The sequence below is a fragment of the Actinopolyspora alba genome, assembly GCF_900112765.1.
Classification (GTDB): Bacteria; Actinomycetota; Actinomycetes; order Mycobacteriales; family Pseudonocardiaceae; genus Actinopolyspora; species Actinopolyspora alba.
This window is the reverse complement of the sequence record NZ_FOMZ01000020.1, coordinates 1-57,671: the sequence shown is the minus strand read 5'-3', so window position 1 is coordinate 57,671 and position 57,671 is coordinate 1. Positions and strand designations below refer to the sequence as shown.

At 67.9% G+C, this 57,671-nt stretch carries 47 protein-coding genes (1 of these 47 running past the window's edge); 31 read left to right on the top strand and 16 right to left on the bottom strand.

The window, feature by feature from the left end; all coding sequences use genetic code 11:
• The 8 genes from leuS to BM150_RS22760 form a co-directional block, all read left to right on the top strand.
• Positions 1–1,513: the 3' portion of a leucine--tRNA ligase gene (gene leuS / locus BM150_RS22795; RefSeq protein WP_092929940.1), read on the top strand. The gene continues 1,400 nt to the left of window position 1, outside the view; 1,513 of the gene's 2,913 nt are visible here — the last part of the coding sequence; its start codon lies beyond the left edge, outside the window; its stop codon occupies positions 1,511–1,513.
• Positions 1,514–1,689: 176 nt separating this feature from the next.
• The gene (locus tag BM150_RS22790) at positions 1,690–1,923 is read left to right on the top strand and encodes a hypothetical protein (protein WP_092929938.1); all 234 of its coding nucleotides are present in this window, start codon (positions 1,690–1,692) and stop codon (positions 1,921–1,923) included.
• A 148-nt stretch (positions 1,924–2,071) separates the two neighbouring features.
• Positions 2,072–3,946, top strand: coding sequence for a GmrSD restriction endonuclease domain-containing protein (locus tag BM150_RS22785; RefSeq protein WP_092929936.1), 1,875 nt, complete (start codon positions 2,072–2,074; stop codon positions 3,944–3,946).
• 411 nt (positions 3,947–4,357) lie between these two features.
• Positions 4,358–5,173: a hypothetical protein gene (locus BM150_RS22780; protein WP_139219633.1), complete on the top strand. Its 816-nt coding sequence runs from the start codon at positions 4,358–4,360 to the stop codon at positions 5,171–5,173.
• Positions 5,174–5,215: 42 nt separating this feature from the next.
• Positions 5,216–5,554, top strand: a complete 339-nt coding sequence (locus BM150_RS22775) for a hypothetical protein (RefSeq protein WP_092929932.1) — start codon at positions 5,216–5,218, stop codon at positions 5,552–5,554.
• Between the two features lie 45 nt (positions 5,555–5,599).
• Positions 5,600–6,124, top strand: coding sequence for a hypothetical protein (locus tag BM150_RS22770; protein WP_092929930.1), 525 nt, complete (start codon positions 5,600–5,602; stop codon positions 6,122–6,124).
• A 68-nt stretch (positions 6,125–6,192) separates the two neighbouring features.
• On the top strand, positions 6,193–7,629 hold the full coding sequence (locus BM150_RS22765) for a hypothetical protein (protein ID WP_139219632.1): 1,437 nt from the start codon (positions 6,193–6,195) through the stop codon (positions 7,627–7,629).
• A 6-nt stretch (positions 7,630–7,635) separates the two neighbouring features.
• Positions 7,636–8,052 carry a hypothetical protein gene (locus tag BM150_RS22760; RefSeq protein ID WP_092929926.1) on the top strand — a complete coding sequence of 139 codons (417 nt, stop codon included), beginning with the start codon at positions 7,636–7,638 and terminating at the stop codon, positions 8,050–8,052.
• Positions 8,053–8,079: 27 nt separating this feature from the next.
• Here BM150_RS22760 and BM150_RS22755 read toward each other — a convergent pair whose 3' ends face one another.
• Positions 8,080–8,409 (bottom strand): hypothetical protein, encoded by a 330-nt coding sequence (locus BM150_RS22755; RefSeq protein WP_092929924.1) that lies wholly within the window; start codon positions 8,407–8,409, stop codon positions 8,080–8,082.
• A 380-nt stretch (positions 8,410–8,789) separates the two neighbouring features.
• Here BM150_RS22755 and BM150_RS24330 point away from each other — a divergent pair, with 380 nt between their 5' ends.
• The gene (locus tag BM150_RS24330; RefSeq protein WP_175496989.1) at positions 8,790–9,287 is read left to right on the top strand and encodes a calcium-binding protein; all 498 of its coding nucleotides are present in this window, start codon (positions 8,790–8,792) and stop codon (positions 9,285–9,287) included.
• 206 nt (positions 9,288–9,493) lie between these two features.
• On the opposite strand, the gene brnA is transcribed toward BM150_RS24330, so the two are convergent.
• Positions 9,494–9,739: a type II toxin-antitoxin system BrnA family antitoxin gene (gene brnA, locus BM150_RS22745; protein WP_092929920.1), complete on the bottom strand. Its 246-nt coding sequence runs from the start codon at positions 9,737–9,739 to the stop codon at positions 9,494–9,496.
• A 129-nt stretch (positions 9,740–9,868) separates the two neighbouring features.
• A complete protein-coding gene (locus tag BM150_RS22740) occupies positions 9,869–10,597 on the bottom strand; it encodes a CPBP family intramembrane glutamic endopeptidase (RefSeq protein ID WP_092929970.1) in 729 nt (242 codons plus the stop codon).
• A 196-nt stretch (positions 10,598–10,793) separates the two neighbouring features.
• Here BM150_RS22740 and BM150_RS22735 point away from each other — a divergent pair, with 196 nt between their 5' ends.
• Both BM150_RS22735 and BM150_RS22730 read left to right on the top strand, forming a co-directional pair.
• The gene (locus tag BM150_RS22735; RefSeq protein ID WP_092929918.1) at positions 10,794–11,534 is read left to right on the top strand and encodes a MerR family transcriptional regulator; all 741 of its coding nucleotides are present in this window, start codon (positions 10,794–10,796) and stop codon (positions 11,532–11,534) included.
• Positions 11,535–11,682: 148 nt separating this feature from the next.
• The gene (locus BM150_RS22730) at positions 11,683–13,647 is read left to right on the top strand and encodes an acyl-CoA dehydrogenase family protein (protein WP_092929916.1); all 1,965 of its coding nucleotides are present in this window, start codon (positions 11,683–11,685) and stop codon (positions 13,645–13,647) included.
• 52 nt (positions 13,648–13,699) lie between these two features.
• Here the strand turns inward: BM150_RS22730 and BM150_RS22725 are convergent, their stop codons facing one another.
• Positions 13,700–14,464 carry a TetR/AcrR family transcriptional regulator gene (locus BM150_RS22725; RefSeq protein WP_092929914.1) on the bottom strand — a complete coding sequence of 255 codons (765 nt, stop codon included), beginning with the start codon at positions 14,462–14,464 and terminating at the stop codon, positions 13,700–13,702.
• Between the two features lie 125 nt (positions 14,465–14,589).
• Between BM150_RS22725 and BM150_RS24595 the strand changes: the two genes are divergently transcribed.
• The 4 genes from BM150_RS24595 (at position 14,590) to ptsP (ending at position 19,797) form a co-directional block, all read left to right on the top strand.
• Positions 14,590–14,982, top strand: coding sequence for a hypothetical protein (locus BM150_RS24595; protein ID WP_217641880.1), 393 nt, complete (start codon positions 14,590–14,592; stop codon positions 14,980–14,982).
• Positions 14,927–16,741, top strand: a complete 1,815-nt coding sequence (locus BM150_RS22720) for an MMPL family transporter (RefSeq protein ID WP_245755689.1) — start codon at positions 14,927–14,929, stop codon at positions 16,739–16,741. The genes BM150_RS24595 and BM150_RS22720 overlap by 56 nt, the downstream gene beginning before the upstream one ends.
• Positions 16,742–17,063: 322 nt before the next feature.
• Positions 17,064–17,369 carry a glutaredoxin family protein gene (locus tag BM150_RS22715; protein ID WP_342752610.1) on the top strand — a complete coding sequence of 102 codons (306 nt, stop codon included), beginning with the start codon at positions 17,064–17,066 and terminating at the stop codon, positions 17,367–17,369.
• A 790-nt stretch (positions 17,370–18,159) separates the two neighbouring features.
• A complete protein-coding gene (ptsP, locus tag BM150_RS22705) occupies positions 18,160–19,797 on the top strand; it encodes a phosphoenolpyruvate--protein phosphotransferase (protein WP_092929908.1) in 1,638 nt (545 codons plus the stop codon).
• Positions 19,798–19,846: 49 nt separating this feature from the next.
• Here ptsP and BM150_RS22700 read toward each other — a convergent pair whose 3' ends face one another.
• Entirely contained in the window at positions 19,847–20,524 is a 678-nt protein-coding gene (locus BM150_RS22700) for a response regulator (RefSeq protein WP_092929906.1), read from the bottom strand.
• 11 nt (positions 20,525–20,535) lie between these two features.
• Positions 20,536–21,765 (bottom strand): MacS family sensor histidine kinase, encoded by a 1,230-nt coding sequence (gene macS, locus BM150_RS22695; RefSeq protein ID WP_092929968.1) that lies wholly within the window; start codon positions 21,763–21,765, stop codon positions 20,536–20,538.
• Between the two features lie 554 nt (positions 21,766–22,319).
• Between macS and BM150_RS22690 the strand changes: the two genes are divergently transcribed.
• On the top strand, positions 22,320–23,516 hold the full coding sequence (locus tag BM150_RS22690) for a GGDEF domain-containing protein (protein WP_092929904.1): 1,197 nt from the start codon (positions 22,320–22,322) through the stop codon (positions 23,514–23,516).
• A gap of 412 nt (positions 23,517–23,928) precedes the next feature.
• On the opposite strand, the gene BM150_RS22685 is transcribed toward BM150_RS22690, so the two are convergent.
• Positions 23,929–25,080 (bottom strand): AI-2E family transporter, encoded by a 1,152-nt coding sequence (locus BM150_RS22685; RefSeq protein WP_092929902.1) that lies wholly within the window; start codon positions 25,078–25,080, stop codon positions 23,929–23,931.
• A gap of 870 nt (positions 25,081–25,950) precedes the next feature.
• Between BM150_RS22685 and BM150_RS23905 the strand changes: the two genes are divergently transcribed.
• Both BM150_RS23905 and BM150_RS22675 read left to right on the top strand, forming a co-directional pair.
• Positions 25,951–26,625, top strand: a complete 675-nt coding sequence (locus BM150_RS23905; protein ID WP_139219631.1) for a hypothetical protein — start codon at positions 25,951–25,953, stop codon at positions 26,623–26,625.
• A gap of 221 nt (positions 26,626–26,846) precedes the next feature.
• Positions 26,847–28,304 carry a hypothetical protein gene (locus BM150_RS22675; protein ID WP_139219630.1) on the top strand — a complete coding sequence of 486 codons (1,458 nt, stop codon included), beginning with the start codon at positions 26,847–26,849 and terminating at the stop codon, positions 28,302–28,304.
• A gap of 187 nt (positions 28,305–28,491) precedes the next feature.
• Here BM150_RS22675 and BM150_RS22670 read toward each other — a convergent pair whose 3' ends face one another.
• Positions 28,492–29,883, bottom strand: a complete 1,392-nt coding sequence (locus BM150_RS22670; protein ID WP_092929966.1) for a glycosyltransferase 87 family protein — start codon at positions 29,881–29,883, stop codon at positions 28,492–28,494.
• A gap of 496 nt (positions 29,884–30,379) precedes the next feature.
• On the opposite strand from BM150_RS22670, the gene BM150_RS22665 reads away from it, so the two are divergent.
• Positions 30,380–31,231 (top strand): GGDEF domain-containing protein, encoded by an 852-nt coding sequence (locus BM150_RS22665; protein WP_092929896.1) that lies wholly within the window; start codon positions 30,380–30,382, stop codon positions 31,229–31,231.
• A gap of 277 nt (positions 31,232–31,508) precedes the next feature.
• On the opposite strand, the gene BM150_RS22660 is transcribed toward BM150_RS22665, so the two are convergent.
• On the bottom strand, positions 31,509–33,686 hold the full coding sequence (locus tag BM150_RS22660) for a putative bifunctional diguanylate cyclase/phosphodiesterase (protein ID WP_175496988.1): 2,178 nt from the start codon (positions 33,684–33,686) through the stop codon (positions 31,509–31,511).
• 358 nt (positions 33,687–34,044) lie between these two features.
• Here BM150_RS22660 and BM150_RS22655 point away from each other — a divergent pair, with 358 nt between their 5' ends.
• Positions 34,045–34,863, top strand: coding sequence for a lysozyme (locus BM150_RS22655; RefSeq protein ID WP_092929894.1), 819 nt, complete (start codon positions 34,045–34,047; stop codon positions 34,861–34,863).
• A gap of 182 nt (positions 34,864–35,045) precedes the next feature.
• On the opposite strand, the gene purL is transcribed toward BM150_RS22655, so the two are convergent.
• Genes purL through purS form a run of 3 tightly spaced genes read right to left on the bottom strand, consistent with a single transcriptional unit; the run spans position 35,046 to position 38,298 of the window.
• Positions 35,046–37,379: a phosphoribosylformylglycinamidine synthase subunit PurL gene (purL, locus tag BM150_RS22650; protein ID WP_092929892.1), complete on the bottom strand. Its 2,334-nt coding sequence runs from the start codon at positions 37,377–37,379 to the stop codon at positions 35,046–35,048.
• Positions 37,376–38,062 carry a phosphoribosylformylglycinamidine synthase subunit PurQ gene (gene purQ, locus BM150_RS22645; protein WP_092929890.1) on the bottom strand — a complete coding sequence of 229 codons (687 nt, stop codon included), beginning with the start codon at positions 38,060–38,062 and terminating at the stop codon, positions 37,376–37,378. Before purQ ends, purL begins: the two co-directional genes overlap by 4 nt.
• Positions 38,059–38,298: a phosphoribosylformylglycinamidine synthase subunit PurS gene (purS, locus tag BM150_RS22640; RefSeq protein ID WP_092929888.1), complete on the bottom strand. Its 240-nt coding sequence runs from the start codon at positions 38,296–38,298 to the stop codon at positions 38,059–38,061. The genes purQ and purS overlap by 4 nt, the downstream gene beginning before the upstream one ends.
• Before the next feature lie 501 nt (positions 38,299–38,799).
• On the opposite strand from purS, the gene BM150_RS22635 reads away from it, so the two are divergent.
• Positions 38,800–39,378, top strand: coding sequence for a hypothetical protein (locus tag BM150_RS22635; protein WP_139219629.1), 579 nt, complete (start codon positions 38,800–38,802; stop codon positions 39,376–39,378).
• A 114-nt stretch (positions 39,379–39,492) separates the two neighbouring features.
• On the opposite strand, the gene BM150_RS22630 is transcribed toward BM150_RS22635, so the two are convergent.
• Both BM150_RS22630 and BM150_RS22625 read right to left on the bottom strand, forming a co-directional pair.
• Positions 39,493–40,377, bottom strand: coding sequence for a MaoC family dehydratase (locus BM150_RS22630; protein ID WP_092929884.1), 885 nt, complete (start codon positions 40,375–40,377; stop codon positions 39,493–39,495).
• Between the two features lie 135 nt (positions 40,378–40,512).
• A complete protein-coding gene (locus BM150_RS22625; protein ID WP_092929962.1) occupies positions 40,513–41,850 on the bottom strand; it encodes a 3-oxoacyl-ACP reductase in 1,338 nt (445 codons plus the stop codon).
• 125 nt (positions 41,851–41,975) lie between these two features.
• Here BM150_RS22625 and BM150_RS22620 point away from each other — a divergent pair, with 125 nt between their 5' ends.
• Both BM150_RS22620 and BM150_RS22615 read left to right on the top strand, forming a co-directional pair.
• Positions 41,976–43,253 (top strand): acetyl-CoA C-acetyltransferase, encoded by a 1,278-nt coding sequence (locus BM150_RS22620; protein ID WP_092929882.1) that lies wholly within the window; start codon positions 41,976–41,978, stop codon positions 43,251–43,253.
• Positions 43,254–43,955: 702 nt separating this feature from the next.
• A complete protein-coding gene (locus BM150_RS22615; RefSeq protein WP_092929880.1) occupies positions 43,956–44,207 on the top strand; it encodes a hypothetical protein in 252 nt (83 codons plus the stop codon).
• A 407-nt stretch (positions 44,208–44,614) separates the two neighbouring features.
• On the opposite strand, the gene BM150_RS22610 is transcribed toward BM150_RS22615, so the two are convergent.
• Positions 44,615–45,319, bottom strand: a complete 705-nt coding sequence (locus BM150_RS22610) for a hypothetical protein (protein WP_175496987.1) — start codon at positions 45,317–45,319, stop codon at positions 44,615–44,617.
• A gap of 182 nt (positions 45,320–45,501) precedes the next feature.
• Between BM150_RS22610 and BM150_RS22605 the strand changes: the two genes are divergently transcribed.
• The 5 genes from BM150_RS22605 to BM150_RS22585 all read left to right on the top strand — a co-directional run bounded on the left by BM150_RS22605 (position 45,502) and on the right by BM150_RS22585 (position 52,623).
• Positions 45,502–46,392: an ornithine cyclodeaminase family protein gene (locus BM150_RS22605; RefSeq protein ID WP_175496986.1), complete on the top strand. Its 891-nt coding sequence runs from the start codon at positions 45,502–45,504 to the stop codon at positions 46,390–46,392.
• 96 nt (positions 46,393–46,488) lie between these two features.
• Positions 46,489–48,387: an NHL domain-containing thioredoxin family protein gene (locus BM150_RS22600; RefSeq protein ID WP_092929960.1), complete on the top strand. Its 1,899-nt coding sequence runs from the start codon at positions 46,489–46,491 to the stop codon at positions 48,385–48,387.
• Positions 48,388–48,470: 83 nt separating this feature from the next.
• Positions 48,471–48,791: a GroES family chaperonin gene (locus tag BM150_RS22595; protein ID WP_092632434.1), complete on the top strand. Its 321-nt coding sequence runs from the start codon at positions 48,471–48,473 to the stop codon at positions 48,789–48,791.
• A gap of 165 nt (positions 48,792–48,956) precedes the next feature.
• Positions 48,957–51,449, top strand: a complete 2,493-nt coding sequence (locus tag BM150_RS22590; RefSeq protein ID WP_092929876.1) for a VanW family protein — start codon at positions 48,957–48,959, stop codon at positions 51,447–51,449.
• A 136-nt stretch (positions 51,450–51,585) separates the two neighbouring features.
• The gene (locus BM150_RS22585) at positions 51,586–52,623 is read left to right on the top strand and encodes a zinc-dependent alcohol dehydrogenase family protein (RefSeq protein WP_092929874.1); all 1,038 of its coding nucleotides are present in this window, start codon (positions 51,586–51,588) and stop codon (positions 52,621–52,623) included.
• Positions 52,624–52,858: 235 nt separating this feature from the next.
• Here the strand turns inward: BM150_RS22585 and BM150_RS22580 are convergent, their stop codons facing one another.
• Positions 52,859–54,703, bottom strand: a complete 1,845-nt coding sequence (locus BM150_RS22580; RefSeq protein ID WP_092929872.1) for an acyl-CoA dehydrogenase — start codon at positions 54,701–54,703, stop codon at positions 52,859–52,861.
• 257 nt (positions 54,704–54,960) lie between these two features.
• Here BM150_RS22580 and BM150_RS22575 point away from each other — a divergent pair, with 257 nt between their 5' ends.
• The 3 genes from BM150_RS22575 to BM150_RS22565 all read left to right on the top strand — a co-directional run.
• Complete coding sequence (locus tag BM150_RS22575) at positions 54,961–55,992, top strand: ATP-binding cassette domain-containing protein (protein WP_092929958.1); 1,032 nt, start codon at positions 54,961–54,963, stop codon at positions 55,990–55,992.
• Positions 55,989–56,789, top strand: coding sequence for an ABC transporter permease (locus tag BM150_RS22570; protein ID WP_092929870.1), 801 nt, complete (start codon positions 55,989–55,991; stop codon positions 56,787–56,789). The genes BM150_RS22575 and BM150_RS22570 overlap by 4 nt, the downstream gene beginning before the upstream one ends.
• A gap of 117 nt (positions 56,790–56,906) precedes the next feature.
• A partial coding sequence (locus tag BM150_RS22565) for a MerR family transcriptional regulator (protein WP_092929956.1) occupies positions 56,907–57,671 on the top strand: 765 nt, incomplete at its 3' end.

Genomic DNA, 57,671 nt, shown 5'->3' with positions numbered 1-57,671 from the left:
CTTCGAGGGCGAGGCCTACACCGGTGACGGCCCGGCGATCAACTCCGCCTCGGAGGCCACGGGGCTGAGCCTGAACGGGCTCTCGGTCGAGGACGCCAAGACCAAGGTCGTCTCCTGGATGGAGCAGCACGGTCACGGCAGCGGCAGCGTGCAGTACAAGCTGCGTGACTGGCTGTTCGCGCGGCAGCGCTACTGGGGCGAGCCGTTCCCGATCGTCTACGACGAGGACGGCAATCCGAGGGGACTTCCGGAGGACCAGCTGCCGGTGGAGCTGCCCGAGGTGGCCGAGTACTCCCCGCGCACCTACGACTCCGAGGACGCGGACAGCCAACCCGAACCGCCGCTGTCCAAGGCGTCCGACTGGGCCGAGGTGGAACTGGACCTCGGCGACGGGCTCAAGCACTACCACCGCGACACCAACGTGATGCCGCAGTGGGCGGGGTCCTGCTGGTACCAGCTGCGCTACATCGATCCCGACAACGACGAGCGGTTCGTCGATCCGGAGAACGAGCGGTACTGGATGGGGCCGCGCCCCGATCGGCACGGCGCGAACGATCCGGGTGGACTGGATCTCTACGTCGGCGGTGTGGAGCACGCGGTGCTGCACCTGCTGTACGCGCGGTTCTGGCAGAAGGTGCTCTACGACCTGGGGCACGTCTCGGCCGAGGAGCCGTACCGCAGGCTGTACAACCAGGGCTACATCCAGGCCTACGCGTTCACCGACTCGCGCGGTGTCTACGTGCCAGCGGAGGAGGTCGTCGAGCAGGACGGCAAGTACTTCTACGGCGGCGAGGAGGTCAACCGCGAGTACGGCAAGATGGGCAAGAGCCTCAAGAACTCGGTCTCGCCCGAGGAGATGGCCGACGCCTACGGCGTGGACACGCTGCGGCTCTACGAGATGTCCATGGGGCCGTTGGACGCCTCGCGGCCGTGGGCGACCAAGGACGTGGTCGGTTCGCACCGCTTCCTGCAGCGGTTGTGGCGCAACGTCATCGACGAGCGGACCGGCGAGGTGCGGGTCACCGACGAGGAACCCGACGTCGAGCTGCTGCGTGCGCTGCACAAGACCATCGCCGGGGTGCGCGAGGACTACGACGCGTTGCAGTTCAACACCGCGGTGGCCAAGCTGATCGAGCTGAACAACCGGGTGACCAAGGCGTACTCGGGTGCGGTCGGTCCGCCGCGCGCGGTGATGGAGCCGATGGTGCTGCTGGTGGCTCCGTTGACGCCGCACCTGGCCGAGGAGCTGTGGTCGCGGTTGGGCAACGAGCGGAGCCTGGTGCAAGGGCCGTTCCCGGTGGCCGACGAGGAGTACCTGGTCGACGACACGGTCGAGTACCCGATCCAGTTCAACGGCAAGGTCCGTTCCCGGATCACCGTGTCGGCGTCGGCCGAGCAGGAGGAGATCCGGGCCGCGGCGTTGGCCGACAGCAGGGTCGTGGAGCTGTTGGGCGGCGGTGAGCCGCGCAAGGTGATCGTGGTTCCCGGTCGGCTGGTGAACGTGGTCGGCTGATCGCTTTTCCCGTCGTGGCGGTTTCGCACGCCACGACGGCCTTCTCGGGGCTTCGGTTCCTCGCACGGGAACCGGAGCCCCGGCGTGCTCGCCGGTGATGAGCGGGAACGGGTGACCGTGCCGCCCCTGCGGGCCTGTTGCCGGTCGCGGCCGCGTGAGCGGTGCATGATCGAAACATGCGAACGAACGTGCGGATCGACTCCGCCACTCGGGAGAGGCTCGCCCGCATCGCCGAGCGCGACTACGGCGGTGTGAGTCTGGACGAGACCGTGGCTCGACTGGCCTTCGAACACGAGTCCTTCGCCGCGCTGGCACGGCTGCCCGGCGAGGAGCTGCGGGAGTACCGGGACGAACAACACGCTTTGGCCGAGACCGATGTGGCCGTGTCCGATGGGCACGACTCCGGATGAGCGAAACCAGTTGCGTCCGCGGGCGAGCAAGGACATCTGTCGGCGCGCTGCCCGCAAGTGACGACGATTCGCGAAGGCTGACGTGGTGAAGTGGACCATGAGGCGGGAACCGTTGACCGGACGTGCCTGTCTGCCGCAGGGGAGAAGCATGAGCATCACGCCGCACTACCGCACGATCAAGGAGCTGCTGCAGTCCCGTTCCTTCGCGATCGACGAGTACCAGCGGGAGTACAAGTGGGACCGGGAGAACATCGAGGAACTGGTCACCGACCTGCAGAACAGGTTCTCGACGTTCTACCGCACCGGCGACACACCGAGGGACGCCAGCGATTACGGCGACTACTTCCTCGGTTCGATCATCGTGACCAGGCGTGGCAACAAGAGCTACCTGGTCGATGGCCAGCAGCGGGTCACCTCCCTGACGTTGCTGCTGATTTACCTGTACCGGGTGGCGCGGCAGCGCGGGCTCAGGGTGACCTCCACGGTGGAGCCGTTGATCTTCTCCGATGACTACGGCGAGCCGAAGTTCAACCTCGACATCGCCGAGCGCGTGCCGGCGCTCCGGGCGTTGTTCGCCGGTGCGGACTACGACGCCGAGGGCAAGGACGAGTCGATCCGGACGATCGTCGCTCGGTACAACGACCTCGTGTCGATCGATCCGGCGGACGAGCTCGGCGAGGGGCTGGAGCCGTTCGTCTATTGGTTGATCGGCAATGTCGGGTTGATCGAGATCGCGACCGAGACCGACGCGCACGCGTACTCGATCTTCGAGACGATGAACGACCGGGGCAAACCGTTGAGCCCGGTGGACATGCTGAAGGCGTATCTGCTCGGTGCGGTGGAAGACGAGGGCGAGCGGGCGAACGCGAACCGTATTTGGAAGAAGACGCTGCTGGACCTGACTTCCTGGGAGCCCGACCCCGACGCGGAACGCGACGCCACCTTCGTCAAGGCATGGCTCCGTGCCAAGTACGCCGAGTCGATCCGGGAGCGTCGTGCGGGTGCCCTCGACCGTGACTGGGAACTGATCGGTTCCACGTTCCACCGCTGGGTCCGTGACAACACCAGCCGCGTCGGCGTGGGCGACGCGGGGCGCAACCTCGCCCTGATGACCAACGAGGTGCCGTTCTTCGCGCGGGCGTACCGGAAGGTCTTGGAGGCCTCGCGCGGCTACACCTCGGGTCTGGAACCGGTGTTCTACAACGCGCACAACGAGTTCACCTGGCAGAGCACCGTGCTGCTGGCTCCGCTCAGGGTCGGTGACGAGGACGAGACCGTACGCCGCAAGCTCGCGGCGACCGCGACCTACCTCGATATCTGGGTGATGCGCCGAGCCGCCAACTACATCCGGATCAGTTACTCGAGTGTCAACTACGCCATGTGGTTGCTGTGCCGCGACATCCGTGGCATGTCGTTGTCGGATCTGATCGACACCCTGCGGTCGAAGCTGGATCAGGACGAGGCCGATGTCTCGTTCGACGGGAGTCCGAGCCGCTATCGGCGCGGCATCGCGGGACTCGGGCTGAACCAGTTCAGCAGGCGCTACATCTACCACTTGCTGGCCCGACTGACCGCCTACACCGAGCGCGGAGCCGGTAAGCCCGATCGCTTCGACGAACTGGTGGACCGGACGTTGAAGAACCCGTGGGAGATCGAGCACATCTGGCCCGACCACCACGAGCGCTACGCCGACGAGTGTCCGAGCCGCGAGGACTTCGACCTGTGGCGTGACCATGTCGCCGGTCTGGTGCTGCTGCCCGCCGACGTGAACCGCAGCTACCAGGACAAGCCGTTCGAGCGGAAGGCGCCGCACTACGCGAAGCAGAACTTCTACGCCGCGAGCCTGACCAGCGCCGCCTACCAGCATCAGCCCCAGTTCAGTTCCTTCGTGGAGCGGTCCGGCCTGCCGTTTCGGCCCTATGAGCGGTTCGGCAAGGCCGAGCACGAGGAGCGGAGCAAGCTGGTTCGAGCCCTGGTGGAACGAATCTGGGATCCGGCCCGCCTGGAGGACTACCGGCCATGAGCGATGTCGGGTGGGCCTAACGCAAGACACGGGCCCGCCGCGTGGTCGCCCGGTTCAACGAGCAGCTGGGACACCGCTCCCGGGTAACTGGGCGCACCGTGCGGACAACGTTGACATCGAGGAAGCCTCGAAGAACAAGGGGCGGTTCCGACTTCCGGTGGTCGGAGCTCCCCTTTTCGCGGGTGTTTCCGTCCCTCGGACGATCCTCGAATCGGTCCGATCGGGTGAGGTCCGATCCTTCATTCCGGTTTCCCGTGAACGCGTTCCGATGGATTCGGTTCGTCGAAAAATCCTTTATCAAATCCAGCGTTTTTTGTCCAGAAAGTTCACCTTTGGGTGGTAGGACGTGTTTCCGGTTTGGGGGTGTTGTTTTTGTGTGGTGTTTTTCGGAATGCTTACACCTTCGTGTGATTGAAGGGGTGGCGGATCGAGGGTAAATTGATCATTGGTGAGGCCGAGGACGATTTTGCCCTTGGAGGGTTGTTGGTGGGGGAAAACCTGATAAAGAACGGGCGGTTCGAGAAGAAGTCGCCACCTCCGGCGAACTGGTGGAATTCGAGTATTATTCAACCGCCCTACTGGCCCGATCCCTGGGAGGCCATTTACATCCCCAGTGGGGGTAATTCGCAGTCGGGGGGTTTCGACTATCTCAGTGCTGCCTTCGCCAAGCACGAGAAGAACTGCCCAGCGGTCGATCTCGGGCAGGAGTTTCAGCCGAACGGTGGAATCAAGCAGACCATCGAAACGAAGCGGGGAAACAGCTACCGGCTGGTTTTCGATCACGGCCCGAACGTCTGGCAGAACTGTGTCGGAAAACCGAACGACTTCACCGTGAAGATACGTGACGAGAGGTCGGGGGAGGTGATCGAGTCCCACCACTTCGACGCGGGTTTCACCCCCGACCCGCCGGTTCCCTCCTGGCACAGGGACGCGAAGCTTCAGTTCACGGCGGAGTCGGGTGAGACCACGGTCGAGTTCCACGGAAACGATTCGTTCAGTTGCCAGGCCGGAATCACCGACGTTCGAGTGTTCGAGACCGGCGAGGGCTCGGACAACGGGGAGCACGGTACGAACGAGAGGGACTGCGAACAGAAGCTCGCGGAGTGCCGGCGCGAACTCGAGGAGTGTCGGAAGAGCAAGCAGCGGGAGATCGACGACGCCTATGCCGAAGGCAGGAGGGATGCCTGGAAGGACGCCTGGAAGCGTTACGGGATCAACAAGAACTGAGATCCGTCCCTGATATTCGTCCGACTCCGAAGAGAGGACTCGATGTCCGACAACAAGTATCGCGATGGTTTGGTCGACGGCGAGCAGCAGGGCCAGAAGGACAAGATGGCCGGCAAGCCCAAGCAGCCCCAGGAGACCGACGGCGAGCACGGCTACAAGGACGGCTACGCCAAGGGATACTCCGACGGATACGACCAGGCCCCCGAGCCTGAGAAAGAGGAAACCGTATCCAAAAAAGAGCACGAAAAGGTGAAGCGGCAGCTCGAGGAGTGTCGGAAGAGCAAGCAGCAGGAGGCCGACGACGCCTATGCCGAAGGCAGGAGGGATGCCTGGAAGGACGCCTGGAAGCGTTACGGGATAAAACAGCGGGATTCCGAGTGAGTGCGAAGTGGATGAGCCCCCAGTCGGCCGAATTTGGGAAATCTCGTGGCGAACGAATATCGTGATGGTTTGGTCGCGGGCGAGGAGCAGGGCCAGCGGGACAAGATGGCCGGCAAGCCCAAGCGGCCCCAGGAGACCGACGGCGAGCGCGGCTACAAGGACGGCTACGCCAGAGGCTATTCCGACGGGTACGACCTGGCCCCCTCCCCGAACGACAACAACAAGAAGCCGGACAAGAACACCGCCGCCACCGGTGGCAAATCGGTTACCACCACCGGTGGTGGTCCGCCGCCGAAACCACCGTTCAACGGGCTCAACGAAGTACTCGAAGCGCTGCTCGGCACCGTGACCCAGGCGTTGATGGCCATCGGTGGTTGCAGGCTGGGCAACATCCTGGCGCGGATCCTGGAAGCACTCGCCAACATCCTCGGCAGCATCGGTCAGGGGCCTTGCGAGTGCCGTAAGAAGGAGCAGGAGTCATGTGGATCCTGCGCCGGTGACGACAAGAAGTCGGACTCCGAACGGCACGCGGAAACGGTGCCCTCCGGAAACCGGAGTGATTCCTCGTGAGGCCGGGGGTGCGGAACCGTCGTGGCCCGTGGCCACGGTTCGCGGATCTCGTTCGGGCGACAGGATCGTTGAGGCCCGCCCGCGACGCGGTGCGCGATACCGTCGCCGCGGAGCGCGAAGCGTTGATCTGGTCGGAGCGGCTCTCGGCGACCACTCAGCTGATCGCCAGTCTGGAGTACCTGCACAACGCACGACACCGTGCCTGGGGCGGGCTGAACAACTGGTCGGTGCTGCGCGAGCGCGACCCCCGGGATCACGACGCACTGCGTCGCCTCTACGACGCGGTGGGAAGTGAGCGTGGCACCCGCGCACTGCACACGGCACGGATCCTGGCCTCGGGTGTGCTGCTGAGCCCGACGACTCGGCGCTGGCCGCGCCTGCTGGCCGGTGGTGTGGCCGCGGGTGCCTCGCGGTTGCTGCACCCGCGCCACCAGTACGGCTCCGACGGTTCGGACCAGCTCGCCTTCCTGGTGCAGTTCGGCTGCACGCTCGCCCGGGTGAGGCAGTCCGATCCCCACGCGGTGCGGACGTGCCTGCGCTGGTTGGCCGGACAGGCGCTGCTCGCCTACTCGACCTCCGGACTGGCCAAGCTCGGTGGCCGCCCCTGGCGTGCGGGCGGGGCGCTGGCCGGAGTGCTGCGTACCAGGACTTACGGCAACGCCGCGGTGCACACGTGGTGCGACCGGTTCCCCCATCTGGTGCGCGCGGCGGAGATCTGCGTGATCACGCTGGAGTGCGGTTTCGGATCCGCGTTCCCGTACCGAGGACGACACGCACCGGTGGTGCTTTCTGCCATGGCCACGTTCCACCTGGTGACCGCCGGAGTCATGGGGTTGGGGAGATTCCTCTGGGCTTTCCTGGCCACCTATCCGGCGGTGTGGTCGGTGGCGAGGAACGCACCTCGCGTACCCGGCGAGCGATCATTTCCCCGGCATGTTCGGGACCGGCTGCGAAGGCCGAGTCCGCTGGAGACCGGACTGGCGGTGTGGTTTCTGCTCATCCTGCTGTGCCAGCTGCCGTATCGCGCCCTCGACCGGCTGCGGGCACTCGACCGTGCCGGGGTGTGGCTGCCCGACTGGCGGTTCTTCGCACCGGAACCGGCCGGACACGACTTTCGGGTCGCCTATCGCGTCGTCCATCCGGACGACGACACCTCATCCTGGTGGTCCGAAGCCGGTGCTGGGCGACGAGTTCCCGCCCACATTCTCTGGTTCCCGGAACGCCGAGAGGACAAGGCGTTGTTCGACGTCTGCTCGGAACTGCTCGAACAGCACGATCGGGGCCCGGAACGACTGACAGAGCTGCCGACCTTCCGGTTGCTGGCTGATCGGGTATGCCGATCGCTGCTGTTGGAAGGGCGCTTCACGGGCAACACGGTGTCCTTCCAGTTCCGGGTGGACCAGTGTCCCGGTTACGGGGCGGGAGGACGAAGACCCCGTTATATTTCGCCGGTCGTCGAGCGGCGGAAATCCGAAGTGCGACAGCGGATTCCTGAAACGGAGTGAACGACGATGAGCTGGATCGAACGGATCGAGATCAAGGCCAAATCCGGCAGCGAAAGCGCCACGGAGGCCACCGACAGGTTCTTCCTGGGCATGGCGGGCCGGGAATTCCGGATGGACAAGGGAAGTTCCTTCTCGGGTAACGACACCATCCACATCACTTTCGGGCCTACGGGCGACACCAAGTCCGCGAAGTACAACGATCCGCGCAGACCGAGGCTGAGCATGGCGAGCCTGGACCGCTTCCCCGCCTATGTCCGGCTGGAGGGGGACGACGGTTGGTTGGTCGAGAGCTTCCTGGTCACCGTCGAGTCCCGGTTCGGCGATACGCGCCGGTTCGTCCATCCCGACATCGAGGAGGAGGGAGTCTGGTTGGACGAGCTGTCGGGCAAGTGGCTCTACCTCACGGACACCCAGAGCCTCTGATCGAAGTCTTCCGGGCGGGTTGTCGAGCTACTCGCTCGGCGGAACCTCCCGCCGCTCGCCCAGCGGACGCAGCCACGCGATCAGCTCGTCGGTCCATTCGTTCGCGGCCGCTACGGCGCGGGAGAGCCTCGCCGCCGTTTCCGGATCATGATGCAGCTCGTCCCGCAGCTTCCGCTCGATCAGACTGAGCAGCTCCTTGACGGTGCCGCCGAGCGGTTCGGCCAGCTCACCCAGCGCGGCGCGCAGCGGTTTCAGGTTCTCCTGACAGTCGTGGCCGGAAGCCGGGTCGCGGTCACCGGCGTCGCGGCTGGCCCGCGCCGCGCTGCGTAGCGCGGCGACGGTGTGCTCGAGTTCCACGGCTCCACCTTTCCGCCACGTCCGCCGCGGGAGCGAGTTCGCCGGTCGACTGCGCTTCGGACCGGCGGTGTTTCGATCCCAGCTTGTTCGGCGCGTCCGAAGACGGTCAATCGAACCGGTTCGGTTCCACCCGATCTCGCTATCGCGGCGCCGCATCCGTCCGATCGATCGTGGTCACTACCGGGGACGGACGGAAGCCGGTCCCCGGGCGGCTACCGCTCGCGGGAGCGGAGTCCACTGTGGTTTCAAATCGTCCGGATTCGACACTCAACCCCCGATGGGGGCAATACGTCACCAGGGGTGACATACGGAAACCGAACCGTGCGATCAGCCCCAGGGGTTACGGAGGGCTGATCGCACGGCGAAAGGAGCGAACCGCTGTGCGTACCACGCGTACGAGAACCGGCCTTACCGGACTGGTGGGAACCGGAATCGCCGCGGCTGCTCTGGTGGTAGGCGCGCCGTTGGCGGCGGCGGCGCCTTCCCCCGCTCAGCCTACGCTCACCGCCGCGGCGGACGAGGAGAACCACCAGGAGGGGACCGACGGGCCGGATGGCCTGCACGGCACACCTGGCCAGGATGTGATCAAGGGGCGGGGCGGCTTCGACGTCATCTTCGGCGAGGCCGATGACGACAGCCTGTTCGGCAACTCCGGCAATGACGTCATCCGAGGTGGCAACGGTGACGATTTCCTCCACGGTGGACAGGGTGGTGACTATCTCTACGCCGGCCCCGGCGACGACACCGTGATGTCCGACGAGCTCGGTTCCGACGACGAGGCGGACGTCGTCGACTGCGGTCCCGGCATCGACCGCTACAACGCCGACCTCGACGACAAGGTCGTCAACTGCGAGATCCCCTACTACGGCAGGGGCTGACGCCTGAAGTTCGTCGTGCCGCCCCGGAGCACGGGGCGGCACGACGAGTCCCGGTCGGCTGTCGCCGTGCAAGGGCCGTGATCTCCCGATTCCGGGGTGCCGGAGCGACAGCCGACCGCGGATCTCCCCCGCGACCGTCACGCTCGGGCAGAATTCTGGACGGGCAGGACTTCGGCCAGGCCTGGATTCCCACTGGGCTCACGAACTCAGGCAGCGTGCGTGCTGTGTTCCAACCGGTCGGCGAGCCAGACCTTGATGACGGACTGACGTACACCCAGCCTCCCGGCTTCACGATCCAGTGCCGCGATCATCCAGGCGGGGAAATCGACGTTGCCGCGCCGCTGCTCCTCACCAGGACGCTCCTCACCGGGACGTTGCGCCTTGGCGAGATCGAGCGTCGAGGTGATGTCCTCGCCGCGATCGAAGTTGTCGTCGAACTCCGCGGCCCTCATAAATCCCTACCTCCGCAGCGCGAGACCTGTGCACCGAGATGATCCCGATGTTCTCCGGACGCACAGTCCGGCTGAGCGCCACTTGCCGCCGAGGCGGCCGATCGGGTCTTCCGGCAGTGTGCCGCGAGCTCAGGCGGGCCCGACCGCGCCGGTGAGCAGCACGTACAGCGGCAGCCCCAGGTTGTTGACGGTGTGGACGGCCACCGCGGGCCAGATCGATCCGCTGCGGCGCATCAGCTCGGCGGTGATGACGCCCACCGCGATCGCCGCGGGCAGCACGATGTTGATGCCGTGGAACAGGGCGAAGATCACCGTGCTGCTCAGTACGCCGGTGACGGGGCCGTAACGCAGCAGAGCGTTGGCGACCACGCCACGGAAGAGGAACTCCTCACCGATGGGAGTGAGCAGCGACAGGAAGACGAACGTCAGGATCAGGTGCAGCACCCCGCCGTTCGCGGCGTCGTAGTACATGCCCTGCGGGTTGGAGTCGAATCCGGTGATGCCGATGATCGCGTAGCTCAACAGGAGATTGGCAGTGAGGGCGACCACGCCCCCGCTCACACCGATGAGCATCCAGCGCCAGGTGGTGCGGCGCACGTTGAAGGCCGCCAGGGAACGGATGCGTAGCAACGCTGCCACGCCGAAGCCGACGAGGCCGACCACGCCCGACCAGGCGGTCAGGACCAGCCCGTACGCCGTCGGGCCCAGTTCGAGCCCCCACGGGCCGAAGAACGGCACCAGGGCCGTGGCGGCGATCATCGCGAGCAGGCCGACCACGATCTCGGGCCATCCCGGACGCTTCGGTGAGGTGGTATCCGCCGATGTCGGCTGCTGTAGTTCGGCTTGATCGGTGGACATGGTGGTTGACTCCTCGTGCTCGTTGTTTCCGAAGGGGCGTCGCACCGGTGCACCGCTTCCGGCCGACGCGAGTTATCGCAAACCGTGCCGTTGGGGCACGGTCAAGCTCGCCCGGTTCTGCTTGACTGTGTCCTCGGGCACACGACCCACCATCGAGGACAGCGGTTGCCGAGGAGCACGAGAGGAAGGCGGTCCGATGGCTTGGAGCACGCGGCAGTTGGCCGAACTCGCGGGCACGACGCTGAAAACCGTCCGCCACTACCACGAGGTCGGACTGTTGGACGAGCCGGAACGGGCGGCGAACGGGTACAAGCGGTACCGCATCGGGCACCTGGTCCGACTGCTGCGGATCCGCAGGCTCGTCGACCTGGGCGTGCCGCTTTCCGAGATCGCTGTGATGGAGGAATCGGAGGAGAACACGGAGCAGTCGCTCCGCGCTTTGGACGACGAGCTGGCGGCGAGCATCGAACGGCAGCAGCGGATGCGGGAGGAGCTGGCCGTGATCCTGCGGCATCGTTCCCCGGCCGACCTGCCCGCGGGCTTCGACGAGGTCGCCGCCGAGCGCTCGGACGCCGACCGGGCCCTGCTGCTGATCTATTCGCGGGTCTTCGGAGACTCGGCGATGACGGCGTTGTGGGAGATGCTGTCGCGACCTCCCACTCCGGTCGAGAAAGAGTTCGACGCCCTGCCCGCGGACGCGAGCGAGGACGCTCGGATACGGCTGGCCGAGCGCTACCTCCCGGAGATCCGACAGCACTACCAGAACCACCCCGCGCTGCATGATCCGTGGGCGAAAGCCCGGCGGCGGGAAGAGACGTCCAGGGAGTCGGTCGTCGTCCAGGCGTTGCTGGAGTTGTACAACCCCGCCCAGCTCGATGTGCTGCGGCGCATCGACGCGCTGCATCCGAAGGACGGCATGAGCTCGGGCGGCGGGTGATCCGGGAAGAGCGCGTGGCTGTGGGGCTGCCGGGCGGCGCTCGTCCGCCGGGGTCACCGCGCTCCGAACTCCTGAAGGCGCCAGACTGGTTCGAAAACTCCGCCACGGGGTAACCGGTCGGGCGGCAGTCGAACGAGCTGGAGGACGTATGCGGACCCCGAGGATCCCCGTGAAGTTCGATCCCGCGAAGCTGCGCGAGTCACTGGACGGCCGCTGGGGCGAGGTCCGTGACCGGGTGCGCGGCGTCCTGGAGAAGGAATCCCTGCCCACCGGCGACGGGTTGGACACCGAGTCCCACCGGGCACACACCTTCGAACAGCTGCGGCGGTTGGCCGACAGCGAGATCGTCCGGATCGGTTTTCCCGTCGAGTACGGCGGATCCGGGGACCGCGGCGGCTCGGTGGTCGCCATGGAGATGCTGGCGGGCAACCTCTCGCTGATGGTCAAAGCCGGTGTCCAATGGGGACTTTTCGGTGGTGCGGTCACCGCGCTCGGAACCGAACGCCACCACGAGGAACATCTTCGGTCCATCATGGACCTCTCGGAGCCGGGCTGTTTCGCGATGACCGAGACCGGGCACGGCTCCGACGTGCAGCATCTCGGGACCACGGCCGTCTACGATCCGGCCACGGCGGAGTTCGTGGTGCACACCCCGGACGAGTCAGCCCGCAAGGACTACATCGGCAACGCCGCCAGGGACGGGCGAACCGCCGCGGTCTTCGCCCAGCTGCACACCCCCACTTCCGACGGCGGCACGGAGAACCACGGGGTGCACGCCCTGCTGGTTCCCATCCGCGACGGGGCGGGGAACCCGTTCCCAGGAGTGTCCATTTCGGACTGCGGTCGCAAGGCCGGACTCAACGGGGTGGACAACGGCAGGATCTCCTTCGACCGGGTGAGAGTGCCACGGGAAGCACTGTTGAACCGCTACGGCGACGTGGCCGAGGACGGCAGCTACAGCAGCCCGATCGAGGGGGTGAACAAGCGGTTCTTCACCATGCTCGGCACTCTGATCACCGGTCGGGTGTCGGTGGCCGGAACGGCCGGGGCCGCGACCAAGCTCGCGCTGGAGATCGCGCTGCGCTACGGCGACACCCGGCGTCAGTTCACCAACCCCCGGACCGGTGGCGAGACACCGGTGCTGGACTACCTGGCGCACCAGCGCAAGCTGCTTCCCGCGTTGGCCACCTCCTTCGCGCTGCACTTCGCGCAGGAGGAACTGGTCGCCACGCTGCACGACCTGCGGCAGGCTTCCCCGGAGGACGACCCCGAGGGACGAGCCCAGCGGGAGCTGGAGTCCCGCGCCGCCGGCCTCAAGGCGGTGACCACCTGGCACGCCACCCGCACCATCCAGGACTGCCGCGAGGCCTGCGGCGGATCCGGCTACCTGGCCGAGAATCAGCTGGCCGGGTTGAAGGCCGACACCGACGTGTTCACCACCTTCGAGGGGGACAACACCGTACTGCTGCAACTCGTGGCCAAGGGACTGCTGACCGGCTACCGCGAGGGCTTCGACGAGCTCGGCACGCTGGGAATGGCCCGCTACGTCGCCGATCAGTTCGTGGGAACCGTGATCGAGCGGACCGCCGCCCGCTCGTTGATCCAGCGCCTGGTGGACGCCTCACCCGGCAGGGACGACGAGGACGCGCTGTTCGACAGGGGGTGGCAGCTGCGGCTGTTCGAGGACCGGGAACGACACGTGCTGGACGGTGTGGCCCGCAGATTGCGCCGTGCCGGGTCCGGGGACGCCGACCCGTTCGAGGTGTTCAACGACGCGCAGGACCACGTGCTGCGCGCCGCGCGGGTGCACGTCGACCGCGTCGTGCTGGAGGCGTTCGTGGCCGGGATCGAGCGTTGTACCGATCCGACGGTCGCCGAGATGCTGGAGCGGCTGTGCGATCTGTACGTGCTGTGCGACATCGAGGCGGATCGCGGTTGGTTCCTGGAACACGAGCGGATCAGTCCGCGCCGGTCCAAGGCGGTCACCGAGGCCGTCAACGCGCTGTGCAAGGGACTGCGCCCGCACGCGGTCGAGCTGGTCACCGCCTTCGGGATGCCGCGCCGGTGGCTGCGGGCGCCGATAGCCACCGGCGAGCAGCCCGGCACCGGCTGAAGCTCCCCTCCTCGGCGCCCGGCCGGAGGTGTTCCGTTGATCCGGGAACCCGCTACCGGTACAGTCCGGCTTCCCTGCCGAGTTCCTCCAGCATCGACTCGAACAGCCGGTCGGCGTGGCTGACGTCGAAGGGGAATTTCTCGAAAACCTCCAGCGCGACCTGGCCGTAGAGCCTCGCCCACCAGCGCAGCAGCATGTAGACCGCCTCGGCGCTGAGCGCCTCCGGGGGCATTTCGATGCCGTGCGTGTTGAAGGCCGCCGCCAGGTCGCGCTGGCTGTCCGCGAGTCCGGCCCGCAGCTCTTCGGGAATCCGGGGTGGTGGCGAGTTGTTGGCTCCCTCCGCCATGAGCGGGCCGACCACGCCGAGGAAGACGCTGCCCAGCTCGTCGCTGCGCGTGGCTGGCACTGTCGTCGCCGTGGGGGCGGGTTCCCGAGCGTCGACACCGGCGTTCGCACCAGCGTTGCCGCCCGGGGTGGCGAACACCAACCCGAACTCCCGTGGATGTGTCAGCGCCCAGCTCCGGAAACCCCGGCAGACCGCGAACACCTTGCTCAGGTGGTCGTCCTCGATGCCGCGCATCGTCTCGCTCAGCTCCGCCGAGAGGTCGTCGCAGATGTCCTCGGAGAGCCGGTGGAGCAGGTCCTCGCGGGAGTCGTAGTAGCGGTACAGCGCGGGCGCGGTGATGCCGAGCTCACGTGCGATCGCGCGTAGCGTCACCGCTTCCTGTCCCTCGCGGACCAGCAGTTCGCGCGCGTGCCTGCGGATGTCGAGTTCCGTGGCAGCACGCAGCTGTTCACGTCGAGTGACTCCGTTCATGTGTCACTCCATCGGGTGCTCATCTCGGAGTTCATCGCTACAGTGGTGCGAAGTAAACGCCGTTAACTCGGGAATGGCCGGGTCGTAGCCACTGTACGGCCCCGACCGCGCAGCCGGAGGTCCGTGTGTTCGCTTCCTGGGGATCCCTCGCGTATCGGCGCAGGCTCCCGGTGCTGGTGACAGTGCTGTTGGTGGTCATTACGGGCGGGATCTGGGGTTTCGGGGTATTCGACCGATTATCCCAGGGCGGTTACGAGTCACCCGACAGCGAGGCGGCGGAGGCGCAGCGACGGGCCGAGCGGGTACTCGGCTCCAGCGGCGACGTGGTGGTGCTCTACAGCGTGGACCGGGGGACCGTTGACAACCCCGAACTGGGTGAACGAATCCGGAGCACGCTCGCCGACCTGCCCGACTCCGCCGTACGGGAGGTCAACTCCTACTGGAGTACCCCGGAACCCCGCACTGACCGATGCGGACCACACCACGGGGCTGGCCACGATCCGACTCGCGGGTGGTGAGGGGGACAAGACCGGCTCCTACGAGCGGATAGCCGATCGGCTCGACGTGGCCGGAGCGAGTACCGACGTCGCGGGGAGCGTCCCGCTGCAGGCGTCGATGAGCAGGCACTCCAAGCACGATCTGGCGATGGCCGAGGCCGTCTCACTCCCCGTGGTGCTGGTACTGCTGGTGATCATATTCGGTGGTCTCGTCGCTGCCGCCCTACCCGTGCTGGTCGGCGGTGCCGCCGTGCTCGGTTCGCTGGGGCTGCTGCGCCTGATCACGCTGTTCGCCGACGTCAACACCTTCGCGGTCAACGTGGCCAGCCTGCTCGGGCTGGGACTGGCGATCGACTACGGCCTGTTCGTGGTCGGTCGGTTCCGCGAGGAGCTCGCGGCGGGCAACTCCACCGGGGACGCCGTGCGCCGTAGCGTGGCGACCGCCGGACGTACCGTCGCGTTCTCCGCCACGCTGCTGGTGATCGCGTTGGGCAGCCTGTTGCTGTTCCCGCAGAGCTTCCTGCGCTCGCTGGCGTACGGCGGGATGTCCTCGGTGGCGTTGGCGGCGGTGATCTCGCTGACGGTGTTGCCCGCCGTGCTCGGCATGCTCGGTCCCCGGGTGGACAAGCTCGCGGTGCCCCGGCGCCGCCAACGCCGGACCGAGACCGACCCCGGGCGTGGCTGGTACCGGTTCGCCGACGCGGTGATGAGACGTCCGATGCTGACGGCGGTCCCGATCCTCGCCGTGCTGTTGCTGCTGGGAGCGCCGTTCCTGCGGACCGAGTTCGGCACCCCGGACGAGCGGATCCTGCCGAAGGACGATCCGGCCAGGCAGGGCATCGAGAGACTGCGGGCCGATTTTCCCTCCATGAGCAGTGACAACGTTCGAATCGTGCTGGACGGCGGCCGGAACGCGCCCACGCGGCAGCGGGTCGCCTCCTTCGGCGACGCCGTCGGTGGGGTTCCCGGTATCGGACGGGCGCGCGCCGCGGGCAGCCGGGACGGGGTCGTGGTGCTCAAGGCGGGGCTGGAGACGGAGACGTTCGGCCGGCGGGCGAACGACGCCATCGACGAGATCAGATCGTTGCCCCCGCCACCCGGCACCGAGGTACTGGTCGGCGGTACCACCGCGCTGAACCTGGACAGTCTGCGCGACACGGTGGAAACCCTGCCGTGGGTGGCGGTGCTGCTCGTCGGGGCGACGTTGGTGCTGATGTTCCTGGCGTTCGGTTCGGTACTGCTGCCGATCAAGGCCGTGGTGCTGAGCGTGCTCAGCCTCTCCGCGACCTTCGGGGTGCTCACCTGGATCTTCGTCGACGGACACGGCGCCGGACTGATCAACGTCACTCCCGCCCCCATGTCGATCGGCATCGTCGTGCTGATGGCCTCGGTGGTGTTCGGGCTGTCCACCGACTACGAGGTCTTCCTGCTCTCCAGGATGGTCGAGGCGCGCGCCCACGGTGCCGACACGCCCGAGGCGGTGCGCACCGGGCTGGCCAGGACCGGCCGGATGATCACAGCCGCCGCCCTGCTGCTGATAGTGGTCACCGGAGCCTTCGCGTTCTCCAGCGTCACGATGATGCGGTTCATCGGGGTGGGAATGATCGTGGCGCTGCTGTTGGACGCCACCGTGGTGCGAATGATCCTCGTACCCGCTTTGCTGCGGTCGCTGGGTGATGCGTCATGGTGGGCACCCGGAAAGCCGCGTCGGTCGCGGCGACGGGGCGACCGCTCCGAAGCGGAGGCCGGGAACGAAGCGGAACCGGAATCGGTGCGCTGATCGGAGTGTTCCAACGGTGGAGCAGGGCGTTCGGTGGTCGGAATCCGCCACCGGAGTCGGCTCGCGGTGCCGAGAAGCCCGAGTGAGCATCACGCCACGTCTCCGGTGATCTCGCGAGAGCGTGACGCGGGGAGCCCGAGGCGGTGCCGAAGAAGGACGACGAGTGAGCCGGAGGTGTCCGATGTCGTGGCGGCAGAACCCGAGTGATCCCGACGAGCGGGGCGTGCGATCTGGCGGTGAGGGACCGAACCACGCTGCCGCGGGGGAACACGCTGCTGACGGGGAGCACCGGCCGGACGGGGAAGCCGGGAAGGACGGCGAGGTGCTGGTCTACACCCGCCCGGGCTGCCCGTTCTGCATCTCGTTGCGCGCCGGGCTGCGCAGACACGGCGTGAGCTTCGAGGAGACCGACATCTGGCAGGACGAACGGGCGGCCGCCGCTGTCCGGGAGCTCGCCGACGGCAACGAGACGGTTCCCACCGTGGTGATCGGCTCCTGGTCGGCGGTCAACCCTTCCGCCGAGGCCGTGCGCGAGGCCGCGGCGACGCACGCTCCCGCCGCGCTACCGGAGAGCGAACCGGGCCTGGTGAACGGTGCGCTTCGGGCGTTGCGGTTGCGCGATTCCTGATCGCGGCTTCCGGGCCGAGGACCGGGGCCGGCCGTACGGGGGGCGTTACGACCGGCCCCGGCTGTTGCGATCGCCGATGGCGCGATATCGACGAGCTGCAACCATTCCAGTGTGACCCCGAGGAACCCGAGAACGGTGCGATTCCGCTCCCAATAACCCCCGAACGGGGGTGTGGTTAACGGGTGGATTCGGTTCGAAATACGCGAATCGTGCGAGAGAGCTCAGCCGGATCCGCCGGGGGAAGGGCGGACTCTCCGATGCCTTCCGTCCGCGTGGTGTCTGCGTAACCGTCCGGTGCGGTACGGGAGTCGGGTCACGAGTGTCAACCTGGTGTTCTTCGGTCCGGTGGTGACCGTGCTCCCGCCTTCCCGGCTCGACTGGTCAGCCGTGGTGGGCTCCGTGGCGGCCGCCCTCGGGACGGTTTCCGGGGGGACGAAGCTGGTGTCCACCGGTTCACCCAGCGAGAGCCGGAGAACCCGCCGGGCCGAGCCGGCGAGGTGTGCTCGGGAGTGTTCGACGGTTCGCGAGTGTGTCACGTTTCGTTGTGTCATGTCTCCAGCCTGCTGGTCAGTACGAGGGACAGGGATCCGTGCGGCTACTCATGAGTTACCTATTGTCGGCAGCCCGCTGGTTCGTTCGAGTGAAGTAAGTTCCCTCGCGCGCCGAGTTGTTCCTGTCCGGGCGAGTGGTCGCTGTTTCGTTCGAACGGGTTTCGTGTTCCCGTGAGCCCGTACGGCGTCGGGAGGCTCGGCGTCGCGGGAACAGCTAGCCGAAAGGTATGGTCTAGACCATGTTGCGATTGAGTGGTGTCGGCGTCAGCAACGGTCAGGCCGCCGGCCCGGTGGTCCGGGTCGCCGAGCCCCTGCCCGAACCCCCCGCCTCCCCCGCCGTGACGGATCCGGGAGCCGAGGCCGCGCGGATCTCACCCGCCGCCCAAGCCGTGGCCGACGGACTGTTCGCACGCGCCGCGGGTGTCGAGGGAGACGCCAAGGCCGTCCTGGAGACCACCGCCGCGATGGCGATGGATCCCTCGTTGAGCTCGCGTGCCGAGCAGCTCGTGAACCAGCGCGCGGTACCCGCGCCGCGGGCCGTGCTGGAGGCCGCCGACGAGTTCGCGGAGTCCCTGCGGGCCACCGGTGGCTACCTGGCCGAACGGGTGCGTGACGTGCACGACGTGCGGGACCGGATCATCGCCGAACTGCTCGGTGTGCGGCCTCCCGGCGTTCCCACCCTGCTGGAGCCCAGCGTGCTGCTCGCGCGGGACCTGGCGCCCGCGGACACCGCTGATCTCGATCCGGACCTCGTGCTGGCCCTGGTGACCGAGGAGGGCGGCCCCACCAGTCACACCGCGATTCTCGCCCGCTCGTTGGGAATCCCCGCCGTGGTGGCGGTGCGCGGACTGCTCGCCGGGACCTCCGCGATCGCTGCCGAGGTCGACGGCGACAGCGGCGCGGTCGGACTGTCGGAGGAGCGGGTCGAGGTCCGTGCCGCCGAACGGACCGACACGGTGAACTGGACCGGCAGCGGCGGCACCTCGGACGGAACTCGGGTCAAGATCCTCGCCAACGTGGGCGCGGCCGCGGACACGGCGGCAGCCGTCTCCGCGCGGGCCGAGGGAGTCGGGCTGTTCCGCACCGAGTTCTGCTACCTCGCGGCCGAGGACGAACCGGACGTCGCCACCCAGCGGGCGGCTTACGCGGAGGTGCTCGAACCGTTCGCCGGGAAACCCGTCGTGGTGCGCACGCTGGACGCGGGTGCCGACAAACCGTTGGGATTCCTGGAAACCGGTGCCGAGCCCAACCCGGCGCTGGGCGTGCGCGGGTTGCGGGTGGCGTTCGACCGGCCGGAGGTGCTCGACCGGCAGCTGGCCGCCATCGCGGCGGCCGCGGGGGACTCGGGCGCGGACGTCTCGGTGATGGCTCCCATGGTGGCCACCCCGGAGGAGGCCGCCTGGTTCTCCGAACGTGCCAGGACGGCCGGGATCGCCCGTGTCGGTGCGATGGTCGAGGTGCCCGCGGCGGCGTTGATCGCCGGAGAACTGCTCGAAGCGGTCGACTTCGTCAGCATCGGTACCAACGACCTGGCGCAGTACGTGTTCGCCGCCGATCGACAGCTCGGCGCGCTGGCGGGGCTGAACGACCCCTGGCAGCCCGCCCTGCTGCGGTTGATCGCGATGATCGGTCGTGCCGGGGTCGAGACGGGCAAGTCGGTCGGGGTCTGTGGTGAAGCGGCCGCAGATCCGCTGCTCGGCCGGGTGCTCGTGGGGCTGGGCGTGAGCAGTCTGTCCATGGTCGCCACGGCCGTTCCCGCCGTGGGATCGGCGGTTGCCGGTGTCTCGCTGCGAGCCTGTGAACGAGCCGCCGAGGCAGCGCTCGCCGCGTCGGACGCCGCCGGAGCCAAGGCGGCGGCGCGTGCGGCGTTCGAATGAACCCGGCCGACTCGTCGTGCGCACGAAGCTCCACCGGTTAGGGGAGGCTTCAATCCGGTGGAGCCTCGCCCTCCTGGTCGAGCCCGTGCTCGATCGCGTAGCGGGCGAGTTCCACCCGGTTGTGCAGTTGCAGCTTGCGCAGTGTGGACTGCACGTGGTTCTCGACCGTGCGGTGCGAGATCACCAGCTTGTTCGCGATCTGGCGTGCGGTCAGCCCCTTGGCGACCTGCCGCAGCACGTCCGTTTCCCGCTCGGTCAGCCGCGGCGGGTCCGGGTCCGAGTCGTCCGGGGTGACCGCCATCCGCCGGTACTCACCGAGCACCAGGCCCGCCAGACCGGCGGTGAACACCGCGTCTCCCACCGAGGTGCGTCGTACCGCGTCCACCAGCTCGTCCACGGAGGCCGACTTGACCAGGTACCCCGAGGCCCCTGCCTTGACGGCCTCCAGCACGTCGGCGTGCTCGCCACTGGCCGAGAGCACCAGGACCCTGGTTCCGGGGATCTCCTGGGTGATCTGGCGGGTCGCCTCCACCCCGGAGGTGTCGCCCAGATTGAGGTCCATCAGCACCACGTCCGGGTGCACGGTCCGTGAGATGCGCAGTGCCGAGACCGCGTCGCCGGTGGTGGCGCTGATGCGGAATCCCCGTTCGGTGAGGTCCCGCGCCACTCCGTCTCGCCAGATCGGGTGGTCGTCGACCACCATCACCGAAATCTCCGACCCCGTCATGTTCTCGCTCCTCAGTAATTCCCGCGTTCCCGTCCACCACTGTGCACGGTCCGGTCCCGCGAATCGGTGCGAGTGAGATGGATTTCCCACTCGGTTCCCTCACCGAGCGAGGTGTCCAACGTGACAGTCCCACCGAGACTCTCCACCCGACCGCGGATCGACTGCGCGACTCCCATCCTGCCCGCGGCGGCCGCTTCCTCCAGCCTGCCTTCCGGAATACCTGGACCGTTGTCCCGAACGCTGAGCACGATCTCGGAGCCCAGATCCTCCAGCAGGATCCAGGCGTGTGCCTCCGGTCCCGCGTGCTCCGCGACGTTCTGGAGGGCCTCGCCGGTGACCGAGCACAGGGCGGTGATCGTTTCCGCCGGCAGCGTGACCTCGGTGGCGGGGACCGAGACGTTGACCCCCGTGCCCTCGAACGCTCGGAGGCGCGCGGCCAGGTCCGTGCTCGTCCCGCCGCGTTCGGCCGGGCCGGTGGAGACCAGGGTGCGTAGGGCCGTCTCCTGCTCACCGGCCATGGTGGCCAGTTCGGCGGCTTCGCCGCCGAGCTCACCACCCCGGCGTCGCACTCGTGCCAGCACCTGGAGCACGCTGTCGTGGATGTCGCGTGCCAACCGCTCGCGTTCGGCCGTGGCCGCCTCGGCGCGCAGTGCTCTGGCCAGCCGTCGGGTGGAATGCTTGGCCGTTTCCGAGGCGAGCCCCAGCAGCAGTCCGATCACCAGGTGCAGCGCCGTGTCCATCCACATGTTGGAGTCGATGTAACCGCGCATGGCGAAATTGGCCGCCGCCGCGGCCGCGCCGCTCACGAACCCTCCCGGCATGCCGCACCGTACCGCCGCGGCGGTGACCATCGAGGCGTGCCACATGGTGACCACGGTCGGCAGCCCCTGTTCCAGCTGGTGCTCGGTGAGTACGAAGTAGCAGAGCCCGAACAGTCCCGTCGTGACGAACTGGTCCAGCAGCACCAGCCGTTTCGTGCGTCCCGACGGTTTGCTGTAGCGCCAGATGGTGAACGCGGTCCAGGCCACCATCGATGCCATGATCGCGGACCCCAGCACCGGTTCGCGGTAGTCGGGCAGCATGACCAGGAACCACGCGAAGGCGTAGATCAGGGTCATCACGCGTAGTCCGTTGTGCGCCCGCCAGAGCGGGATGCGACCGTCCGGGACCGCTTCCAGCTGTCCGTTCCGGTTCGTCGTGGTGTGTGGGGATTCGCCTGTCGTCGTGAGTGTTCGCCACATTCTCGGCCACAGGGTTCGGTTTCGGTGTCCGTCCGTGCTGTCGCTGGTCGTGCTGCCCACTCTTCGGCGTTCCTTTCCGGCGAACTTGCCAGGGCCATACGTATCGACGAGCGCGCCGGGCTCCTCGTTCCAGCCTTCGCGGAGCTCGCTCCAGGACCTTCGCGACCGTTTTCGCCCCGCGCCGCGACTCTCCTCCGCACGCGTGACGTGCGAACCAGCCAAGTATGAATCTTATTCGTCTTAGTGCGGGACGGGCGAACCGATTATCGATCGCACGGAACGGCGTGCTTCCCGCGGCCACGACGGGCCCGTCCCACACCGAGGCCCGCTTCCGGGGCGACAACGACGTTCCGAACGGGCTCCCGACGACCGCTGTCGGCAGCGTCATCGGACCGATGGGTTCACCGAACGGAACCAGTCGATCACCTCGAACATCCAACGGGAAACGGGGTTCCGCGTGTGAACGACGCTTCGGACCGAACGCGACACAGGGTGTGGCTTCGAGCCCGACCGGATCTGTGCGAGGCTCCCGGCAGGGGAGGAGTGAGAACTTCATGGGGTACTGGCCATTGTGGAGGCTCAGGCCCGCGGCGCTGGTCTACGTACTCGTGGTGCAGGTCGTGGCCGTGTCGTTGGTGTTCGCGGTCATCCTGACCACCGCTCCTCCGACGTCCGACACGTTGCACCGCTTCGGGCTGCTCGCGTTCACCGCCGGCGTCGTGATCGTCGGCACCTCGTTGTCCATCCAGCTGCGCGACGAGGTGCGCCGGGATCCCTGGACGATCCACATCTGCTATCTCGTCACCGGCATGCTCACACTGCCGCCGAATCTGCTCGTGCTGTTGTTGCTGGGTCCCGCTCTGCACGGGGTGCTCGACGTGCGCGGCGAGTCGTACCGGTGGATGTTCGTCACCGCCGCCACCGTTTCGGCCACGTTCGCGGCCCGCGCGGTTGTCGGATGGCACGAGCCGCGGTGGAACCCCCTGCTGCTGGTCGCCGGTTCGGCCACCCTGCTGCTGCTTCGGGCCGCGATCGTGGCGGTCGGGCTCCGACTGCGCAGACCACGGGCGACCAGGGCCGAGTTCCTGGGGGATCCGATCGATGTCCTGCTCGGCATCGTCGCCGCCACCCTCGGCATCCTGCTGGCGGTGGCGATGGAGTTTCACCCGGCCAGCGCGTTGCTCGCCGCACCACCGATGGCGTTGCTGGACATGGCCGGTCAACTACCGCAGTGGCGGCGCTCGGCGCAGCGGGACGGCAAGACCGGACTCGTCAACGCGGTCCACTGGGACAAACTGGCACGCGCGGAGTTGGGCAGGGCGAGCTCCCGGCAGCAGCGGGCCGCGATCCTGCTGCTCGATCTCGATCACTTCAAGCGCGTCAACGACGAGCTCGGACACCTGGCGGGAGACGCCGCGCTGGCCTCGATGGCGTTGATGCTGCGCGACAGTGTCCGCAAGGGGGACCTGGTGGGGCGCTTCGGCGGCGAGGAGTTCGTCGTGCTGTTACCCGACGCCGACATCTCAGCCGCTTGCGAGATCGCCTACCGCATCCGGAGCTCCACCGCCTCGCTGTCCGTACCCGCCCGGGACACGCGAGGAGTACATCGTGAACTCGACGATCTCACCGTCAGCATCGGTGTGGCCGCCACCGAGCGGTTGGGCTACGAGCTGGAGGACCTGCTGGTGGCCGCCGACGCGGCCCTCCTCACCGCCAAAGCGGGCGGGCGCAACGCCGTCAGCCTCGCGTGAGCGTTCTCCCCTCGCCCGTTGCGTGGCGGTACGGGTGGTGGAACCTCCGGCACGGCTCTCGCTGCGGGTGCCCCGACATCGGGTAGCGATCTACACAACGTCGGGGCCGTCCTCGCGAGAGCCGCACCGGAGAACCCGCGGCGGTGCCGATTGCTTGCATGATTGGGGTTCGGCCTGCGGAAGTGGTCGGGGGTGGGCACCGGCGTACCTCGCCCAGCGGCGCGGCGATTTCGCGAGAAATCTACGCCCACGGGGCCACACCGCCGCACCGGGCGTCGATTTCCCACGAAATCGCGGGGCGGTGGGGCGGTACGGTGCTTGAAACCCCACCACCCGGTCGGCGCCGCCGCACCAGAGGTTCCGCCACACGAACCGCTACGGCGATCGAGCTACGGTAACCCTGATTTCCGAATCATTCGGGTGCGGGCTCCTCGTTATCGCTTTCGGGGTGTTCCCGGCCGCTTTCCACGGTGGCGGTGGCCGGTTCCGCCTGCCCATCGCCCTCGTAAAGCGCGCGGACGGCGGAGTTGAGCACCGCCAGCACCGGTACGGCCAGCAGCGTGCCGATGATGCCCGCCACTATGGCTCCCACGCTGATCACCAGCACCACGGCGAGCGGGTGCAGCCGCACCGCGCGGCCTATCAGCAGTGGCTGCAGCACGTTGCCCTCGAGCTGCTGCACGCCGAGCACCACCCCGAGCGTCAGCAGCGCGGCGATCGGCCCCTCGGCCACCAGGGCGACGAGTATCGCGACCGCTCCGGACGCCACGGCACCGACGATCGGGATGAACGCCGCGAGGAACACCAGCGCCGCCAGCGGCACCACCAGCGGTACACCTATTATGGCCAGCCCGATCCCGATGCCCAACGCGTCCCCGACGGCCACCAGGCCGGTCGCCCGGATGTACCCGATCAGCGAGTCGAATCCCCGTGTCCCCGCCAGATCGAGCCGGGAGCGCAACGGCTCCGGCATCGGCCCCAGCAGGAACAGCCAGATCCGCCTGCCGTCGTGCAGGAAGAAGATCAGGGTGAACAGCATCAGCAGCATCCCGGTCAGGAAGCTGCCGAAGGTGGTGGCCGTGGCCAGCGCTCCGCTGGTGATTCGCTGCTGGTTGTTCTGCAGCCAGTTCCCGGCCTGATCCACGTATCTGTTGATCTGCGCCTCACCGAGGTGCAGCGGACCGGTGGCCGCCCACTCCCTGATGGTGTCCAGGCTGGCCGTCAGTTGCCGTTGCAGGTCGGGCAGACCCGCGATGAACGCGTTGATGACGAAGGTGAGGATGCCGCCCACGGCGGCGAGTCCGCCGACCAGCACGACCGCGGTGGCCAGTCCGCGCGGTACGCGCAGCCTGGTCAGCGCCGCCACGGCCGGAGCCAGCAGCGCGGACAGCAGCAGCGCGATGGCCACCGGGATGACGACCACGGACAGCCTGCCCACCAGCCAGCCGAGGGCGTACAGCATGCCGAGGATGACCAACACCCGCCAGCTGAGGGCTGCCGTTGTCCGTATCGCGACCGGAACCCTGGCGGCTTCGTCCGAATCCGTGACCTTGAAGGCGCTCACACCGCAACCGTATACGCACGTGGTGGATCACGGTGGTGACTCACGGCTCCGGTTGTGCCGTGTCCGGTTCGGGACGTGCGCGGAACATCGGTCTGTCACACGATGTGACGAACCGAGCGCTGAATGAATGCGAACGGGGGGATGTCTTTGGAAGAGTGATCGTCGGCAATCCGCTGGGCGTGCTCCGGTCCGGTTGTCCGTCGGCTCGACGGGACGTTGTTCCTCGACCGGCTTGGCGACGGACCGCACGCGAGGATCGGCCGGTGTTCGACCGCCTTTCCTCGCCCGGGCTCGTCGTGGCGGGAATGTCGTCCCGAGGAGGCTGCGGAGTTCATGTTCGATGGCGAGCAGTGTGTGACGGCCGACCGCCAACGGCGGTGGCTGTCCCGTGCGCTGGTCGCTGTCGGGGGAACCGTGGCCGGTGTCTCCGCTGCCTGGCTCTTCGGATCCGCGCAGGCCGTGGCGGTCGAGAAACCTTCCGAGGACGGTACGCTCCGACAGGTCGGGGCGCTGATCCGGCACATCGACGACCACTCTCCCGACTCGGGAACGGATGGTTCCCAGCCGCACGGCCGCTACGACGCCCGGCGGGCCGACTCTCGCGCGGAGTCGGACACGGGACGATCGGGTCCGGTGTCGACACTCCCCCGGGCGCTGGGGATCGAAGCTTCCGCTCGAACGACCACGGTGGATCCGGTCGACGGTGCCGCCGGGAGTGGTACAGCTACCCGAGTAGCCGGGAAACCGGTTGAGGCCGACCGAATCCAGGCCACTCGATCCCAGGTTGATCGAGTTCGGACCGTCCCGGACGTTTCCGCCGAATCGAACGGCGGAAAGGTGAGCGGAGAAGAAAGCGGTCCACTCCGGAACGTGCTGGACCGCGACGGGCTCCGGGGAACCACCGAGCGGCTGTCCGACTCCGTTTCCGACGGACTGCGCACCGCGCGACGTGAGGTCGATCCGTTGCTGCATCCCGTCGAACGAGTGGCGGGCACCGTGATTTCCGGGACAACGGGCGAGGAATCGCTCACCGGAGCGGTCGAGTCGGGTCTGGGGCGACTGCACGACTCGCTACGCGAAACGGTCTCCGGGGAAACGCCGGGCGATCTCCCGGAGGAAGTGCCCGGAGGCATCGGTACGGCGGTACTGCCGGACGATGGTGCGTCCGCCACACGTCCTGACAACACCCCCGACGAGACCGGGTCGAACGACTCCGGCGCGTCCGGTTCCGAATCCGACTCCCGGGAAGCGGCGGCACTCGCCGCGATCGACCGGAACATCGCTTGGCTGAACCACGAATCGCGCTCCGAACGCGACGGTTCGTCAACGGAGAATCGTGGCGGGAAACTTCCTTTCCCGTCCGGTAACTGCGGCTGCGGCACGGATGTCAACACCTCCGGCGGCGGCTCGCACGGCGGCTACGGTCTCGGGGACTCGCTTCCCGTTTCGCGGTTCGCCGTCCCCTCGTTCGGCGCCATAACGCGCGCCAATGTTTACGACCCCGCGAGCCCCGAGGGCCCGCAACCGGGTACCACTCCCGACTGATTCTCGGTCCGCCGTGGCGGACCGCCTCGGGCCGGTTCGAGTGATTTCCACTCACCGTCACACCCGAGCAGTGTTTTTCGCCCTCCGCGACTTCGACCCCGAGTGTTACCGGAACCGGAATCCCGGCTCGCTCGATCGGGTCATTCAGCAATCGCAGTTCTCACAAAGCTTGCGTGCAGGGGCACTCCTGTATCGCGGGAAAGGAATCGGAGGAGAGTTCCATGCAGACTTGGGCAAGGCGAGGCGTGCAAGCAGCGCTGGTGACCGGCGGAATGCTCGCGGCCGGGACCGGCGTAGCCGCGGCGTCCGGGAACTGCCCGGACCGTCCCACCTCACCGCTCGGTGACCCGCTGACTCCCGCGGAAGCGGCCGGAGACGGCACTCCCAGCCGCAGTGGGCTGTGCTTCGCCGGTGAGTTGTTCCCGGAGGACGGCAAGGATCCGCTCCGGGACACGGTCGCCAACGCCACTGCCGACACCCTCGTCGGCGTCATCGAACCCATACGCGACGTCCCACCCGAGGTCGACAACGAGCGCACCCAGCGGATCCCGCGCATCACCGATGCGCCGGAGCCCGATGTGGAACGGACCGTCGAGCGGACCGCCCAGCAGACCGCCCAGCAGCACTGGATCCCGCCTCGTGCGGAATCGACGGAGCGTCTGCCGGTCGAACCTCCCCGTTCGGGGCCGTCCACCGGGCTGCCCGAGCTGTCCTGGCGCACGGATGTGGCACGTTCCGCTCCGCTCGGAACCACCGACCGTGTCGAGGCTCAGCCCAGGGAACGCTCCCGGGGTAGGCACGCGGCCCAGGAGACCAAGCCGGCGGACGGCTTCCACCGCTCGTTGAGCTGGTCCGGGCCGATCGGCGGGGTCGTCGACACGCTCGTCGACGCCCGGAAGCGAGTCGATGCTCAGCCGCACGTCGACGAGAGCACCACCGAGACGCTGCCCCTCGCACTGGTCACACCGCACACCGATCCGGCCGTGGCTCCCGAACTGGCCGCCCCACGCGGCGAGGGAATCGTCCAGGCCGGTCCGGCCGCGCGGTCGCGCAACTCGCCGGGGCTGCTGCTCACCGATTCGATCGATCTCACCTCGTCCGGGCTGGACACCGGGCCGGATCTGCGCGCGGTACCGCGTGAGCTGCTGCGCTCGGCGCTGTCGGCGAGTTCCGGCGTCGAGCGCCCCGCTGAGGACGCTGAGCCGCTCCGGCTGCCGAACGAGGCACATCAGCGAGCCGAGCAGGTCCCCACCCTTGTGGCGCCGGAACTCCTGGTCGCCACTCCGGATTCGACGAACGGTCCGGACGGTGCCGAGCTCGTCGAGCCGCTGGGCGAGTTCAACGCCTTCGACGGCAACGTCGAGACCGGCGGCTTCTCCCGCATCGCACGCGAGTTGAGCATCGAGGCCACCACCGTCATCCCGGCGTACGAAGCCGAGGAGGACGAGGTGTTCTTCAGTGAGCGTCCCGAGCTCTCGCGCGTGGTGGTGCGGGAGCTGGACGAGCTGGCCGCCGCGATGCCGGAACGTCAGCAGGTGGCTTCCAACCCGTTCCGCGAGCGGCCCACCGCCCGTGGTGCCGCCCCGGCGACGATGATGGCGCTGCCGCTGCTCGACGGGCACACCTATCCGCTGCCCGCTCTGGATGCCGACGGTATGCCGAAGGTCGGTGCCGTGTGAGCGTCATGGCGGGGTCGCCGCACGCGTACGACCGGGACTGACCACCCCGGAAGTACGCGTCCTGCCGCCCCCGCGGAGCCGCTTGGCGATTGTCGGTAGCCGCGGGGCGGCGTTATCGGGGCCGGGGAGCTGGGAACTCCCCGGCCCCGATCGTCGTCTCGGACCCGGTTGCCGCCGCGGCGACGATTCAACCGCCGTATCCGTCCGGCGCGGTCGATCTCGCGCTCCCCGCGGGGTCGGAGTCATCGGGAGCCGACCGTTGACCGGGATTCGCCTGACCGGGATTCGCCTGACCGGGATCCGCCTGACCGGGATCCGCCGCCGCGGAAACCGGTGTCCTCGCTTCGGAACTCGAGTACCGGCCTTTCCAGCCGAGAAACGCGTGGTAGACCAGGAAACCGACTCCCAGGTACACATAGGCGTTGCCGATCAGGTGTTCGAAGAAGTTCCACGTGAGCTCCTTGCCGTCACCCTGCGGAACCAGCCAGTGCGGACCGATCAGGTAGAGCTCCACCGCGAGACCCAGCGAGACGAGCAGTGGCCAGTCGCGCCGCGTGTACCCACGTCCGAACAGCAGCACCAGCCCCGGCACTATCCAGACCCAGTGGTGCGACCAGGAGATCGGCGAGATCAGCAGGCCGAACACCGCGTTGATCACCAGCGCTGTCGAGTAGTCCCGGCGCTGTCCGTCCCGGGCGCGCAGTGCCGACAGCATCCCGAACACCGCCAAGCCCGCCATCAGCAGGATCAGTACCCCGAGACAGACGCTCAACCAGGGTTCCGGCACGGTGAGCTTGCTCAGCAGCGAGCGCAGCGAGACGTTGCCCGCGTAGATCGAGGCATCGCCCGTGAACTGCGGTCCGAACGAGACGTCGCTGCTGGCGAACACCTCGCGCGACCAGAACTCACGCGCGTCGTCGAACGCGAGCAGGAAACCGAGTGCCACGGTCGCCAGGAAGGTCAGCACCGTGGTCATGATCGCGCGCGGGTCCCGGCGCAGCAGGAAGAACAGCAGGAACACGGCGGGTGTGAGCTTGAGTCCCGCCGCGATGCCGAGCAGTAGTCCCCTGGGGTACGGCAGCTTGCGGTGCCCGTCCGCCCGCCACAGGCAGTCGACGGCCACCAGCGCCATGAGCACCAGGTTGATCTGCGCGTAGGTGAGGGTTTCCCTTACCGGTTCTGCGAGGGTGGCCAATGGCAGCACCGCGGCGGTCACCAGCAGGACGGTTCGTCGGTTCGACGGGGAGAAGTCGGCCGTTCGAAGGATCACGTACAGCGTGGTCAGCAGGGCGACGTGACTGACGAACATGATCAGCGCGACGGCGACCGTCTTGGAGACCAGTGCCAGCGGTGTGAACGCGACAGCCGCGAACGGTGGGTAGATGAACGGGAGCCGCAGCCCCACTTCGGTGGGCGGGAGGTCGTGATAGATCGGTTGCCCGTTCAACCACGCCTGCGCTCCGAGTCGGTACACCTCGCCGTCGATGTGCGCGTGCGGGTCGATGGCCGAGACGAGGATCACCGCGAGGAACTCGCACAGTGCGATTACGCAGAGTATCTTTCGGTGTTCGTACACCATGCTGACAAGTGATCCCCGTTCGGGGAATTGTGTTGTCGGCCGCACACTGCCACCGTCCTGTTGGTCCTGCTGGTTCGTCGGGCGGTCCGAGAACCGCGTCCGTTCCCGCTCGGCTTCCGGGGACTCCGAGCCGTCGAGTGCCCGTGTCGCGGGGTCCGCCACGCGCGACGGAGCCCGTGGCACGGGTCGGTGAGCCGGACGACTCCATCGGCGGGCCGATCGTTCGGGAGGGAACGCGTTCCCGGACAGCAGTCGAGACGTCAACCAGAGTAGGAGGTCGGGGCGCGACGCCGGAGGACCGCCACGGTTCATCTCGACGTCGCCGAACCGTCGCGAAAACATCACCTCGGGTTTCCGGGGTTCGACAGTGCTCACGTTGTGTTAGTGACTCAACGAAAAAACACCATGACGTGTGGTGTCGGAACCCTTGAATTCGATCCCGCTACGAGGGGAGGCTCAAATTCACTGCTCCATCTGGTGGGGAGGGTAGCTCCGAATGAGTGTTGTCTATGCCACTGGCGTATCCCAGTTCACCGGGGTGTGGGATGAACTCATCATGAGTCTGACCGCCGGATTCATGCTCACCGACGAGCGGGGTCAGGTGTTGGCCACGAACGACGCCGCCGCGGATCTGCTGCGGCTGGATCGCACGGATCTGCTCACCGGTTCGCGCCCGGCGGACTGGGCGATGCGGGACAGTACCGGAGCGCGACTGCCCGACTGGACCGATCTGACCAGCCAGGTGCTGCGTACCGGCACCCGGATGTCCACGCCCGTCGTGATCACCCGGGAGGGCAAGCCGAGTGGACACCTCTGGATGGACTACCAGCCCACCCGCACCTGTTCGCAACAGCGGGTGTTGATGTTCCTCCAACCGGTGGATTCCGACGTGTCGCACTCCCGTGGAATGACGGATCCGTTGACGGGCCTGCCGGGGCGGGTGCTGCTGCTGGACAGGCTCGACCAGGCACTGGCGCGGGCCCGTTGTCGTACCACCCTGACCACGTTGGTGCTCGTGGACGTCCGCAGGCTCGAACAGTTCAACGTCGACCACGGCTTCGCCCAGGGGGACGAGCTGTTGACCATGATCGCGGGGAGGCTGCGGCAGAGCGTCGCCGACGAGCACACCGTGGCCCGCTTCGGTGGTGACGAGTTCGCGTTGGTCGTGGAACATCCCAGCGGGACCGGGGACGAGATCGCGGAGGGTGCCCGCAGCGCGGTGGTCCGCCCCATGCGGCTGCAGCGCAGACAGGTCCGACCGAGCGTTCGGGTCTCCTGGGTCACGAGTGACGGCAACGCCTCGGTGCATTCGGTGATCAGCCGTGCGGAGCGGCAGTTGAAGGACTGACGTCTCCCGCTGGGCCGACTTCGGCCCGCGGCCGTCGCGAGTCGGCACGGCGTATCCGCCGCGGCCGGCTCCCGGCGGCGGCCACGTCCGGCCGTCCACGACAGGGCCGGCGGCGTGGTCCGGGAGCTCGGTTCCGGGGACTCACCCGACAACCTCGGGACAGCTCGGCCGACGCGGGGGAAGCGGGCCGCACCGGTGGCGTCCTCGGGACGAGTCGACGTCACTCGGGTGTTCCGGAGTCACTCGGACGCTCCGGTCTCACCCGGACGCTCCGGCGTCACCGGTGCTGTTCGGCGGTCAGCAGTTCCCGTACCGCGTCCGGGGCGCCCGGTTTCGCGAAGAGCCAGCCCTGCCCGGTTTCACAGCCGATCTCGCTCATCCGCTTGGCCTGGGCGCGGGTTTCGACGCCCTCGGCGGTCACGGTCAGCCCCAGGGTGTGCGCCAGGTCGACCAGGGTGCTCACGATCCGGGCATCCACCGGATCGATGCACTCGCTGTCGGCCAGCCCCTCCATGAACGAACCGGCGATCTTGAGTTCGTGCACGGGCAGGTGCCGTAGATAGGCCAGGTTGGAGTAGCCGGTGCCGAAGTCGTCGATCGCGATGCGCACTCCCATCCGGGACAGGGTGCGCAGGGCCTCGAGCGGTTCGTCGGCGGTGCCCATGATCGCGCTCTCGGTCAGCTCCAGCTGTAGTTTGGCCGGGTCCAGACCGGTCCGGTCGAGAATCTCGGCGACGTCGGAGACGAGGTTGGGGTCCCGGGACTGCCGCACGGCCAGGTTCACGCTCATGAAGGGCGCGTCCCGCCCGAACTCGTCCTGCCAGGCCTTCGCCTGCTCGCACGCCTTGCGGAGCACCCAGCGCCCCAACGGGACGATCATGCCGGTCTCCTCGGCGAGGCCGATGAACCGGTCGGGGCCGAGCCTGCCCAGCTCGGGGTGCCACCACCGCACCAGCGCCTCCACACCGGAGACGGTGTACTCGCCGAGCTCCACCAGCGGCTGGTAGTCGACGTAGAACTCCTCGCGTTCCAGCGCCGCCGGCATGGCGGCCGAGAGCCGGAACTGCGCGACCTCGTTCGCGTTGCGTTCGGTGTCGAACAGCGCCCACTGGTTCTTGCCCTCGGCCTTGGCCCAGTACAGCGTGACGTCCGCGTCGCGCATCAGTTCGGCGGGTGTCTGTCCCGCCGTGGATCGCTCCAGAATCCCGATGCTGGCCGAGACCGCGAGCTCCTGGTTGCCGACCCGCATCGGGGAAACCAGGGTTTCCAGCACGTGGTTGGCCACTTCGATGGCCTGCTCCGTGCCCTGCGATCCCTGGATGAGGATCACGAACTCGTCCCCGCCCATCCGCGCGACGAGCCGGTCCTCGCCCCGCACGGCCTCGTCGAGGCGCTGTGCCACGGTCACCAGCAGGTCGTCACCCACGTGATGTCCGAGACTGTCGTTGATGACCTTGAAGCCGTCCAGATCCATGTAGCACAGCGCCACCCGGTCGGTTCGCTTCGTGCTCTCGGAGTCCTCGCGCAGCGCCTCGGTGAGCCGGTCCAGGAAGAGGGCACGGTTGGGCAGGCCGGTCAGCGGGTCGTGCAGGGCCTGGTGCCGCAGTCGGTCCTGCAGCATCTTGCGGTCGGTGACGTCCTCCATCATCGCGACCTGGTAGAGCGGCAGGCCGTCCTCGCCGCGTACCAGCGACACGATCAGCTCGGTCCACGACTTGCTTCCGTCCGGACGGGTGAAGCGTTTCTCGACCCGGTACTGCTCGCGTTCGCCGCGGACGAGTTCCTCGTAGACCCGCCAGACGGTGTCGTTGTCCTCGGGGTCGACCAGGTCGTAGACCATCAGGCCGCGCAGCTCCTCGGAGGTGCGTCCCAGGATCCGCCGCAACGAGGCGTTGGCCTCCATGATCCGTCCCTCAGTGTCGGCGATCCCGATACCGATGGCGGCTTCGGCGAAGATCGCCCGGAACCTGGCCTCGCTGGTGCGCAGCGCCTGCTCGACGGAGTCGCGCGCGTCCAGCACGGCCTGGCGGATGGCTTCCTGCTCGTCCAGGGTCCGCTTGCGGGCCGCCTGCATGAATCCCGCCGAGATCGCGGACTGTATCGCCGAGACGCGCGTTCGCATCTCGGGGCTCTCCGCGATGCCGAACGCGGGGAGCATGTGCTCCCCGACGTTCTCGATCGTTCTCGCGAGGGAGTCGGCGCCGGTGAAGTGCACGGACACCAGTTCGGAACCGATCTCGCGAGCGGCGTCGGTGTTCTGCGGTTCGCTCAGCAACGCTTCGGCCAGCCGGTCGGTGTAGCCCTCCAGCAGCTCTTCCACTTCCGCGCCGGTCATCGGCACGTAACTGGTCCCCACGAGCGCCCGGCTCCAGGCGGCGGCGAAGTCCCGTTTGCGCTGTCCGTCCACACCCGTCACCTCGTGAGCGCTTGAAACAGGCGCTGTCCAGCCGGTCATGCCCGCGGCGCCCTCCGCTTCTCGTAGTCGCCCGCGCAAAGTACGTGGGGAGCATACGGCCGATGCCACCCGTCGGTCGAACGCGGAACCTGTTGCCGACCAGGGTAGCTAGCCGCTGTGAATTGGCGGGAAGTGCTGACAAAGATCGAATCGGCTGATCATGTCACTCGAACGGGTCGAGTTTCGCGAAACGCGCGTTGTCCGATTTGCCTCATTGTGGTGAAAAGGTAACACGATATCTAGTGGTGCGGTGGAACGATCGCAGTCTTTCACGCACGACCGGAATTCCACAACGGCGGTTACCCGTGGGGACCGACGCCACGCCCCCGGGCCGCTGGACGAGCACGAGGGGACAATCATGCACCGTTCGAGGGGACGCGGTCGCGCCCGAGCGCTGACCGTTGCCTTATCAGCGTTGTTCGGCACGGTAATGCTGCTGGGCACCTCCGCACAGGCCGTGAACGACTCGTCGCCGGCACAGCAGCGGGCGGGCCACGACATGGGCTCGCAGATCCGCGAACACGAGGGCGGTGATCCGTCCGCCGATCCCGCCACGGCACGCAATCCCTCGGTCAAGGGGATGGACGTGAGTGGACACCAGAACTGGGTCAACTGGCGACACTGGTGGAACAAGGGAATGCGGTTCGCCTACGTCAAGGCCACCGAGGGGACCGGCTACACCAGTCCGGACTTCAATCACCAGTACACCGGCTCGTACAAGGTCGGAATGATCCGGGGTGCCTACCACTTCGCACTGCCCGACCGTTCCGGTGGAGCCGCCCAGGCGCGCTACTTCGTCGCCAACGGCGGTGGCTGGTCCGCCGACGGCAAAACCCTGCCCGGCGCGTTGGACATCGAGTACAACCCGTACGGCCCCACCTGCTACGGCAAGAGCAAGGCGGCCATGACCGACTGGATCCGGGACTTCAGCGACACCTATCGGAAACTGACCGGCAGATATCCCACCATCTACACCAGCACCAGCTGGTGGAACAAGTGCGTGGCCTCGGACTTCGGCGACACCAATCCCCTGTGGGTCGCGCGCTACAACGACTACATCGGCCCGCTGCCACACGGCTGGGGGTTCCACACCTTCTGGCAGTACACCTCGTCCCCGTTGGACAAGAACCTGTTCAACGGTTCCTACGACCAGCTCGAGCGGCTGGCTCGCGGGTGAGCCGGATTTCTCGCGGGACGGCACCGCTCGTCGCTTGAGGGCAACCACCAGGACCGAGCGCGTCACCGTGCGACGCCGACTCACGTACCGAAACCCGACCACGGGAACGACTCCCGCTACGAGTTCCGGGAGGTGGGTGCCGCCGACAGGCGTCGGTGTCGACGGCACTCACCCGGAAACGATCAGCCGAACAGTCGGGGAAGCGTGCCTTCCCACGCCTCCCGCAGTTCCGACAGCGGGATGTCGCCGACGCCCTGGATCTCCAGCGCCCGCGACTCGTCGTCCACCACGCCGATCTTCGAGCACGGCAGACCACGCGCCGAGCAGAGCTCGGTGAACTTCAGTTCCGCACCGCGCGGCACCGACACCGCGACCCGACCCGCCGACTCGGCGAACAGCCAAACGAACGGGTCCGCCTCCTCCGGCAGCACGATCCGCGCCCCGGTCTCACCGATCAGCGACATCTCCACCAGCGCCTGGGCCAGTCCGCCCTCGGAGAGATCGTGCGCGGCCGAGATCAGTCCGTCCCGCGAACCGATCCCCAGCACGTCGGCGAGCAGCCGTTCCCGTGCCAGATCCACTCGCGGCGGGGTGCCGCCGAGGTGGCCGTGCACCACCCGGCTCCACTCGGAACCGCCGAACTCCTCGCGGGTGTCTCCCAACAGCAGCAGCGACTCGCCCGGCGCCGCTCCGATACCGGTGGGGATCCGGGCGGTCACGTCGTCGATGACCCCGAGCACCCCGGCGACCGGTGTCGGCAGGATCGGGTCGCCACCGGTCTGGTTGTAGAAGCTCACGTTGCCGCCGGTGACCGGGATGCCGAGTTCGGCGGCCGCGTCGGCGAGCCCCCGCACGGACTGCTGGAACTGCCACATCACGCCGGGGTCCTCGGCAGACCCGAAGTTGAGGCAGTTGGTGACCGCCACCGGCTTGGAGCCCGTGACCGCGACGTTGCGGTATGCCTCTGCCAGCGCCAGACGCGCACCCTCGTAGGGATCGAGCCTGGTGTAGCGGGCGTTGCAGTCGGTTGCCACGGCGATGCCGCGGTCGGTCTCCTCGTCCACCCGCAGCACGCCCCCGTCGGAGGGCTGCGCCAGCACGGTGTTGCCTCGCACGTAGTGGTCGTACTGGCCGGTCACCCACTCCCGGGAGCACAGGTTGGGCGAGGCCGCCATCCGCAGCACGGTCTCGCGCAGCTCGGCCGCCGTGGCCGGGCGCGACAGGGTGTTCGCGTCGTCCGCGGCGATCAGGTCCTGTTCCGCGGGGCGCCGCACCGGGCGCTGATAGACCGGTCCCTCGTCGGCCACGGTCCGGGGCGGGACGTCGACCACGCACTCGCCCCGCCAGTCGATCCGCAGGTGCTCCTCGTCGGTCACCTCGCCGATGACCGTCGCCGTCACGTCCCACTTGCGGCAGACCGCCATGAAGGAGTCCACGTCCTCGGGGCGGACGATCGCGCACATCCGCTCCTGCGACTCGCTGGACAGGATCTCGGCCGGGTTCATCCCCTCGGCCCGCAGCGGCACCGTGTCCAGATCGATCCGCATGCCGCCGTCACCGGCCGCCGCCAGCTCGGAGGTGGCGCAGGAGAGCCCGGCACCGCCGAGATCCTGGACCCCCACGACCAGGTCCGAGCCGTAGAGCTCCAGGCAGCACTCGATGAGCACCTTCTCGGTGAAGGGATCGCCCACCTGCACACTGGGCAGCTTCTTGCGGCCGCTGCCGGTCTCGTCACCGCTGAAGGTCTCCGAGGCCAGCACCGAGACACCGCCGATGCCGTCCAGCCCGGTTCGGGCACCGAACAGGATCACCTTGTTGCCCGTCCCGGTGGCGTGTGCCAGCTGCAGCTCGTCGGACTTGAGCACACCGACGCACATCGCGTTGACCAGCGGATTCCGTGCGTAGGACTCGTCGAAGACCACCTCGCCGCCGATGTTGGGCAGCCCGAGGCAGTTGCCGTAGCCACCGACTCCCTCCACCACACCGGGCAGTACGCGGCGGGTGTCGGCGGCGTCGGCCGGACCGAACCGCAGCGGGTCGGCCACCGCCACGGGACGCGCGCCCATCGCCATGATGTCGCGCACGATGCCCCCGACACCGGTGGCCGCGCCCTGGTAGGGCTCCACATACGAGGGGTGGTTGTGGCTTTCCACCTTGAAGGTGACCGCCCAGCCGTCGCCGATGTCGACGACTCCCGCGTTCTCACCGATGCCCGCCAGCATCTTGGCGCGCATCTCGTCGGTGGTGGTCTCGCCGAAGTACTTCAGGTGCGTCTTGGAGGACTTGTAGGAGCAGTGCTCGCTCCACATCACCGAGTACATCGCCAGCTCGGCCTCGGTGGGACGCCTCCCGAGGATCTCGCGGATGCGCTCGTACTCGTCGTCGGCGAGGCCGAGCTCGCGGTACGGCTGGTCGAGTTCGGGGGTCCGCGCGGCGTGCTCGACGCTGTCCACCGGTTCGGCGCCGTTCGGCGTGGCCGGGTCCTGCGTCGCGGCTTCGCGGGTGGGGTCGGTCATGCTGCCACCAGGGTGTCGAGGGCGGACAGGAACATGCCGAGGCCGTCGTCGGTGGGCCCCGTGAGTGGATCGACCGCGTGCTCGGGGTGGGGCATCAGCCCGGCCACCCTGCCGCGTTCGTCGGTGATTCCGGCGATGTCGCGTCGCGAGCCGTTCGGGTTGCCGTCCACGTAGCGGAACAGCACCCGGCCGTCGCCCTCCAGGCGGTCCAGCACCGGGTCCTCGGCCACGTAGCGGCCCTCGCCGTGCTTGATCGGGATCAGCAGCTCGGCACCGGGTTCGTAGCGGGTGGTCCAGGTGCTGGTGTTGTTGTCCACGCGCAGCCACTGGTCGCGGCAGACGTAGTGCAGCCCCGAGTTGCGGGTCAGCACGCCGGGCAGCAGCCCGGCCTCGCACAACACCTGGAACCCGTTGCACACCCCGAGCACCGGCATGCCCTGCCCGGCCGCGCGCACCACCTCGGTCATGACCGGCGCGAACTTGGCGATGGCGCCGCAACGCAGGTAGTCGCCGTAACTGAACCCGCCGGGGACGATCACGGCGTCCACTCCGTGCAGGTCGGCGTCACCGTGCCACAGCCCCACGTCCGAGGCACCCGCCCGGCGCACCGCGCGGCGGGCGTCGCCGTCGTCCAGCGAGCCCGGGAAGGTGATGACCCCGATCCTGGCCCCGGCGGCGCTCACGATTCCACCCGGCGCACGGCCCAGTCCTCGATCACGGGGTTGGCCAGGAAGTTCTCCGCGATTCGGGCGAGCGTGTCGTCGTCGACACCGTCGTCGACCTCCAGCTCGAACCGCTTCCCCTGACGGACTTCCGAGATCCCCTCGAATCCCTGCCGGGGCAGCGCGTTGGCAACCGCCTGTCCCTGCGGATCGAGGATCTCCTGCTTCGGCATTACGTCGACAACGACTCGGGCCACGGGCGTCGCTCCGGAAACTGTGCGGATCCGTCCCGCTACCGCGGGCGCGGATGGTCGGCGTTACGAGCAAAGCGTAACTGACCTGCGAGTTCCCTCACGGGCGGCCGGGTGCCACGTGGGAGCTGGATCACTCCTTCACGAGCGGGTGGGCCCGCAGGGCCGCACCGTTCGCCTCGGACGGGAAGCCTCGTCCTCGTATCGGCGATTCGGTGAAAACGGCCACAGAGCCACAGGAGCATTGCTAGTTTGCATGTCGATCGACTTCACGAGAGGAGCACCGATTGACCGATCCGGCATCGTACGAACCTCGGTTTTCGAGGCGGTCAATGTCTCGCTGATCCGGTCGTGAACATGTGGGGCGAGTTCCGTGAAGCAGTGGGTAACGATCGCGATGCGAGGTCACGTGTTCCAGCTCTCAGATGGCCGCCCGAACGGGTTGATTCGATACGACAGCACAACAAGGGAAAATTTCCGACGCCAGTGTGAGAGATGGAGACTCCAGTGAGTGGCATGTCCGGTGACCATCCCGCGGGGCTGGTTCGGGAGTCCGAATACCAGCTGATTCATCCCGCTGAGTTCGGGAGGCTTGTCGCTCTCTACCTGGTCATGGGCGTTTGCTACGTCCTGCTTTCGATCGCCGTTGTGCTGCTGTTGGGGTTTGGCGGGCTGATATTCCTGGCGGAGGGCGATTCGACAGCGTGGATGCTCATTCTCGCGGCGTTCTTTCTCGCACTGGGAGGATTCGTGATGTTCGGTGCCATGCTGGCCGCCAGACACACGTTGATCGGAAACGGAGAAGTCGTAACACGTGACAGGATGCACGTTCCGCCCGGCTATCACATCGATGTTCGGCGGGCGTGGCGCAATAAACGCCTCGCGCTTTATCTATTACTCTTTGTCACGGCGACCGATGTTTTCGGTACTCTGATCGGACTGCTCGCACCGCTCTTCCTCGACGGAGGGCCCACCGGCCCTTCCAGCATCCTCACGTTGTTCTTCGGACCATTGACGTGGGTGGCGTGTCTACCCGGTTTCTTCGTGCTTTTCCGGCAGCACAAGCGCGTCACCCGGTTCCGCTGAACAGTGATCGCGCATGAGACCTCGGCTCACCCTCGACGCATTCCCGACCACGGGCTTGACGTGGTGTGAACTGCGGTCATCGACCGGCTCGATGACAGGGTTTCCCGGGCTGGATCACTCGGGCAGGCCGCGCAGGTGACCCTTCAGGTGCGGCTTGCCCGAGGCGGAGCGCAGCGCGAAGAGCTTCGCCGCGTCCGACTCGCCGGGTTGTTCGGTGCGGGGTTGTTCGGTGAAGTCCACCTTGGAGGGCAGCAGCACCGGCTTGGCGAACTCCACCTCGACCGTGCAGGCATCGGGCAGTCTGCCCTCGAAGGCGGCGAGGCAGCGGGCCTTGGACCACATGCCGTGCGCGATCGCCCGGGGGAAGCCGAACGCCTTGGCGGTGAGCGGGTGCAGGTGGATCGGATTGCGGTCGCCGGACACGGCCGCGTAGCGCCTGCCGAGGTTCGCGGGCAGCCGCCAGACCGCGGTGGGGGCCTCGGCGGTCACCTCCGGAACTCCCTCCGGCCTGGGGACGGAGTCGTCCGAGGCGCCCCGTCGCAGGTACGTGCTCGTCTCGCTCCAGACGAGCCGGTCGTCGACGCTGGTCTCGGTGATCACGTCGAACCGCTGCCCCTTCGGGTGGCGGCGCGGGTTCGCCAGCCGCACCCGCTGGGTCATCGAGTCGGTCACCGACACCGGCTCGTACCGCGTGATGCGGTTCGCCACGTGCACCAGGCCGACCAGTGGGTACGGGAAGTCCCGGTCGGTCATCAGCCGCACGGCCAGCGGGAACGAGGTGATGTGCGGATAGGTGAGCGGCAGCTCGTCGCGGGTGCCGAACCCGCACAGCCGGTTGTAGTCCGCCAGGTGCTCGCGGTCGATCGTGATCCCGGAGCGGACGTACTCGGTGTCCGGGAGCTCTGCGTCCCGCCCGGCCCGCCGCAGCGGTGTGGTTCCCGCGGCCTTCAGATAGAGCGCGCCCAGGTTCGGCGACTCGCTCAGTTCCTCGGTCGGCATCCTCGTCTCACCTTCCTGCGGTAATCCGCCGCGACTTGTCGTGATCTACCTACTCGATGTCGGGCCTCCCCGGAGCGAGAGCCCGCGAGAGGTTCCGCCTCCCGAGCCCCCGCGATAACCGAGCCGCCGAACCCCTCAAGCCCCCAGCAGGCTCTGCCCGCATACGCGGATCACATTGCCGTTGACCCCGGCCGACCCCGGATCCGCGTAGTAGGCGATGGTCTCGGCGACGTCGACCGGCAGCCCGCCCTGCGAGAGGCTGTTCATCCTGCGGCCCGCCTCGCGCACGAACAGCGGTACGGCCGCCGTCATCGCGGTCTCGATGAATCCGGGGGCCACGGCGTTGATCGTCACGCCGCGTTCCGCGGCGCGCGGAGCGAGGCCCTGCACGTGGCCGATCACCCCGGCCTTGGAGGTCGCGTAGTTCGCCTGCCCCACGTTGCCCGCGATACCGCTGATGGAGGCGATCCCGACCAGCCTGCCGCCGCTGCGGAGCGGGGAGGAGTCGGCCAGCAGCGCGGTGTTGATCCGTTCCTGGGCGGCGAGGTTGACCCGCAGCACCGCTTCCCACTGGTCCCGGCTCATCCGGCCGATGGTCTTGTCCCGCGTGATGCCCGCGTTGTGCACCACGATGTCGAGCCCGTCGTGTCGTTGTCCGACGTGTTCGATCAGCTGCCGGGGCGCGTCCTCGGCGGTGATGTCGAGTTGGAGCGTCGAACCGCCGATCCGGTTGGCCACCTCGGCCAGGTCCTCCCCTTGCGCGGGGACGTCCAGGCACACCACGTGGGCCCCGTCCCTGGCCAGGGTCTCGGCGATGGCGGCGCCGATGCCTCGTGACGCGCCGGTGACCAGCGCGACCTTGTCGCGCAGCGGTCGCGCTTCGTCGACGGTGGGTGCCTCGGCGGCTCCGACGCGGATCACCTGGCCGGAGACGAACGCCGATCTCGACGAGAGCAGGAAGCGCAGCGTGGAGTCGATCGCCCGCTCGCCGCCCCGGGAGACGTGGACCAGCTGGGCGGTGGCGCCGCGTTTGAGTTCCTTGCCCGCGGTGCGCACGAATCCTTCCAGCGCGCGCTGCGCGGTTCGCTCCGCTGGGTCGTCGATCTCCTCCGGCGGGGTGCCCAGCACGATCAGCCTGCCGCACTTGCCCACTCGCCGGATCGTGGCGCCGAAGAACTCGTGCAGTTCCCCGAGTTCCGTGCTGCCCGCTATCCCGGTGGCGTCGAAGACCAGCGCCGCGTACTCGGCGTCGTCGTCCCGAGTCCGGTGCGTCTCGGCGTTCGCCTTCCGCAGGGTCTCGGACACGGCTTCGCCGAGCCTGCCCCCTTCGGTCTCCCCGAGCAGTACGGGGCCGGAGACGAGCGGGTCGCCCGGTCGGTACCTGCGCAGCGGGGTGGGGGTGGGCAGCCCGAGACGGTTGGCCAACTGCCGCCCGTACCGGGATGTGACCAGCTTGCTGTACGGATCCGCCATTACGAGCAACTCCTCCATGCGTGACCGGCACTCGACGCATAAGCTACCCGTCGGTAGGTTAAGTTTCCAGTCATGCCCGGCACCGTTCCGGGTGTTCGTTGACCAGCTGTGCGGAGGAATCGGCCATGTCCACAACTCGCCGGGTCGCCATCGTCGGAGGTAACCGAATCCCGTTCGCACGTTCGGGTGGTCCCTACGCGCGTGCGTCCAATCAGGACATGCTCACCGCCGCCCTCGACGGTTTGGTGGCTCGTTACGGACTGTCCGGGCAGCGTGTCGGTGAGTTCGTCGCGGGGGCGGTACTCAAGCACAGCCGCGACTTCAACCTGGCGCGCGAGGTCGTGCTCGGCTCCGGTCTCGACTCGCGCACTCCCGCGCACGACGTGCAGATGGCCTGCGCCACCGGCCTGGAGTCGGTCGTCTCCGTGGCCAACAAGATCGCTCTCGGACAGCTCGAGTCCGGCATAGCGGGCGGTGTGGACTCGGCCAGCGACGCTCCGATCGAGCTCAACGACGAGCTGCGCAGGGTGCTGCTGCGCGCCAACCACGCCAAGGGCACAGCTGCCAAGCTGGGAGCGCTGACCGGCCTGCGGCCGGGACACGTCGTACCCGGTATTCCCCGCAACGCGGAACCCCGCACCGGGCTCTCGATGGGCGAGCACGCCGCCAGGACGGCGGAGGCGTGGGGCGTCGAGCGGACGGAGCAGGACGAGCTGGCCGCCCGCAGCCACCAGCGGCTCGGCGCCGCCTACGAGCGAGGTTTCTTCGACGATCTGGTCACCCCCTTTCAGGGGCTCACGCGTGACCAGAACCTGCGGCCGGACTCCTCGACGGAGAAGCTCGCCAAGCTCAAGCCCGTGTTCGGCCGGGGCGAGGGGGCCACGATGACGGCGGGCAACTCCACCCCGCTCTCCGACGGCGCGGCCACGGTGCTGCTCGCCAGCGAGGAGTGGGCGCGGCGACACCAGCTGCCGGTGCTGGCCTACATCGGTGACTTCGTCTCCGAGGCGGTGGACTACGTCAGCGGTGACGAGGGACTGTTGATGGCTCCCGCCTACGCCGTGCCGAGGCTGTTGGACCGGGTGGGCGGCTCGCTCGGCGATTTCGACTTCTACGAGATCCACGAGGCATTCGCCTCGCAGGTGCTGTGCACGCTCCGGGCCTGGCAGGATCCCGAGTTCTGCGCCGAGCGACTGGGCCGGGGCGAACCGCTGGGCGAGATCGACACCGACCGACTGAACGTGAACGGTTCCTCGCTCGCCGCCGGGCACCCCTTCGCGGCGACCGGTGGGCGGATCGTGGCGACCCTGGCCAAGCTGCTGGCGGAGCGCGGGTCCGGTCGTGGACTCGTGTCCATCTGCGCGGCCGGTGGTCAGGGACTCACCGCCGTAGTCGAACGATGATCGGGGCTCCGCTCGGGTTCCGGTGCTCGTCCGGTCGTGCCGGGCCCGGGCGGTTCCGCTCCACCGCGCGGCATTGGTCCGAAATGGACTGTGATCGTCGTTTCGCGGGGTGGGCGGGGGCGGTGTGTTTCGCCGTGCCCCGTGCCGTGAGCCGCGCTACATTTGTTGCCCCGCTCGGGAATTCGCACCGGTTCGGTCTCCGTTCGTCAGTCGGGGACCGGCACGGTGATCAAGTGTTCTCGGATCCTGTCCGAAGAACACTTTCCCCTCCGGGTATGACTGTCCGTATCGTACTGAGGCCGCTTCGTGTTCCCGATCGATCGACATCGTGACCCGATCGCAAAATGTGATCCGAGACACACCACGTCGAAGGTGTAACGCTTTGATGTACAGGCACGATGAACGGGGTGACTCCGCGATGCTGTCGGACCCCCGACCTGGCAGCATCGCGGAGTTCGCCACTCCCGGTGTGCTACTTGCCGGTGAACGGTAGGTAGGCACCTCCCATACGTCCTCGCCCAACGGGTGGATTCCCACGCGCCGGACGAGGTGTCTCTTCGTCGCGAGAGCGACGAGTCCGATAACGGCATCCCTGTATGGCAGGACGACCTGTACGGCAGGGCTATGCCATGGCCCCATATTGATCACCCTGAGTGATCGAAAAATCACTCAGTGTTTCGGACAGCCTTAAGGAGAGGCACCATGAACATTGCCATCGTGATGATCGGTGCACTGCTTCCGATCTTGGCGGCAAGCGTGTTCTACGTAAGCGACCACCGTACTCCGCAACGCGTCAATCGCTCCCCTCCGAATTGCGAGGAGAGCGATGAGTACGACATGTCGACTTCCGGTGACCTCACCCCGCTGGCTCCGGTGGATCATGTGACTCCGATGGATCACGTCATCCCGGCGGATCACGGATCCCGGGACCGGCGGATGTCCGAGGCGGCCTGATCAGCCGAGTCCGATCATCCTGGGCTGATCCGTCGAGGTCGTTCCGGTCCGTCGAGATCGTTCCGGCCTCGTGCTTCGTTCCCGGTGGCCGCGTCCGGGTACGTGTGAGAAGTGAACGCGGCGATGCGGTGTCGTCGGCGAAGAACCGAAAAGCACCGAACGGTCGTGCTCTGTCCCCCGGAGCACGACCGGAGATATCGCGGAAACCGCGAATGAAATTGATTCCGATATCGCGTGAATCGGTTTCGATGCGGATCGTTTCCCGGCGCGTACCGACGCCCCCCGACGTTCGGTGCGCGCCGTTCCCGTTTTCCCGGAAACCGGATACGGTTCTGTCGCTGCGAAAGTTCACCGGGCCCCGGATCCGATGATCCGGGGCCCGGTGACTCGAACTTCTCGATTACCTCTTACCGCGTGCTCAGGCCGAGACCGAGCCCGAGGCCGCGCTCGTCGAGACCACCGCCGAGCCGCAGTCCCTGCGTGCCGCAGGCCGCCGGTGCTGTCGCCTCCAGCGGAAGGGACGGGTCCAGCGAACTCGGAGCGTCCCCGTCGTAGGCACCGCTGTCGTTGATGTCGATGCCGTGCTGCACGAGCACCGCGTTGCCGTCGCGGATGTTCGCGGCGGTTTCCTCGCTGACGGTCACCGTCCGCGAGTAGGTCACGAATCCGTTGGGGGCGGTCGGGAATCGGTCCACCGCGAGACCGCTGGACGGGCCGGTGTCACCGGTGGTGGTCAGTGATACCCCGATCCCGCCGTAGTCCGAGGCGCCTTCGGCGGTGCTGATGATGCCGTCGCCGTTGGCGTCGTCGGCCTTGGTGGGGCACCGCCCCGCGCCGCCGATGTGGACGTGTTGCGCGTGCGGTTGGTTCTCCAGCAGCCCGGAGCTGTAGAGCCGTACGGATGCCTCGCGGCCTCGCAGTTTGATCAGGCCGAACCCGTGGGCTCCGCTGTCGTTGAGCTCGTCGAGCTCGACGACGGTGAACGTGCCGTGGCCGCTGTCGTGATCGACGTCGTGCTTCGGTTGCGCGGAGGCCACCGCCGCTGAACCCGTGGCCATCAGCCCGAGCGCGGCTACGGTGCTCACGACGGAACGCAGTTGAAACCTGGACACTGGCAGCACCCTTCCCATGGTCGTGTTGGTCTGCCAATCGCTGATTCGTCGGCCTGTCGCTCGGAGATTGGTCTCCGAACTGTCCGAGCGCGAACGAGTTGTCTTCCCGGGGCTCTGCCGTGCCGACCATGCGTAGCCACGCGACTGATGATCGGGGCCGGGCGCGCTGCGAACATCGGCACATGCGCGTACTAACCGATTCCGACGTCGTCACCGTTGGTCCCGAGACGGCCGTCGACGCCGCGCGAGAGGCCCTCCGCCGGTTCGCTCGTGGCGAGCTCGCCGCGCCTCCTCGGGTCAGCGCCGAGTTGGGAGATCTCGACTACTACTACACCACCGGTGGTCTGCCGGGCGGGATCAGCGGTTTCCGCGCCTACCGTGCCGGTGTGCCCGCCGGGGATCAGCTGGTGGCGTTGTGGGATGCCTCGGGCAGCCTGGTCGGCATCGTGGTGGGGGACGAACTGGGCGCACGCCGCACCGGCGCCCTGGGTGGTGCCGCCGTGGAAGCGATGTCCAACGAACGAGCGAGCACGCTCGCCGTGGTCGGAACCGGCAAGCAGGCGTGGACCCAGGTCTGGGCCGCCAGTGCCGTCCGCTCCCCCGAACTGGTCCGGGTGCACAGCAGGGACGAGCGCAACCGCGAGGCGTTCGCGGCCGAGGTGCGGGACCGGCTCGGGTTGCGTACCGAGACGGTCGCGACCCCGGATTCGGCGGTACGTGACGCCGAGGTCGTCGTACTGGCCACCCGCTCGGAGAGTCCGGTGGTCGATTCGGCCGACATCGCTCCCGGCACGCACGTCACCACCGTGGGGCCGAAGGGGCGGACGAGGCACGAGATGCCCCCTGAACTGCTCGAACGGGCGGCGATCGTCACCTGCGACTCACCGCGACAGGCTGCGGATCTGCCCGACTTCCTCACCGATCCGGCGAGGCTGGTGTCGCTGGGCGATGTCCTGATCGGCACCCGTCCCGGTCGGGAGAGTCCCGATCAGCTCACGGTGCACTGCTCGGTCGGTCTGGCCGGCTCGGAGGTGCTGTTCGTCGATCGTCTGTTCGGCGCGATCGCCGGGTGAGACGCCTGGCCGGACACCGACTCGTTGCCCGCGCCACGTGGGTTGCCTGCACCACGTAGGGGAACATCACCGGGTGCGGTGCTGTTGAGCACGGACGTGAGTACTTCGCAGCGGAACCGTCGTGCCCGTGTCCGAGCCCCGGAACCCTCCGGGCGCGCCTGGCTGAACACCGGTGGAACCACACCGCGACTCGACGAGCTGCGCGGGAAGTTCGTGCTGCTGGACTTCTGGGCGTTCTGCTGCGTCAACTGCCTGCACGTCATCGACGAGCTGCGCCCGCTGGAGCGGGAGTTCGCCGAGGAACTGGTCACCATCGGCGTGCACTCGCCCAAGTTCGAGCACGAGGCGGACCCGGACGCGCTCGCCGCCGCCGTGGAGCGCTACGGCGTGGACCACCCGGTGCTCGACGATCCGGAGCTGGCGACCTGGCGCGACTACGCGGTCAAGGCGTGGCCGACCCTGGTGCTGATCGATCCCGAGGGCTACGTGGTGCACCAGGCGGCCGGTGAGGGGCACGTCGAGGCACTGCGCCGGATACTCGGTGAGCTCGTGCCCGAGCACGAGCGGCGCGGCACCCTCCACCGTGGTGCCGAACACCGTGTCGAGCCCCCGGAACCCGACACCACGCTCCGCTTCCCCACGAAGGTGCTCGGCCTGGAGGGGGGAACGTTGCTCGTCGCGGACTCGGCGCGGCACTCGCTGGTCGAGTTCGCGGCGGACGGCGAGACCCCGCTGCGCCGCATCGGAACCGGCCGCAGGGGCGACGCGGACGGGGACGCCGAGTTCGCCTCCTTCAGCGAGCCCGGCGGCATGGCGCTGCTGCCCGAGCGGGTCGCGGCGCGGGTCGGCTACGACGTCGTGGTGGCCGACACGGTCAACCACCTGCTGCGCGGGCTGCGGCTGGCCGACGGCGCCGTCGTCACGGTCGCGGGAACCGGTGCGCAGTGGCGCGACGAGCCGGACTCCGGCGCGGCGTCGCGAACGGCGCTGACGAGCCCGTGGGACGTGACCTGGTGGGAACCGGCGGGCGGTGTGGTCATCGCGATGGCGGGCAACCACACCCTTGGGCTGTTCGATCCCGTGGCGGAGAGCATCACCCGGTTCGCGGGCACCACCGTGGAGGGGTTGCGCGACGGACCGGCGACCGAGGCGTTCTTCGCCCAGCCCTCCGGGCTCGCCGTCGCGGGAGCCACGGGAGCGGGAGCCACCGACGCCGGAGCGGGTGAGCCGGAGCGGCTCTGGTTCGTCGACGCCGAGACCTCCGCGTTGCGCTGGGTGGAGCCCGCGGGAGACGCTTTCGAGGTCCACACCGCGGTCGGCAAGGGCCTGTTCGACTTCGGCCACTCCGACGGCCCCGCCTCGGACGCGCTGCTGCAGCACCCGCTCGGTGTCGAGGTGCTGCCCGACGGCACCATCGCGATCTGCGACACCTACAACGGCGCGGTACGGCGTTACGAACCCGCCACCGGGGAGGTCTCGACGCTGGCGACCGGTGTCGCCGAGCCGTCCGGCGCCACCACGTCCGAAGGTGAGCTGGTGGTCGCGGCGAGTACCGCGCACCGGCTGGAACGCCCGGTGCCGCCAGGGGTGACCGCGCGGCTGATCGAGGGCGGGTCCCAGCGGGTCAACCGCCCGGCGACCGAGATCAGTCCCGGTGAGGTCGAGCTCACCGTGGTTTTCGACCCTCCGCCCGGGCAGAAGTTGGACGAGCGCTACGGCCCCGCCACACGGCTCGAGATCAGCTCCTCCCCGGCGGACATGTTGGTCGAGGGCGCCGGTGTCGGTACGGAGCTGAGCAGGCGGCTCGTGCTGGCCGAGGGGATCGAGCACGGGGTGCTGCACGTGGTCGCGCAGGCGGCCAGTTGTGACGACGACTCCGAGGTGGAGCATCCGGCTTGTCGACTGACCAGGCAGGACTGGGGAGTGCCGGTTCGGCTCGACAGTGGCGGCAGCGAGCGGCTGCCGCTGGTCATGGGTGGGCTGGACGAGCGGTGACCGGCTCGTCGCGGTTCCGTGGCCCGTTCCGACGGCCAACCCTGCGCCTTCGGTGGACTCGACCGGACGCGTAAACTTTCCGGGTGACCGATGCCAAGCTTGAGATCCAGATGTTGCATGACCGTGTCATGGTGCGGGTCTCCGAAGAGTCCGGTGAACGTCGCAGCAGCGGCGGTATCGTGATCCCCGCGACCGCCCAGGTGGCCAAACGCCTGCTCTGGGGTGAGGTTTTCGGTGTGGGCAGCCACGTGCGCAGTGTCCAAACCGGGGATCAGGTGCTGTTCAACCCCGAGGAGCAGTACGAGGTGGAGGTGCAGGGCGAGATCTACGTGGTGCTGCGGGAGCGGGACCTGCACGCCGTCGCCTCCGAGCGGACCGAGCAGGGTACCGGTCTGTATCTTTGACCGAGGTGCGTGTCCGGTTCGGCGTGGCCGCTGTGTGCTGTGGCGCACGTGATACCAGTTCGGAAGCCGTGTGAGGCCTCCCCAGCCGGGCTGTACCGGTGATGCTGGTCGGCAGGCCCGAGCGTGCCGCCGACCCCGCCGCAAGACCGAGAAGAAGGGGACGCGGTGCCGGAAGACCACGAACGTCCCGATCGCACCGAGGGCGATCGGGATCGGCGAGCGGACGAACCGACCGAGCGGATTCAGTTTCTCACCGGTGATCTGAGCGGCAGTGGTGCTTCGAGCGGCGGCGCGGCCGCCGACGGGACGTCGGAGTCGGCCGCCGGTGGACGATCGGACGACGACGAGGCCGTCGACGAATCCCGTCGGAGCACGAAACCCGGTATGACGCCGCCGCACGTCGCCGGACCGGAGGCCGCGGCGGCAGCGAACACCGAAACGGGAAGCACCACCACCGGTGGTTCCGCCGCCCGGAACTCCACCACCGGTGGTTCCGCCGAATCGGAGACCGGTACCGGAAGTACCGGTGCCGGAAGTACCGGTGCCGCGGGCACGGGCACCGACAACGGTGTCCCTCCGGAGGAGGACACCGAGCGCACCGACGTCATCCCCCCGATCGCCGAGGAGACGACGGCGGTCCCCCTCGAGGGGGACACCGAGCGCACCGACACGATTCCCGCCGTAACCGAGAGCACGCGGTCGGTCGACTCCGGCGCCGCCGCCACCGCTTACGTACCGGCTTCGCCCGAGCACTACAGCGGCAACGCGACCGCGGGGTTCGACCACCAGCAGCCCCAGCAGGTCCCGTACGGACAGCCCCAACAGGCCCCGTACGGGCAGGACCAGCGATTCGGGACGCCGCCCGGCTATCCACAGCAGCCCCCGTTCGGAATGCACGTGGACGAATCGGGTTCTCCGGGCGAGTCGGGCGGCTCGCGTTTCCGGCGCGGTCTTCCCGACAACAAGTCCTTACTTCGAGCCGGCCTCGCGGCCGGCATCACGATCGGCGTGCTGGCGCTGCTCTACCTCGGTGACCTGGCATTCAGCAGTGGGCAGGTGCCGCGCGGCACCACGGTGGCCGGTGTCGACGTCGGCGGGCTCGATCCAGCCGCGGCCGAGCGCGAGCTGCGTTCCCAGCTCGACGACTCGCTCAGCGAGCCCATCCAGCTCCAGGTCGGCAAAGCCACCAGCAGCATCGATCCCAAGGCGGCCGGGCTTTCGATGGACTGGGACGCCACACTGGACAAGGCGGGTTCACAGCCGCTGAACCCGATCACGAGGCTGACCTCCTTCTTCATCACCCGCGAGGTGACCCCGGAGAGCAACGTGGATCGGGAGAAGCTCCGGGCGCAGCTGAAGCAGGTGCACAACGACCTGCATCGCGAACCGGTGGAGGGAACCATCCGGTTCGAGGGCTCCGAACCGGTACCGGTCTTCCCCGTCACCGGCAGGAACGTGGACATGGACCGGGCGATGGACGTCGTGGTCCGCGACTGGGTGGGCAACCAGCCGGTCTCGCTGCCCTACACCAAGGAGGACGTCCGAACCGACGAGGCGGGTGTGCGCCGGGCGCTGGAGGGAGTCGCCCGTCCCGCGGTCTCGGGGCCGGTGACCGTAAACGGCGACGGCGTCCAGGCGACCCTGGCGCCCGCCGACATCGCCGCGGCGCTGCGTTTCGAACCCAACGACTCCGGTGGTCTGAACTGGCGTCTCGACGTGCCCGCAGCCAGGGATGTCGTCAAGCCGCAGCTGAAGTCCACCCTCAAGGAGGGCGAGAGCGCCTCCTTCGTGTTCGAGGACGGCGAACCCACCGTCGAGCCCTCCGAGACCGGACGCGGCATCGACTGGAAGAAGACGTTCGAGCCGCTGCGGGAGAAGCTCACCAAGTCCGGTTCGGACACCATCGAGGCGGTCTACAAGGACGTTCCGGCGGAGCTGACGACCGAACAGGCCAAGAAGCTCGGTATCAAGGAGAAGGTCAGCACCTTCACCACTGGTGGGTTCAGCCAGGATTCCGGGGTGAACATCAAACGGGTCGCCCAGGAGGTCGACGGCGCGCTCGTCAAACCGGGTGAGACGTTCAGCCTCAACGGCCACACCGGTATCCGCCAGGAGGAACAGGGCTACATCGCCTCCGGGATCATCAAGAACGGGCGTCCCGACGAGGCCGTGGGCGGCGGCATCTCCCAGTTCGCCACCACGCTCTACAACGCCTCCTACCTGGCCGGTATGAAGGACGTGGAGCACAAGGCGCACAGCTACTACATCAGCCGCTACCCGATGGGGCGGGAAGCGACGGTGTTCCAGCGTCCCGACGGCACCAGCGTGATCGACGTCAAGTTCAAGAACGTCTCCGACAGCGGGATCCTGATCAGGACGGCGTGGACCCCCGAGTCGGTGAGCGTGACCTTCTGGGGGACCAAGCAGTACGAGGTCAAGTCCAAGACCAGCGACAAGACCGACGTCACCGAACCCGAGAAGGTGACCGTGCCCGCGGACGAGGAGTGCGTGCCCACCAACGGCAAGAAGGGGTTCACGGTGAGCAACACGCGCATCAGGAAGGACCTCGAGACCGGTGAGGTGACGAAGGACCGGCAGAAGACGGTTTACGATCCGCAGCCGATCGTCAAGTGCGCGGAGAAGAAGGGCGAGGAGTAGTCGCCCGACGACGCTTCGGGAGTGCGCCGGGTGTGATGCCGCACGTTTCGCGGATGTGCGCCGGTTCGCCGGAATCCCGCGAGTAGTCCATACGTGTGACGGAGTGGAAGGTCTTCATCCGAAACGGAGTGGTTTCATGCGCGCCACCGTCATACACGGTGCGGGCGACGTCCGAGTGGAGGACGTCGCCGACCCGGTGCTGGCCGAGCCCACCGACGCGATCGTGCGGGTGAGCCTCACCTGCATCTGCGGCAGCGATCTCTGGCCCTACAAGGGCATGGAGCGGAACGGCGCGGGCAGTCGCATCGGTCACGAGTTCGTCGGGATCGTCGAGGAAACCGGCTCCGAGGTCGACGGGTTGCGTGCCGGTGATCTGGTGGTTTCGCCTTTCACCTGGTCGGACGGTAACTGCACCTACTGCAGGGAACAGCTGCAGACCTCCTGCGTCAACGGCGGCCTGTGGGGCTCGCCCGGTTCGGACGGAGCGCAGGGGGAGGCGGTACGGGTTCCCCACGCGGAGGGCACGCTGGTTCGCCTGCCGGTGGAGCCGGACAGCGAGCTGCTGCCCGGCTTGCTGACACTGGCCGACGTGCTCCCCACCGGACACCACGCCGCCGTCTCCGCCGGGGTGCGTCCCGGCGGCACCGCCACCGTCGTCGGTGACGGTGCGGTCGGGCTGTGCGGGGTGCTCGCGGCGAAGCGACTCGGTGCCGAGCGCATCATCGTCATGGGCAGGCACACCGATCGGACGAACCTCGCCGTGGAGTTCGGCGCCACCGACGTGGTGCCCGAGCGCGGCGACGAGGCGGTGGAACGCGTCCGCGAGCTGACCGGCGGCGAGGGCACGCACTCGGTGCTGGAGTGCGTCGGCACCGGCGACTCGTTGCGAACCGCGCTGCGGCTGGCCCGCGAGGGCGGTCGGGTCGGTTACGTCGGTGTCCCGCAGGAGGGCGACGGCGTGGACGTGCGCGAGATGTTCATGCGCAACGTCGGCATCTCCGGCGGGGTGTGCCCCGCCCGCGCCTACATCCCCGAGCTGCTGCCCGACGTGCTCTACGGCAAGCTCGACCCCGGTCGGGTGTTCGACCAGCGGACCGGGTTGGACGGTGTTCCGGACGGGTACCGCGACATGGCCGACCGGAAAGCACTCAAGGTCCTCGTCGACCCGTCCTGAACCGTGTGCAGCGGCCCTTGGGTTCGAGGAGTGCGCTGCCGGTTCCCGGGCGCGGCGATTTCGCGAGAAATTGACGGGGCCCGGGGCCGTATCGCCGTCCCGCGCGGCGATTTCGCGAGAAATTTACGCCGTGCCGAGAGACACCGAACGGACGAAACCGCGCCCACCGGTTCCGCCGGGTTTTCCCGGTGGTGCCGGTGGGCGCGGGTGAGTCGTCACGAGCGCGATCCGGGGATCAGAACGCGGTTTCGTCGATCTCCATCAGCGAGTTGTCGGTGTTCTCCACGATCTTCCGCTTCGAGGAGAGCTCCGGCAGCACGTTCTTGGCGAAGAACCGGACCGCGGCGACCTTGCCGTTGTAGAACGCGGCCTCCCTGCCGGTGGCACCGCCGTCCAGCGCGCGCAGCGCGATCTCGGCCTGGCGCAGCAGCAGCCAGCCGATCAGCACGTCGCCCATGCTCATCAGCAGGGTCACGGCCTGCTGGCCGACCTTGTAGATCTCGTTGACGTCCTCCTGCGCGGAGGTCGCGAAGTTGAACAGCGCTCCGAGGATGCCCTGCGCGTCGTCCAGCGCCTGTCCGAGCAGCTCGCGCTCCTCCTTGAGCCGCTCGTCGGCCTCGGCGGAGTTCAGGGTCTGCTGGATCTCGTTGGCCACGTGGCCGATCGCCTGACCGTTGTTCTTGACGATCTTGCGGAAGAAGAAGTCCTGCGCCTGGATCGCGGTGGTGCCCTCGTAGAGGCTGTCGATCTTGGCGTCGCGGATGTACTGCTCGATCGGGTAGTCCTGCAGGTAGCCCGAGCCACCGAGGGTCTGCAACGACAGCGTGAGCATCTCGTAGGCCCGCTCCGAGCCGACACCCTTGACGATGGGCAGCAGCAGGTCGTTGATCTGCTCGTACAGGCTCACGTCCTCGCCGGACGTCTTGGCCTGCGCGATGCGGTCCTGGTAGTCGGAGGTGTAGCAGTAGACGGCACGCAGCCCTTCCGCGTAGGCCTTCTGCAGCATCAGGATGCGCCGCACGTCCGGGTGGTGCGTGATCGTGACGCGGGGTGCCGTCTTGTCCGTCGAGCGCGGCATGTCTGCGCTCTGCACCCGTTCCTTGGCGTACTCCAGCGCGTTGAGGTAGCCGGTGGACAGGGTGCCGATGGCCTTGGTGCCCACCATCATCCTGGCGTACTCGATGACCTGGAACATCTGCGCGATGCCGTCGTGCACCTCGCCCAGCAGCCAGCCCTTGGCCGGGACGTCGTGCTGCCCGAAGGTGACCTCGCAGGTCGCCGAGGCGTTGAGCCCCATCTTGTGCTCGACGTTGGTGACGTAGGCGCCGTTGCGCTCGCCGGGTTCACCGGTGTTGTCGTCGAAGTGGTACTTCGGCACCAGGAACAGGCTCAGCCCCTTGGTGCCGGGCTTGGGCTCCACGCCGGGACCCTCTGGCCGGGCCAGCACCAGGTGCATGATGTTCTCGGTCATGTCCTGGTCGCCCGATGTGATGAAGCGCTTGACCCCTTCGAGGTGCCAGCTGCCGTCCTCCTGCTTGACGGCCTTGGTGCGACCCGCGCCCACGTCGGAACCGGCGTCGGGCTCGGTCAGCACCATCGTCGCGCCCCAGCCGCGATCGATCATCAGCTCGGCCCAGCGCTGCTGCTGCTCGGTGCCGTTCTCCCACAGGATGGTGGCGAAGCTCGGCCCGGCCATGTACATGAATATCGCGGGGTTGGAGCCCAGCATCAGCTCGGCCGCCGCCCACTGCACCGACGGCGGGATACCGTAGCCGCCCAGCTCGTCGGGCAGGCTCAGCCGCCACCACTCACCGTCCATGACCTGTTGGTAGGACTTCTTGAACCCCTCGGGCAGGGTGACCGAGGCGGTCTTGGGGTCGAACTGGGCCGGGTTGCGGTCACCCTCCTCGAAGGAATCGGCCAGCGGGCCGGTGGCGAGGGTGTTCAGCTCGGTGAGCACGCCCCGGGCCGAGTCCTCGTCGGCCTGTTCGAACGCGCCCTTGCCCAGCCGATTCTGCACTTCGAACAGCTCGAATAGGTTGAATTCGAGGTCGCGGATATTGCTCTTGTAGTGGCCCATGGCGTGGCTCCCTCGTGCTGAATCGTGCGGGCGGGCCAGGTACCACGCCCTTACTCATCGGTAACCCAAGTATATTACCTAGTAGTAACTTCTGCCAAGGAAAGACCGGCCGTAAGACCCGAATGTCGGCACTTTTCCCGGCTCAACGGCCGGTTCCGTGGAGCTCCGGAGCTCTCGGCGGCGTGTGGTCGCGCGTGGCGCGGCCGCCCCGCTTAGAGTTGCCACGTATCCCACCCGAGCGGATGGAGGTTCCCGCGATGACCTCCGCTACGGCGATCAGCGCCGAATCACTGGTCAAGAACTTCGGCACCAACCGCGCGCTGGACGGAGTGGAGTTCTCGGCCCGCGAGGGGAGGGTGCTCGGGCTGCTGGGGCCGAACGGGGCGGGCAAGACCACGGCCGTGCGCATCCTGACCACCCTGCTGCGCCCCGACGCCGGAAGTGCTTCCGTGGCCGGGCACGACGTGCTCACCGAGCCGCACGCGGTGCGGCGTTCCATCGGTCTCTCCGGGCAGTACGCCGCCGTGGACGAGAACCTCACCGGCCGCGAGAACCTCTACATGGTCGGCAGGCTCTACGGCATGAACCGCCCGGACGCGCGAAGGCGCGCAGGTGAACTGCTGGACGGTTTCCAACTGGGTGAAGCCGGTGACCGGATCGCCAAGGGGTACTCGGGCGGGATGCGCAGACGCCTGGACCTGGCGGGCGCGCTGGTGGCCAGACCTCCGGTGGTGATGCTCGACGAGCCCACCACCGGGCTCGACCCGCGCGGGCGGATGGACACCTGGCGGCTCATCGCCGAACTGGTCGACGACGGCACCACCGTGCTGCTGACCACCCAGTACCTGGAGGAGGCGGACGCGCTCGCCGACACCATCGCGGTCATCGACCACGGCAGGGTGATCGCCAACGGCACCTCGAACGAGCTGAAGTCACTGGTCGGGGGCGAACGCCTGGAGCTGGTGGTCGACGAGGCGACCGAGCTGGACACCGCCGCCGAGGTGCTCGCCGGGATCGGTTCCGACACCCCGCGGGTCGACGCGCAGAGCCGCCGATTGCAGGTGGTCGTGAACGACGGTTCCAAGTCGTTGATCGAAGCGGTACGTCGGTTGGGCGACTCCGGGATCGAGGTGCACGACGTGGGACTGCACCGCCCCACCCTCGACGACGCGTTCCTCAGCCTCACCGGTAAGCCCACCGAGGTGTCCGGCAACGGCGGGACTACCGATGTCGCCGAGCCCGAAGGGGCTGCCACCGCCGAGCGCGCGGAGTGGGGAGGCCGACAGTGACCGTTGTTCCACCTAGCCTGCGGGACAGTTCCGTGGTGGCCTGGCGCAACCTGCTCAACATCAAGCGCAATCCCGATTGGCTGTTGTCCGGGACCGTGCAGCCGATCATGTTCGTGCTGCTGTTCGCCTTCGTGTTCGGCGGCAGCCTGGGCGGTGGTCGTTACCGGGAGTTTTTGATCGCCGGGATATTCGTGCAGACGGTGGCCTTCAACTCGTCGTTCACCGTGATCGGCCTGACCAACGATCTGCAGAAGGGCATCGTCGACCGGTTCCGCGCCCTGCCGATGTCGCGGGTGGCGGTGCTGCTGGGCCGCACCAGCTCCGATCTAGCGGTCAGCCTGCTGTCCGTGGTGATCATGTCGCTCTGCGGCCTGCTGATCGGCTGGCGGCTGCGGGGAGACCCCACGGACGTGCTCACCGGGTACCTGGTGCTGCTGTTGTTCTCGTTCGCCATGTCCTGGGTGGGAGCTTTCATCGGGCTGATCTCGCGCACCGTGGAGGTGGCGCAGAGCGCCGGACTGCTGTGGCTGTTCCCGGTGACCTTCATATCCTCGGTCTTCGTCTCGGCCGAGTCGATGCCCACGCCGCTGCGGGTGTTCGCGCGGTGGAACCCGATCACGGTCAACGCCGACGCGCTGCGGGAGCTGTTCGGCAATCCGATCCGGGTGGGGATGCCGCCACCGAGCAGTTGGCCCGCCGAGCACGCCGTCCCCTACGCCGTCGGCTCCTCGCTGGTGATCATCGCCGTGTTCGTCCCGCTGTCGGTGGCGCGCTACCGGCGGGTGGCCAGCCGGTGACCGGCACCGCTCGACGTTTCCGGCAGCGGCGCGGTCGGGCTCGCTGAAACCGGGGCGAACTCGTACTTGAACCTCACGCCGCGTGAGGGCGCAGGGTGGTCGGCGAGGTGAACGAACATGGGTCATTCGGCAGCGGGGAAGGGCCGCGGCGTCGGTGAGGTGGCGCGGCTCTCCGGAGTCACGGTGCGCACGCTGCACCACTACGACGAGATCGGCTTGCTCTCGCCGAGCGGGCGCAGCGCGGCGGGGCACCGCGAGTACTCCGACACGGATCTCGAACGGCTGCGGCGCGTCCTCGCCTACCGCGAACTCGGGTTCGGCCTCACCGACATCGCCGAGATCCTCGACGGCGGTGACCCCACCGACCAGCTGCGGCGGCAACACCGCCTGCTGACCGAGCGGATAGCTCGGCTGCGGGCGACGCTCGCCACCGTGGAACTCGAACTGGAGGCCAACACGATGGGAATCGACCTCTCCGAGGAGGAGAAGTTCGAACTGTTCGGCGGGTTCGACCCGGACGAACACTCCGAGGAGGCCGAGCGGCGCTGGGGCGGCACCGAGCCCTACCGGGAGTCGCGGCGCCGCACGGCCTCCTACACCAAGGACGACTGGTCCCGCATGGCCGCGGAGCAGCGGGAGCTGCACCGGGACTTCGCCGCGGCGCTCGCCGACGGCGAGTCCGCCACGAGCACCCGCGCGATGGAGCTGGCCGAGCGGCACCGCGGGCTGATCACCGGCTGGTTCTACGAGTGCTCCTACGGGATGCAGCGTTCGTTGGCCGAGATGTATCTGGCCGACGAGCGCTTCACGGCCACCTACGAGCGCGAGGTGGGTACCGGTGGTGCCCGGTTCGTGCACGACGCGATCCTGGCCAACGCCGAG

What these genes read in the sequence shown, in the direction of transcription:
- BM150_RS22625 (WP_092929962.1), bottom strand. Translation starts at nt 41,850, where the DNA reads ATGGCGGATCCGTACAGCAAGCTGGTCACATCCCGGTACGGGCGGCAG.
- BM150_RS22725 (WP_092929914.1), bottom strand. Translation starts at nt 14,464, where the DNA reads ATGAACGGAGTCACTCGACGTGAACAGCTGCGTGCTGCCACGGAACTC.
- BM150_RS22605 (WP_175496986.1), top strand. Translation starts at nt 45,502, where the DNA reads ATGCGCGTACTAACCGATTCCGACGTCGTCACCGTTGGTCCCGAGACG.
- BM150_RS22690 (WP_092929904.1), top strand. Translation starts at nt 22,320, where the DNA reads ATGGGGTACTGGCCATTGTGGAGGCTCAGGCCCGCGGCGCTGGTCTAC.
- BM150_RS22670 (WP_092929966.1), bottom strand. Translation starts at nt 29,883, where the DNA reads ATGGTGTACGAACACCGAAAGATACTCTGCGTAATCGCACTGTGCGAG.
- BM150_RS22575 (WP_092929958.1), top strand. Translation starts at nt 54,961, where the DNA reads ATGACCTCCGCTACGGCGATCAGCGCCGAATCACTGGTCAAGAACTTC.
- BM150_RS22790 (WP_092929938.1), top strand. Translation starts at nt 1,690, where the DNA reads ATGCGAACGAACGTGCGGATCGACTCCGCCACTCGGGAGAGGCTCGCC.
- purL (WP_092929892.1), bottom strand. Translation starts at nt 37,379, where the DNA reads ATGACCGACCCCACCCGCGAAGCCGCGACGCAGGACCCGGCCACGCCG.
- BM150_RS22735 (WP_092929918.1), top strand. Translation starts at nt 10,794, where the DNA reads ATGGCTTGGAGCACGCGGCAGTTGGCCGAACTCGCGGGCACGACGCTG.
- BM150_RS22615 (WP_092929880.1), top strand. Translation starts at nt 43,956, where the DNA reads ATGAACATTGCCATCGTGATGATCGGTGCACTGCTTCCGATCTTGGCG.
- BM150_RS22740 (WP_092929970.1), bottom strand. Translation starts at nt 10,597, where the DNA reads ATGTCCACCGATCAAGCCGAACTACAGCAGCCGACATCGGCGGATACC.
- brnA (WP_092929920.1), bottom strand. Translation starts at nt 9,739, where the DNA reads ATGAGGGCCGCGGAGTTCGACGACAACTTCGATCGCGGCGAGGACATC.
- ptsP (WP_092929908.1), top strand. Translation starts at nt 18,160, where the DNA reads ATGTTGCGATTGAGTGGTGTCGGCGTCAGCAACGGTCAGGCCGCCGGC.
- BM150_RS22580 (WP_092929872.1), bottom strand. Translation starts at nt 54,703, where the DNA reads ATGGGCCACTACAAGAGCAATATCCGCGACCTCGAATTCAACCTATTC.
- BM150_RS22730 (WP_092929916.1), top strand. Translation starts at nt 11,683, where the DNA reads ATGCGGACCCCGAGGATCCCCGTGAAGTTCGATCCCGCGAAGCTGCGC.
- BM150_RS22700 (WP_092929906.1), bottom strand. Translation starts at nt 20,524, where the DNA reads ATGACGGGGTCGGAGATTTCGGTGATGGTGGTCGACGACCACCCGATC.
- macS (WP_092929968.1), bottom strand. Translation starts at nt 21,765, where the DNA reads ATGTGGCGAACACTCACGACGACAGGCGAATCCCCACACACCACGACG.
- BM150_RS22760 (WP_092929926.1), top strand. Translation starts at nt 7,636, where the DNA reads ATGAGCTGGATCGAACGGATCGAGATCAAGGCCAAATCCGGCAGCGAA.
- BM150_RS22630 (WP_092929884.1), bottom strand. Translation starts at nt 40,377, where the DNA reads ATGCCGACCGAGGAACTGAGCGAGTCGCCGAACCTGGGCGCGCTCTAT.
- BM150_RS22775 (WP_092929932.1), top strand. Translation starts at nt 5,216, where the DNA reads ATGTCCGACAACAAGTATCGCGATGGTTTGGTCGACGGCGAGCAGCAG.
- BM150_RS22785 (WP_092929936.1), top strand. Translation starts at nt 2,072, where the DNA reads ATGAGCATCACGCCGCACTACCGCACGATCAAGGAGCTGCTGCAGTCC.
- BM150_RS22675 (WP_139219630.1), top strand. Translation starts at nt 26,847, where the DNA reads ATGCAGACTTGGGCAAGGCGAGGCGTGCAAGCAGCGCTGGTGACCGGC.
- BM150_RS22585 (WP_092929874.1), top strand. Translation starts at nt 51,586, where the DNA reads ATGCGCGCCACCGTCATACACGGTGCGGGCGACGTCCGAGTGGAGGAC.
- BM150_RS22655 (WP_092929894.1), top strand. Translation starts at nt 34,045, where the DNA reads ATGCACCGTTCGAGGGGACGCGGTCGCGCCCGAGCGCTGACCGTTGCC.
- BM150_RS22620 (WP_092929882.1), top strand. Translation starts at nt 41,976, where the DNA reads ATGTCCACAACTCGCCGGGTCGCCATCGTCGGAGGTAACCGAATCCCG.
- BM150_RS22665 (WP_092929896.1), top strand. Translation starts at nt 30,380, where the DNA reads ATGAGTGTTGTCTATGCCACTGGCGTATCCCAGTTCACCGGGGTGTGG.
- BM150_RS22660 (WP_175496988.1), bottom strand. Translation starts at nt 33,686, where the DNA reads ATGACCGGCTGGACAGCGCCTGTTTCAAGCGCTCACGAGGTGACGGGT.